This is a genomic window from Enterococcus camelliae (assembly GCF_042685105.1).
Lineage (GTDB): Bacteria > Bacillota > Bacilli > Lactobacillales > Enterococcaceae > Enterococcus_G > Enterococcus_G camelliae.
In genome coordinates, this window is sequence record NZ_JBHUMO010000012.1 from 1 (window position 1) to 50,273 (window position 50,273).

The window sequence follows — 50,273 nt, forward strand, 5'->3', positions numbered from 1 at the left end:
CTGCCAGACAAGGGTTAAATCGTTGGTAACACTGGATTATTGAGTAATTCGCTGTCTATAAAGGTTTTTTGATTTTTTTATGCATTTGATATTGCAATTAAGCGAAAAGAAAAAACTGGAGGTAATTCAATCCGTCAGAATCGAAACGCATCCAGTAACAATAAACAAAAGTGAGTTTTTGAACTCACTCTAAATAATTAGGAGGTATCCAGCGTGAAAAACAATTCAACTGTTTTTCGGTTAGTACTTACAGCATTTTTCTTAGCTATACTATTGTTATTTGCTTTTGTCCCATTTTTAGGCTTTATTCCTTTGGGTCCAATTAACGCAACCACGATGCATATCCCTGTTATCATTGCATCAATCATCCTTGGACCAAAGATTGGTGGGTTTTTAGGTGGCTGTTTTGGGCTAATTAGTATGATTAGAGCAACAATTATCGTCACCCCCATGTCGTTTGCCTTTTCGCCATTCATTGCACCAATTGGAGCAGAACACGGTAGTTTAGCAGCAGTTTTCATTGCCATCGTTCCTCGTATTCTGATTGGTATCGTTCCATACTTTGTTTTTCGCGGACTCACAACTTTGCTAAAGGGAAACTATCAACCCTTCTCTTTGTTTTTGGCTGGTGTAGCCGGTGGACTAACAAATACCTTTTTGGTGATGTACGCCATTTATTTTTTCTTTCAAAAAGAATATGCTTCTTTAATAGGAAAAGCTGGTAACGCAGTTTACCTTGCAATCAACAGTGTTATTCTCACACAAGGTATCCCTGAAGCGATTGTTGCTGGCATTGCCACTGCAACCGTGGCCTCGGTCCTCATGAAATTAACCAAGCGAACTACGTTAAACTAACCATGCAAAAAGGGCAGGTAATCGAATAACTGATTACCTGCCCTTTACTATAGAATGAAAACTATGGACGTTCTTCTCCGATAATTCGGACTTCCGTTTCCAATTGAACCGCAAATTGATCAAAAATCACCTCTTGAATATGAGCAATCAGCTCAATATAATCAGTTGCGGTCGCATGATCAATATTGACTATGAATCCCGCATGTTTCTCGGAAATTTGTGCACCGCCCCATTTTAACCCTTGTAAACCAGCATCTTGAATCAACTTGCCAGTAAAGTGGCCGACTGGTCGCTTAAACACACTTCCACAAGAAGGGTATTCCAAGGGTTGCTTGGATTCCCTTAAAAAAGTCAACTCCTTCATCCGTTCATTGATTGCCTTCTTTTCACCCGGCTGTAATTGAAAGGTAGCCGACAAGACAACGCCCTTAGTATCTTGGACAGTACTATGACGATAAGAAAAAGCCATCGCTTCCCTGTTCAACGTAATCACTGTGCCATCCTCTTGTAAAAATTCACAAGTAGAAAAGATATCTTTTATTTCTCCACCATAAGCACCCGCATTCATATATACGGCGCCACCAATACTTCCAGGAATACCACAGGCAAACTCCATCCCTGTTAGTGATGCATTTAGCGCCTGGTAAGTTGTGTCAATCAGACGTGCCCCTGCTTGGACAGTTAGGAAGTCTCCTTCTATCTCGCAAGCTGTTAAATCCGTCAACATCAGCACAACTCCCCGAATCCCACCATCTCGAACAATGAGGTTGCTGGCATTTCCAAGCACCATCCAAGGAATTTGTTGCTGCTCACAATAGAGTACAATTGCTTGCACCTCATTGGTTTCACTGGGAAAAATGAGTGCATCAGCCGGACCACCCGTTTTTGTATACGTATAATTTTTTAAAGGTTCATTTAATAATATTTTCATCTGTGGAAAATCTTTTTTTAGTTCTGAGATTAACATTCGTAGATGTCTCCTTCTGTTTTTCAATCTCATTTATTTTAGCACGAAACAGTAGGACTGACCACTATCCTCAAAAAACAGGTTTGCACCGACAACTTTACTTGGTTTTTTGCTTCTCTTTCAGTAAAATGAGGATAAGGAACAAAGAAGGAGGCGTTATTTTGAAATTTATCTCTTGGAACGTGAATGGCTTGAGGGCCGTTATGAAAAAAAATTTTATGGATATCTTTCAGCAATTAGATGCTGATTTTTTCTGTTTACAAGAAACAAAATTACAAGCTGAACAAATTCAAATGGAATTACCTGGCTATACGCAATATTGGAACTATGCAGAAAAGAAAGGTTATTCTGGTACAGCCATTTTTGCGAAAGAACCCGCAGAAAAAGTCTTCTATGGCATTGGTCAAGATGTCCATGATCAAGAAGGACGCGTAATTACACTTCAATATCCTCAATTTTATTTGGTCACTTGTTATACACCAAATTCACAAAACGAACTGAAACGTTTGGATTATCGCATGGAGTGGGAAGATGCTTTTGTCTCCTATCTTGATGAATTGAAGAAAGATCGTCCGGTCATTCTTTGTGGAGATTTGAATGTCGCTCATCAAGAAATTGACTTAAAAAATTGGAAAACAAACCAAAACAATGCTGGCTTCACAATGGAAGAACGAGAAAAGTTCACCGCCTTGTTAGATCATGGATATGTCGATACATTCCGGCACTTTTATCCAGATTTAACAGGAGCATATTCATGGTGGAGTTATCGTTTTAACGCACGAAAGAATAATGCCGGTTGGCGAATTGATTATTTTGTCGTTTCTAGTGACCTAGTTGATCATTTAACCTCTGCCTCGATCCATGCAGAAATCTTAGGCAGTGATCATTGTCCAATTGAATTACAATTATCATTTGAATAGGGGATAACATGAATTTTTTAGCAATGGATTTTGAAACAGCAAACCATCAACGCCATAGTGCCTGTTCCTTGGCTTTGGTTATGGTGCGTGATAGTACAATTGTTGGTGAATACTATTCGTTGATACAACCAGAAACACCTTTTTTTTGGCGCAATATTCAAATACATGGAATTCAACCAACAGATGTCCAATCAGCTCCCAAATTTCCAGAAATTTGGGAAGTCATCTCACAATACTTTAATCCGCATAGCTTAATTATTGCACACAATGCACCTTTCGATAATAGTGTGCTAGCTGGTTGTCTGGATTACTATCATCTTGAAAAACCGCATTATTTAACGCTAGACACTGTACAAACCAGTCGAAAATTCTACCAACAACTACCCAATCATCGACTGAATACGGTTTGTGGATACTTAGATATTCCACTTTTAAATCATCATGATGCCCTGGAAGACAGTCGAGCTTGTGCAGAGATTTTGTTAACACAAGAAAAGCACTTCGGCAGTCAGTCGTTAAAAAAATTCGTGCGGAACGTCTAAACTGAATGCTAAAAAAGCATCTGACTTGTCAGTGAAACAAGTCAGACGCTTTTTTTTTTTCAAAATTATGGTTATCATCTGTCACTCACTTTGTAAGCTTGCCAGATTTCGGCGACTTTGTTGGCCAATATCGTTGCTTTGGTCCCATGGGCTTTCAGCACAAATCGTCTCTTTGACAGATCAGTGTTCTCTGTTTGAATGACAATTTCTAAGTAATCTTCCGGCAGCCACTCACCCAATTGATTGCCCCATTCAACAACTGTCAGACCCTCTCCTTCAAAATAATCGTCCAGCCCCAAATCATCATAGCCACTTGTTAGTCGATAAACATCCATATGGTAAAATGGAAGACGTCCTTGCGTATACTCTCGAATAATCGTGTAGGTAGGGCTTTTTATCATTTGTGAAATACCTAATCCTTTTGCAATTCCTTTGCTAAAGGTTGTCTTTCCAGCGCCCAAGTCCCCTGTTAGTATAATCACATCTCCTGCGGTGACTATTTTGCCCAATTCCATGGCCAAAAAATTGGTTGTTTGTTCATCATTTGCTTCGTACATGCTTCTCCTCCACTTTTTTTCTCATAAGAAGTACCTTTTTTGTGTGAACTATGCCCCACTTTGCCAAATTTTACAGACACAAGCGAGCATTTTTGTACGCATGGATACCTTTGTCAATTTTGTTTTAGCTTGTAGTTTGAACAGAATATGAACACAGTCTTTATAATAATTCCACTCAATGAATGTACTATGTTAGCATTCTATTTTTTTCATAAATTATTTTAGCATAGTCAGATCTTTCACCGTCCATGCCTTGCCTAAGAGATGTCGTTACTTAAACAAGATGAGAATAAAGACAGACTATTGAATAATTATTCGTATCTAGTTCCACGATTCCATCAACTCATTTCGGATATAGACTGATTATAACATAGAGCAAAAAAAGGGAGTATGCTTTCATTGTTGGTTGTCAAGAGATTGCGGATATCCTGTACCAAACGACATTCAGCACCTACCTCTAGTGAAGGAGCGACCTTTATCCGAATTACTGAACAAAAAAAGACGGAAAACCAAAAATGATTTTCCGTCTTTTGCACTCAAAACCTACACTTTAAACATTCTTTTTCATAACAACCAGTAGACATTTTTGTTAATTATTTGTTTGATAAAGATTGTGCTGCAGTAATGATCGTTAATTTGTAGACATCTTCTTCATTACAACCACGAGATAAATCAGAAATTGGTTTATTTAAGCCTTGTAAGATTGGGCCAATTGCTTCAAAATTTCCGAAACGTTGCGCAATTTTGTAACCAATATTTCCTGATTGTAAATCTGGGAATATAAAGACATTGGCTTTTCCGGCAACATCTGATTCTGGTGCTTTTAATTGAGCAACTGATTGGATATAGGCTGCATCAAATTGCAATTCACCATCAATATCTAATTCAGGTGCTAATTGTTGAGCAAGTTTTGTTGCTTCAATAGTTGCGTCAACTTGAGGTGCCTTCGCAGAACCTTTCGAAGAAAAACTTAACATCGCAACTTTTGAATCAATATCAAACATTTCAGCCGTATGCGCAGAAGCTACAGCAATTTCCGCTAATTCTTGTGGTGTTGGCGCAACGTTAATTGCACAATCAGCGAATAAATATTTTTCTTGCTCATTTCCGCGAATCATTAGAAATGCACCACTTGTTCGGCTAATGCCTGGTTTTGTTTTAATAATTTGTAATGCTGGTCGTACGGTATCCCCAGTTGAATGAATTGCACCCGAAACCAATCCATCCGTAATGCCTAAATAGGTTAACATAGTACCGAAATAATTTTCGTCTTTTAGCATTTTTTCGGCTTGTTCCTTCGTTACTTTACCTTTACGACGTTCAACAAAGGCCGCGACAATTTCATCCCAACGTTCACAATTATTTGGATCATAAATTGTCAGATTTTCAATTGAGATTCCGCGCGTTTTTGCAGCCTTCTCAATTTCATCACGGTTCCCTATCAACACTGGCTCAACTAGTTCTTCCCCTTTTAATCTTGCAACCGCACTCAAAATTCTTGTGTCTGTTGCTTCAGGAAAAGCAATCTTAATTCCACGACGAACAATTTTAAACTTTAAACTATCAAACAATTCCATTACAGAACCCTCCATTTTATCAATTCATACATGTTCATCATACACTATCGCCTTGAAAAAAAACAGTTTTTTTATACTGTATTATAAAAAAACTATTTTTTGTTCGAAAATTCACAAAAATATAGCATTGAATTAATCATACACAGGAAATTGCTGTATCAATTATGAATTTGCCAATCAATTGGATCTTTACCCAAAGCCATTAATGCTTGATTGGCTTTTGAAAATGGCCGAGATCCAAAAAAGCCTCGATAAGCAGATAATGGACTAGGATGGACAGATTCAATGATAATATGGCGTGAGGCATCAATTCGTTCTTTGCTTTTTTGTGCCTGACTTCCCCAAAGGATAAAAATAACCGGCTCTTCTCGTTGATTCAACTTTTCAATAATTGCATTTGTTAATTTTTCCCACCCTTGCCCTTTGTGGGAATTCGCTTGACCAGCTTGGACAGTCAATACTGTATTGAGCAACAAAACGCCTTGATCAGCCCACTCTGATAGATCACCATTTTTCGGAATGGCACAACCAAGATCATCATGCAATTCTTGAAAAATATTTTTTAGCGATGGAGGAAGCGGAATTCCTTTTTTTACTGAGAAAGACAAACCATGTGCCTGACCCATTCCATGATATGGATCTTGACCAAGAATCACGACTTTCACTTTCTCATAAGGAGTCCGTTGCAAGGCCTCATAAATGTGAAACATAGAAGGATAAATGGTCTCCTTTTGATATTCTTGTTTTAAAAATTGATGCAATTGTTGGTAGTAAGGCTTTTGAAATTCCTCAGCTAATATTTTTTGCCAACTATTTTGGATAAAGTCACTCATGTGTTGTCCCTCATTTCTCCGAATCATTTTTTCTTTCAACTGATTCAATTGATGATTTGTGGTAAACTATGGCTATGAATAGTCACTATGCAAAAAGGAAGTGTGCTTGAAATGCCAGAGTATTTTATTCAAGAACGTCACCTAAGTTCCGTTACGCGAACACTCGTAAAAGATGAAAATGGCGTCTCTCTTTTTTTGCTCGTCGGTAAGTGGGGTGGCAAAGGTGACGTTCTTGCCTTGTACAAAATGAACGGTGACCTAGTTGCTCGAATCAAGCAATCCAGTGTCATATTTGGTCACAAGTTTGACCTTTACAACGGTTTTGAAAAAGTCGGTTCATTAAAAAAAATTTTTAATTGGCCTGGCGATTTTTATTATATCCAACAACTACGCTGGATGGTTTTTGGTGATATTTACAACCATCGCTACTCCATTCACCACTTTAACAAGGTCATTATGGAAATGGACAAAGCAACGCTGGTTACGGGAGATTATTATGTGCTATCGATTCCGGATTCTACCAATGCACCGATTTGTATTTGTATTTCAGCGATTATGGATTATTGGCTTTACAACCGTAAAAATCAGACAGACATTGACTTGGACGTGACACCCGATTTTTCTTAATCATTTAGATGGTTTTTTGCATGTGGTAATAACGATGATTACTTAGTACTTGTTCACCTACCGCTTCGTACCCAACTCGTTCGTAAAGCTTTTGCGCCTTATGATTTGTAAAATCACAGCAAAGTCCAATTTTCGACTTACCTGCTTGTCGCGCTAAATCAACAACCGACTCTAAAAGTGATGAACCAATCCCTTTTCCACGAAAAGCTTCATTTACACAAACCGAGTCAAGATACCATTCATTTGGAAAGACTTCCGAATCTTTAAACAAACGCGTATCACCTGTCAGTTGATGTGCTTTGGCAACCTCGTCCCACGCGAGATCAATGGTAGGTTCCTCCTCATCAGGATACCCGAAAGCAACCCCAGCTAATTTTCCATCGATTTCATTGACAATTCCTCGTGATTCATTATAGCGATACATAGGGTCTGCCATCGCTTCTGCAACCATTTGGACAAGCTTTTCTTCGGAAATACGTTGGAGTAATGGCAACTCCATGTCCTTAAAAATGACCAATAATAATTCAGCAACTGCTTCCCGATCTTCTGGTGCTGCTTTGCGTATAACCATAATTATGACCTCTTTTGTTTTAATTTTTTTGTTCAACTCACTAATAAAAGGAGCGATTCACTTGAATTTACTATACATTTCTATCTCAGGAAACACAAAATCATTTGCCAAAAGACTGCACGAACTCTCGATTTCGAAACAATCTCAATCCGCCCATCATCCGATTATACAAATAAAAGAAATTTCCGACAACACATTGCTCGATCATGAAAAAGAACCTTTTGTTGTCTGTGTTCCAACCTATCTTGAAGGTGGGAACGGCGTTGATAATGGTGACCAAGAGATATTGACTGAAGCGATGCGCGATTACATCGCCTATGACGATAATGCGACCTTCTGTAAAGGAATTATTGGCAGTGGAAATAAAAATTTTAATTTGCAATATTGTCTCACTGCTAAACAATATGCCGAACAATTTTCTGTTCCTTTTTTGGCAGACTTCGAACTTAGAGGAACTTCCACCGAACTGGAACAAATTTACACAATTTTGGAAGCTCTTCATGCCAATTAAGTTATCCACATGAATGGACGGACTTTTTCTCGTTTCACAAAAAATAACTTTCTCTTTTTCTAAAGAAAACTGAAAAAAAGCGTACTTTACTCGTTTTTTTTCAGTTTTCTCTTTTTCATGACTTTCAAATGTGAAACAATCGTTCATTTCTATTTATTTTCTATTGACTTTCAAAAAGACCAACAAACATTGGCGAATCAAGGATTCACTTCAATAAATAGTTCCAAGGAAAAAAAAGTTTCTTTATTCTTAGTAAATCTGTGCATAACTTATGGCACGACTTGGAAAAATGAGTGGAGACTATACTGCTCGCCTTGTAACAAATCATATTGAATCAAACGATAGTCATTATAAATTTTCTGTTCCTTCTTCGATAAACGAACCTCTCGTTGCCATTTTCCTTGATAATAACTTCTCTCTTTTTCAGATGCTGGCAAAAATTCAGCCATTTGATTCATCAATTCATAAAATCCCGATGTTTTCAACTTAGCCTTCTCAAGCAATATTGGCGAAAAATAATACGGACTAATAGTGAACGTCCCCTTTTCTGACCAGTTTTCCGCGGTACTATAGAGCAGATACTCGGTCAAATGCATTGAGACATCCGAATTTTTGTCTTTTACACCCTGTGAGTAGAAACTAGGTAAGTGATCTCCCCAAAAAACCACCACGGAAGGTCGCTCAACCGTTGCTAATTCTTTGATGAATGAGGCTAGTGCCTGACTACTATATGCAATATCTTGGACATAATCCGCTGCAGCTAAATGATTACCCGTACCACTAATAGTGTAAGTTTCATGATTGTATTTGTTTCCATACGGCATATGTGTCTGCATCGTAACGAAGTGGATAAACTGCGCTTGATCACTTGTTTTTAATTGCTTTACAATTTGCTTATACACCGCTTCATCCGAAATATACGGATTATTTTCAATTTTCGTTGGGTTTTCAATATCGTCTTGATCCAAGAATTTGTCAAATCCGAAAACTTTGTAAACGTCCGTACGCTTGTACATCGATGTATCATAGGGGTGGATTGCTGTTGTTTGATAGTCTTGATCCTTCAGAAACGAAACAATCGAAGGCATATTGCTCCGTTTGGGAACTAGCATCGTATAAGGTGTCGTCATCTGACTGTTTAAGAGAGCCATTGAAAAACTTGTCAATGCTTCAAACTCAATATTAGCCGTACCCCCACCATAATTTTGGGAAAGCATTTGCCCACTAAACGATTTGTTGGCAACCTGTTGGTATGAATACAGCGGCTGGCCATCGACATTTACACCAATCAAGCGAGAAGGATCTGAGAAACTTTCACTCATCACATAGATGATATTGGGCTGTTCATCGGTAGCATAGCGATTTTTTTCAGTAGCAAGTGCATTGTACTTAGCTACAATTTGTTGAATCGTTTCCTTCGAGTACCCAGCTGGTTCACTCATCGCCTCCACATTTAAATTATATAAAAAGCCGCCAATAAATCCAACATTATAATAATTCATCTCTTGAGAATAAGGAACCCAGGTTGCTGTTCGATTATAGGCTTTACGGATGACGTTCGATTGATTATTAAAATCACTGCAATATACCAAAAAACTTGCTGACAGGATGAAACCACCGATTCGTATGATTTGGCTCTTTTTTGAAAATTTGAAGCTGCAATAAATACTCCAACTCGCTACTACTAAAGTCAATAAAATAATCAGAATTGCCATAATAAAAAAAGGTGTGCCAACTATATCCCGTAGCATCTGCCATTGAAACAGCATCTTCAAATCATCTGGATACAAAGGTTCATTTCGTAGCTGCATTTTTTGATACGTTGTTAAACCTACCAAACCAATAATGACACTGAATAGCAAGCTGCTATACCGCAGTTTTCCCAAAATACTCCAAATCAATACTAAGAACATCCATAAGATGAGACAACCTAACATAAATTTACTCGTGTGCCACGAGAAAGCAAATCGAAACGCAGTAAGAAAATCTAAATTATTTTGACACCATTGCAAATACAAATTGCCTATCACGGGAAGAAGCAGGCTCCATAGAATCGTTAAGAAGAAGGGGCCCTTTTTTCGTTTGTTCATTTATAGAATCTCCATTCTAGCTAGGATATTTTTAGGCATAATAAAAAAAGAGGAAACATTTCTGTTTTCCTCTTGACGTTGTTAACAGAGTCTTCCCCAAAACTTCTGCATAATTATTATATGATATTCACAATCGAGTTGCAAACAAAACCCTTGTTACTTCATGCGAACAAAAAAACCACATGGCTAGGTGAGCAAAACAAGGCGTTCAATCTCATGATTTTCTAGCATGTGGTATTTTTTGTTCATGAATCAAATAGTTTACTTCCAAAAATCGTCGAAAATGGTAATTGGTAAATGACGTTTATGTTGTGTTTTTAACCACCAATTTTCAATCGTTTCTTTCGCTTGAACTGCAATTTCTTTTCCTTCTAGATAATCGTCAATGTCATCATAAGTAACCCCTAATGCAACTTCATCCGCAACTAGTGGACGACCATCTTCAAGATCAGCCGTTGGAATTTTTGTATAAATTTCGGCTGGTGCGCCAAGCGTTTGTAACAATTGCTTTCCTTGACGTTTATTGAGTCGGAAAATTGGTAGAATATCCGCTCCTCCATCACCAAATTTGGTAAAGAAGCCAGTAATATTCTCAGCAGCATGATCCGTTCCAATCACCGCACCTTTTTTTTCACTTGCTATTGCGTACTGTGTAATCATCCGTTGACGCGCCTTCATGTTTCCCTTATTAAAATCACCCACAGTGATACCAGTTTCTTCGATAGCTGCCGCTTGAGCGTCGACGGCCCCTTTTATATTCACACGAAGGGCGATGTCTGGTTCAATAAAGGTCAAAGCGCGCTGCGCATCCGCTTCATCTGCTTGTTCCCCATAAGGAAGTCTTACTGCAATAAATTGATAATTTGGATTTCCTGTTTCATTTCGTAATTCCTCCATAGCCAATTGGGTTAAACGCCCCGCTAAAGAAGAATCTTGTCCACCACTAATACCCAATACATAGGTATTAAGAAATGGAAATTTTTTCATATAGCTTTTTAAAAAGTCGATACTTTTTCGAATTTCTTCTTGAGGGTCAATCCTTGGTTTTACCCCTAGTTCTTGAATAATTTCTTGTTGCAGTGTCATACAATAGCCTCCTTATTCTGTCCCTAAATCTTTGACGTAATCTCGAACCTCTGCCATAATTTTCATCTTATGATTCCAACAATCCGTCGACAAATCAACTGGATACGGCTGAGGATTCAAATCACGTTTGTATTCGTCCCATAACGAATCCAGTCGCTCTTGCGAGAATTTTTTGATTTCATCCAATTTTGGTAAATGATACACTAGCTCACCCTTTTGATAAATATCTTGCAAAATTGGCCGTGCATGAAAGTCACGGACAGTTTTATTAATATATGTGTGGACAGGATGAAACATGAAAATCTCATCTTCTTCTCTTGGATCCTCATCCCATAGTGTGACATAATCACCTTCAGATTTGCCATTCGATTTTCGAGTAATTCGCCAAACTTGTTTCTTCCCGGGAGTTGATACCTTTTCAGCATTACTTGATAGCTTGATTGTATCTACCATCTCACCATTGTCATTTTCGATTGAAACCAATTTATAAACCGCCCCTAATGCTGGTTGATCATAAGCCGTAATTAATTTTGTCCCTACACCCCATACATCAATTTTTGCTTTTTGCATCTTTAAGCTTAAAATAGTATTTTCGTCTAAATCATTTGAGGCATAAATCTTTGCTTCTGGAAAACCGGCTTGATCCAGTTGTTCTCGAACTTTTTTGGAAATGTAAGCCATATCGCCACTATCAATTCGAACACCTAAAAAACGAATGCGATCGCCCATTTCACGAGCGACTTGAATGGCGCATGGAACACCCGATTTAAGTGTATCATAGGTATCAACTAAGAAAACACAGTCTTTATGCGTTTTTGCATACGCAATGAAGGCATCATAATCATTTCCATAAGATTGCACAAGCGAATGCGCATGTGTCCCACTCGCAGGAATGCCAAAAATTTTGCCCGCTCGAACATTACTTGTGGCGTCAGCTCCACCAATATAGGCAGCTCGCGTCCCCCAAATGGCTGCATCAAATTCCTGAGCCCTACGTGAACCAAACTCCAAGAGTGGATCTTTCCCTATGACTGATTTGATTCTAGCAGCTTTTGTTGCAATTAACGTTTGAAAATTAATAATATTTAGTAATGCTGTTTCAACCAATTGTGCATGTGCAATTGGACCTTCCACTTGAATGATGGGTTCGTTACTAAAAACCAAGTCCCCTTCTAGAGTTGAACGCACATCACAAGCGAATCGAAACTCTTTTAAATAGGTCAAAAACCCTTCTTGGTACCCACCAATTTCGCGCAAATACTGTATATCTGTATCCGTAAAGCGCAAATGATTTAAATAATCGACTAAACGTTCCAACCCTGCAAAAATAGCATACCCATGTTTAAATGGCATCTCTCTAAAATAGCATTCAAAAACGGCGTGCTTATCTGCTCTGCCAAGCTCCCAATACGTTTGCATCATATTAATTTGGTACAAATCGGTGTGTAAAGTGAAACTATCATCTGCATAAGTTTTTTGCATGACCCTAACTCCTCTACATATTCTTTCCCTATATTATAACAGAATAGCCGAATAGTAGCGCAAAGATTTTTTTCACAAAGAAAAAAAGAAGCAGAATTACTCTACGGATTTTCTATCATGCTTTCACCAGTGTCCTTTTTTCACTAAAAAGCTATAATAAAATCATGTGAATCATTCTTTCCTCCAATAGTCATTAACTGCTTTAAATAAAAGAAATGAATCGAAAGGGGTCGCAAAAAAATGAAAAAGTTGATTACTTTATCCGCGTTGTCGTTACTCTTTTTCGTTGGCTGTAGCAACAAAACAAATGAAAACCATGTCCTAAATACCACTACATCAAGTTCACAATCAGAAAATCGTTCTCTAAAAAATGAGCACACCACCCAATCAAGCTCCTCTGAAACAACTCAAACAAGTCTTAAGAGCTCAACTGAAGCAAACACTACCCAAACAAATGAGCAATTTCCAAAGATTACCAAACAATTTTTAAATGGAACAACTTGGTACGAGGGCAATACAGCGGGAATAGAAAACCAACCTCGCCAAGGTTTTAAAAATGATCAGTTTCAAGATTTAATTGGGAATTCAGTAGATTACGAAATTATCATAGAACCATCGAAAACATATACTGTATTAGACTATCGAAAAAATGTAACTGTTCAAGTAGATCTTGCAACGAAAATTAAAGTAAATAAACCTAGATTGGACGGTACTTATCAGGAGGTTACGTATTTTTTGTACTACAAATATAACGGAACATTAATGATTGTCACAACTAACGGTCCTGTCGGTGATCACCCGTTTACAAGTTATCCGCTAGAAAGAATCAATAACTAAAAAAAGCCTCTAAACCCTGTTATATCAGAGTTTAGAGGTATTTATTACATCATGCCGCCCATCATTGATGGATCCATAGCAGGTGCAGCAGGTTTTGCAGGTTCAGGTTTGTCAGCAACCACCGCTTCAGTTGTTAACAACAATGCAGCTACAGAAGCAGCATTTTGTAAGGCAGAACGAGTTACTTTCGTAGGATCAACAATTCCAGCCTCAACCATGTTTACCCATTCTCCAGTTGCAGCATTAAATCCAATACCAAGTTCAGAACGTTTTAATTTGTCAATAATTACTGAACCTTCATAACCAGCATTTTCAGCAATTTGACGAACTGGTTCTTCTAATGCACGGACAACAATACGAACGCCTGTTGCAACATCGCCCTCAGCTTCAATCGCAGCCACTTTTTGGATAACATTAACTAACGCAGTACCACCACCAGAAACCATTCCTTCTTCAACGGCCGCACGTGTCGCATTCAATGCATCTTCAATACGTAGTTTTAATTCTTTTAGTTCTGTTTCAGTAGCTGCCCCCACTTTGACAACAGCTACGCCACCGGCTAGTTTTGCCAAGCGTTCTTGTAATTTTTCACGGTCAAAGTCTGAAGTAGTATCTTCGATTTGTTTGCGAATCGTTTGAACGCGAGCAGTAATGGCATCTTTGTCGCCAGCACCCTCAACGATGGTTGTATTGTCTTTATCAACAACAACTTTACTTGCACGACCTAACATATCAATTGTCGCGTCTTTTAATTCAAGACCCAAATCTTCTGTAATAACAGTACCACCTGTTAAGATAGCAATATCTTCCAACATCGCTTTGCGGCGGTCACCAAATCCTGGTGCTTTCACGGCCACAACATTAAAGGTTCCACGAATTTTGTTTAAAACCAATGTTGGTAATGCTTCTCCATCGACATCATCCGCAATGATTAATAGGGGCTTGCTTTGTTGCAAAATTTGTTCTAATAATGGTAAAACATCTTGAATGTTGGAAATTTTTTTATCTGTAATTAAAACATATGGGTTGTCCAAGACAGCTTCCATTTTGTCATTGTCAGTAACCATATATTGAGAAAGGTAACCACGATCAAATTGCATACCTTCTACGACATCTAATTCCGTTTCAATTCCTTTTGATTCTTCAATTGTAATTACGCCATCATTGCCAACTTTTTCCATTGCATCGGCAATATAATGACCAACTTGTTCACTACCTGATGACACAGCAGCAACTTGGGCAATTGCTTCTTTAGAATCCACAATAGTTGAAATTGCATGTAATTGTTCAACGGCTGTTTTCGTTGCCAATTCAATCCCACGACGAATGCCTAGAGGGTTGGCTCCAGCTGTCACATTTTTCAATCCTTCACGCACAATTGCTTGTGTTAAAACTGTTGCAGTTGTCGTACCGTCACCTGCAATATCATTTGTTTTTGAAGCAACTTCTGAGACAAGTTTTGCTCCCATATTTTCAAAATGATCTTCTAACTCGATGTCTTTTGCAATCGTTACACCATCATTGGTAATTAATGGAGAACCGAATCCTTTTTCCAATACAACATTACGACCTTTAGGGCCTAATGTTACTTTTACTGTATCCGCTAATTTATCAACTCCACGCAACATTGCTGCACGTGCATCTTCTGCAAATTTAATTTCTTTTGCCATAATTCTCTTTCACCTCATTAATAGTAGTTGTTGTGTCTTTTATTCAACGATTGCTACAATATCCTTTGCAGCAAAGATCATGTATTCTTTTCCTTCGTATTTCACTTCAGAACCGGCATACTTTTCAAATAACACAGTGTCGCCAACCTTTAATTGAACAGGTGCAAGCTCACCATTATCCAATACGCGACCTTCACCTACTGCGATGACTACACCCGTTTGAGGTTTCTCTTTAGCAGCAGAAGCCAATACAAATCCTCCAGCAGTCTTTTCTTCTTCTTTTGATACTTCGATCAATACTCGATCACCTAATGGTTTTAACACGGTCTATCCCTCCATAAAATAATAGGTTTTGGTTTTATTAGCACTCTTGCTGTAAGAGTGCTAACTTACAAAACTAATATTACTCATTTTTCCTTTTTTATGCAAGTCTTTTCCCTTTTTTTCTTAAACTTTTTCTATAGACTAAAATCGAGGATTGTATCTTTCAGTTGAATCATTATACTAATCCTAAAGGGGGAATTTTTTTTGACCACAAGAAAATATGGATTATGGACAATCCTAATCTATGCTATTTGTTATTTTTCACCTGCTCTATTTCCAACTGTTTCTTCCGCTCTATGGGCTACCATCGTATTTTATCTTGGCAGTGCTTTTTTTGTTAGTTGGCTCTATCGAACGAGTCAGTCAAAACTTGATTTTGAGATGCAACCAAAAGCTTGGAAAACCAGTATATTATGGGGAATCTTAGGTATCTTCTTAGCTATTATCTTGCAAAATATTGCGATTCTTTTAGAAACGGCTTTGTTTGGAGAATCAGGGAATTCTCAAAATACTGCAAATATCCTGTCATTTATTCAAAGCAATCTCTTATTTGTTTTAGCAGTCTCTGTTGGAGGGCCGATTTTAGAAGAGTTCGTCTTTCGACGGGCATTAATTGGGATTTTGCAAGAAAAAATCCCTTTATGGTTTGCAACCATTGTTAGCAGTTTACTTTTTGCCGTGATGCATGATGATGGCCATATTCTGCTCTACACTTCTTTAGGCATTTTCTTCAGTCTCCTTTATATTAAAACTGGTCGAATATGGACTTCGATTATTAGTCACGTTGGCATGAACTCACTCGTCGTTTTCATTGGCTTGTTGTCAAAATGATGTGTCCTACAGTAAGTTAATGTGTACTTACTTGGGATTGTTTTCAAAAAAATGTGGGAGGTGCGTCTGCACCTCCCACTAATTCGGTTATATCGCAAATAATTGAGTCGCTTTATCAGGGTCCGTATCATAAACCTGAAACGCCTCTCCGACTCCCTTGTCGTACTCTCTTAGAACCGTTTCCATCGTAAGATGTGCTAATTCTTTCAAATTATTCTCACGACTAAGGTGTCCCAAATAAATTCTTTTTGTTGCATCACCTAAAATATCGGTCATCACTAAAGCGCCATCTTCATTTGACAAATGGCCTTTATCACCTAAGATTCGTTGTTTCAACGGCCAAGGATATCCCCCCATCCGCAACATTTGTAAATCATGGTTGCTTTCCATGAGATAGGCATCTGCATTGCGAATCACGCCACGTACTTGATCACTACAATACCCTGTGTCCGTAAGCATTACAAAAGATTTTCCATTTTTATTAAATTTATAAAATTGAGGTGCTGCTGCATCATGTGACACACCGAAACTTTCGATGTCCAAGTCACCAAAAGATAAGGTAGCACCCATTTCAAATAAATACTTTTGTTCTACTGGGACATTCCCAATCAATGGATCCATTGCTTCCCATGTTTTTTCATTTGCATAGACAGGCAAATGGTATTTTCGTGCCAACACGCCAACTCCATGTATATGGTCTCGATGTTCATGAGTAACAAAAATGGCATCTAACTCATCAGGTGTTTTTCCGACTTCATTTAGCAAAGAAGTAATTTTTTTGCCACTTAATCCCGCATCAACAAGAATCTTCTTTTTTTCACTTTCTAAATACAAAGAATTTCCTGTACTTCCGCTAGCTAGAATACTCACTTGAAACGCTTTTTGATTCTTCATTTCTCTGAAATCCCTTCTATCAACGCTCTTGTATGAGTATACTCCAACAATTAATAATTTTCTACTTTTCGAACAGATGCATTGGTGATGATTCGGTTACTAAAAGCGTTGACGATTTCAACTTGTTTGGACTTGTCAGCTTTTTCCATTGCAACAAACCAAGCTGGTACATAAACATTCTGTCCACGAACATTTAAAATCAAGGTGTAAGCCAACTGTATCCATTCAATCTTTGATTTTTTAGCAATTCGATTATTGATATATAGTGTATTTATGGCATCTTTTTCCGAATAAAGTTTCATTTTTTCTCGCAATGGAGTCAAATTTTCCACATAAGTTTGCGTGTAATCTTCATTGATGTATTGGTCATTTTCATTGTTAAAGGTGAAAATTAATTGACTGGAAGAATCATTTATGGGAATTCCTTCGTAGCTTTGAGTCGCCATCAGTTCAATTTGGTCATCGCCAAAAGTAGAAAAATGTAGTTGGTACGTATAATCGTTTCCTTTCATTACACGTTTTTTCCAGTAGGCTTGACTGGCTTTTACTAATTGGTCTTTCTCTTGAACGAAAAAACGCTCTGTCATGGTGTGTGTCAATTTGCCCCTGTCAAATTTGGTCATCCCATCATTCAATATTTTTTTATTTGCATTAACATCTTCATTGTAGAGAGCCTGCATCATTGTCGGCGTACCGGAAAGATAGTAGCCTGTCAGGTTTTCACTAGATAACCGACCATCAAACGTAATGTTATCATTATCCAATCGTTGTTCAATCGCTATTTTCTGACTTGATGGTGATATAATGCTTTGATCATTTTTTGAACCCATATAGATATTAATCAGAAAGACATTTACGCCTAAAAAAGCGATGAAAAAAATCCATTCAATTCGCTTAAATCCCATTTTAGTCGCCCTCGCTTTCTTGCAATTCAGTTACCAACGAGTCATGATCCTTCCATTGCTTATCATAATTAATATACCAAGTAGGTACCAAATCCACGACGCCAGTATCCTTGATATCGTTCCATTTATAACCGATAACAATCGCTGTGATTTTCGTCAAATCAGCCCCATGGTTCTTCAAATTTTCCAAAACTTGCCTACTGGCCGGAAGTTCAACTGTTTGATCAGAAGGTATTGGAATTTGAATTGTATTCATATTTGCATCAATCCGAACAGACCACGAATTTGATTGCCGATTTTTTGTAAATTGCGTAGCGACTAACCCTTCTTTATTTGAACTAAAAACAGGGTATCCTTCAACAAAAACACGGTAATCAATCGCATTCCCATTTCGATTCATAAAACGTAAATTACCATAATTTGTTCCCAAATACCGGATGTATTCATAGCTTTCCTTATACAAATTATCATTAATATCTGTCACATTCGTATCGCGAAATTCGACTAAACTGTCCTGTGTTTGTACAGTCATAATTTCTGACTGATCGACAATCATTAAATCAGAACTATCATCACTACTTTTCGCATCAGAAGGATTCGTAAAAAAGCTATCTCTAAAAATAGTATATGATTGAACAGAAGAAATATAACTATATAACTTTAATTTGATGGGCTCATTTGTTAGATACTGGCTGCTAATTAACGATGTATCTGAGACGACTGTATACCAATTGGCTTCACTATCTTTTAACAACGTCTTAATGGTATCAAAGTTTCCTTCAAAAGTTGCTTCAACCTCCGTTTTTTTGATTGAATTTAAAAAACGGAAGGTTCCTGAATCATAATCAATTTGAGCATGGTCAAATTTTAAGTCTTTTTCCTTTATTGCTTGATCCAAAGTTAACTGTAAATGAAAAAGATTGATACATTCAGATAGTGCCATTTCATTCATTAGTGTTAATTCGACACCATTTTTTAATTGGGTTTTCTCATTAAACGCCTCCAAAGTAGGATATTCAATAACGTTTGGATGCGTCATCTTGGTTGACTCAATGGTTTTAACCATTTTTTTTATTAACACTTCTGAGCTCGTTTCTTTTGCACTGCTTTGGGAGACACTCACCAGTTTCAAAGGTAGGAAAACATCGGCTAGACTTCGTGGACTTGCTTCTTTGTCACTGCCTGCTTGGTTACTTTGAGAAGTATTCAAATCGTTCGTCCCCGTTTTATTGCTTGGATTCAACCAGATTAAATAAGATAGATAAAAACTTAACACAATCATCGCAATCAATCCCAAACGAAGTATCATACGTTTCCAACTCATTCCCACCAGTCCTCCTCATATGGCTCATACGGTAAACTTATATAGAATGTTGAGCCATAGTTTTCCTTACTTTCCGCCCAGATTGCGCCACCATGTGCCTTAATCACTTCTCGAGAAATAGCCAATCCAAGACCAGTCCCCCCTTGCTTCCTGGCACGTGCTTTGTCCACTCGATAAAAACGAGTAAAGATTTTTGCTAAATCAACTTTTGGAATCCCCATTCCTTGGTCACGGATGCTCAATAGGATATGGTTGTGGGTTTCTGATAAAGCCACCGTTATGACGCCACCATCTGGTGAGTACTTGATAGCATTATTCATAATATTGTCAATCACCTGAATCATGCGGTCTGTATCCACCTCAACCCATAAATCTCGTTGAGTGAAATCACGACGAATGACATAACGCTTCTCTTCGCTAGTGACCATCATATCGAAACGGTTAAGAACAAAATGAACCAATTCATTAAAATTGACAAATTCCTTTTGCAGTTGCGCATTGCCGCTATCCATTCTTGAAAGGCTTAATAAGTCATTAATCATTCTGATCATTCGGTCTGTTTCATCCAATGTCACTTTTAAAAAGTTGGGAGCAATTTCCTCATCCCGCCAAGCCCCGTCACTCAAAGCTTCTAAATAGCTATGCATACTGGTAAGAGGGGTGCGTAATTCATGGGATACATTCGAAACAAAATCCCGACGTTCCTTTTCCGTTTTTTCTTGTTCAGTCACATCATGAATCACGGCAACAATCCCAGAAATAAAACCGGATTCTCTTCGAATCATAGAAAAATCAACTCTTAAAATTAACTGTCCGCTTTCAACTTCGCTAGACGAGCGATGCAACAACATTTCATTTGAATTTTCCAAAAGCGTACGCAATGTATACTCTTCTTCAATCTCCAATAGTTTTAAGATGGATTGCCCAATGGCTTCCTCTTCATTTTTTTTATCTAACAATGAAAGGGCCATATCATTAATGGTAATGACTTTCCCACGGCGATCGGTAGCAATTACCCCATCGGTCATATGTGATAGCACACTATTCAGACGATTGCGTTCGGATTCAATCGCTTCTTGTGTTTCCTCGATTTGTTCCGCCAGTTGATTAAACGTATCCGCCAACTGACCCAGTTCATCCTGAGCATGAATAGCCACTTTGCCGGAGTAGTCCCCTCTTGCTATTCTAAGAGCCTGTTGCCTCATTTCACCAATTGGTTGTGTAATGGAACGAGCAACAAAAAGAGCAATCACCATTGAAATAAAAGCAGCAATTAACGAAGCAGAGATGAAGATGACCGCAATGTCATTAATTTGATCGTATTCTTTCTCAAGATTGCTCTTGATATAGAGCGCACCTATCACCGCCTCACCCGTTGGAGATTGAATTGGCTGTACATTGATTTGTACGCGGTTGCCGGTCGTTGAATCTACCGTGACAAAGCTTTTCACCGTAAAATCATCCATATCACGATAATCATTTCTTTTTCCAATTGCACTTTGATCATTAACATTCGTAGTTGCCCGAACAATTCCCTTTTCATCAACTACACGCATTTCAATAATTTCTGAATTATTGTCATTATCTAAAAAACGCTGAATGGCTGCATTGGTCGCATTGGTATCATTGTCATCTTGTTTACTCAATTCTGAACTGACCATGTAAGCAACATTGGACGCTTTTGTATTCATATCCGTAATAAAATTATTAATTGTTGAACGTTCTAATCCCCGAATAAAATACGCCCCGATAATCTCGATTGATAAAAGCAAAATCAAGATAAACGTCAGGGCGATTTTAAAGTTCACTGATTGAACGAAGCGAACTTTCGTCTTCATATCGTTTCTTACTCCTGTTCTGGATTACGTAAATAATAGCCAACTCCACGACGAGTCGCCAAGTAATTGGGATGACTAGGATTGTCTTCAATTTTTTCTCGCAAACGTCTCACCGTAACATCGACCGTTCTTACATCACCAAAATAATCATATCCCCATACTGTCTGTAACAGATGTTCACGTGTCATCACTTGGCCAATATGCTTAGCTAAATAGTGCAGTAATTCAAACTCCCGATGTGTTAACTCAATGGCCTCATTGTGTTTTGTTACCATGTAGGCATCGGGATGAATGGTTAAATCACCAATCGTTAATTCCGAATTGGTTTGCTCTTCTGCTTCCTTAGCTGCTGCGGATCCGCGACGTAAGTTTGCTTTTACGCGAGCAACCAACTCTCTATTTGAAAAGGGCTTGGTTACGTAGTCATCTGCTCCTAATTCAAGTCCCAAAACTTTATCAATTTCAGAGTCTTTTGCTGTAACCATAATGATAGGCATATCAAACGTCTTTCGAACTTCACGGGCAACTTCTAAACCATCCATTTTCGGTAGCATCAAATCAAGTAAAATTAAATCTGGTTCGACTTCACGCACTTTTTCAAGGGCTTCTTCCCCATCGTAAGCGGTGAAGATTTCATAACCTTCTTTACTTAAATTAAATTTGACAATATCTGAAATTGGTTTTTCATCATCAACTACTAATATTTTTTTCACTCGGGTTCACCTCGTTTTTTCTTTCCGAATAACTTAACACTTCCATTATACATTATTTTGATTTGTGTTTCATCTTTCCATTTTTTGACGAATCAAATAAAGGAATTACTCTTCATTGATAGGTTATCCCTTCCATCGTCGACGTATCAGGGCAGCTTTCTAATCTGGACAAACCAAAAGAGCCTATCGGTTTGGGGAACCGATAGGCCGGAGTAAAAAATGAAAAAGTGTTAGGGTTGTCTTAAAATAAGACTTTGTTGGTATGGGTAAATACTACCAAGCAAATATGAATAATTTGTGAATTTTTTTTTCGATTTCAGTTAAATTGAGAATCACTAAAAAAAAACACATTAATTGTCCATTAAAAGAACTTCCCTGTGTTGCTTTTCTCTTTTACTGGTATACTAAAATTTAAATAAGCGAAGGTTGGTGAAGTAAATGACAAATTTAATGAACGCAGTTGGGTTTTATCATGCCTTGCCTTTAAGCAATCCTGATAGCTTCCTTGATCTTTCTGTGCCGGTACCAGAAGTAACAGGACATGATTTATTGGTGGAAGTAAGAGCTATTTCAGTCAATCCTGTTGATACAAAACAACGCTTGGTAGAACCCAAAATTGAGAATCAACCACGAATTTTAGGGTTTGATGCTTCTGGTATTGTCAAAAAAGTTGGTCCTAATTGTACGCTATTTGCACCAGGTGATTCGGTTTTTTATGCAGGAGATGTGACGCGCCCAGGTAGCAACAGTCACTACCAACTTGTTGATGAACGAATTGTTGGCAAAAAACCTACGCAAGCCACTTTTGCTGAAGCCGCCGCGATGCCTTTAACCTCTCTCACGGCCTATGAAGCACTTTTCGAGCGATTAGCTATTTCCAAAAACAAGTTAGAAAACAAAGGGAAAAGCATCTTGATTATTGCAGCTAGCGGGGGTGTAGGCTCCATTGCTACCCAACTTGCCAAACATGTTGGTCTAACTGTGATTGGCACAGCCTCACGCCCTGAGACGGTAAAATGGACCAAAGACCACGGAACAGACATCGTATTAAATCATCACCAACCATTACAACCGCAACTAAAAAAGTACGGGTACGACCAGGTTTCTTTTATTCTCTGTTTAAATAATACGGACGCGTATTGGGAGACTATGGCAAGCATGATTGCACCTCAAGGGAAAATCTGTTCCATAGTTGAAAACGAGTCGCCACTCGAGTTAGGCAAATTAAAAAGCAAAAGTGCTACCTTTGTTTGGGAATTTATGTTTACCAAAGCCATGTATCAAACACCTGATCTACTTTCTCAACATGACATACTAACGACAATCAGCCAGTTATTGGATCAAGGAGTCATCCAAACAACGCTTTCTGAGACTATCCATCCCATCTCTGCAGCAACAATGCGACAAGCTCATAGAAAAATTGAGAGCGGTCAAATGATTGGTAAATTGGTATTGGAAAATTACTAAAAAAAGGTGTGCAACGGTTGAATAAAACCATTGCACACCTTTTTATATTTTTTTGCGATTCATCAAGCCAATGCTTGCGAATAATCCACCAAAAATAGCCAGCACTGTAAATCCAATTGACCATCCAAAAGAACGAAAACTCATTTTTCCTTGGACAAATGCCATATTTTTTGAGACCAAACTAATGGGATTGTAGCGTGTTAGTTGATCAAAAAAAGCCAGAAAAAATAACAGTCCGACAACACCCATAACAACCAGTAGTCCTCCATATGAGCTTCGAATAAGGATAGAAGAAAAAAGAAGAAGCGTAAGTAAAAAGATGCCAAAAAGCCATAATGCAAGCACTCCTTTTAATACATGGGGGGAAGCATTATCAGGAAAATAAAACCGAGTGTACCCATACGTCACTGCAAAACAGCAGACCAAACTAAGTGTCCACTGAATGAACATGTTCAACCACTTCGCCAACACAATTACCTCCCGTTGCAATCCTTTTGTTACAAAAGGAATCAACGTTCCCTTCATTAGTTCCCCACTGACACATTGATGATAAAGTAGACAAAAAACAAGAAGCCCTAATTGATTCACATTTTTATAAAACTGAACCCAAGAATCAACCGATGTCGGTTTTGGTACGGAAATAGTCATCTTACTATCAGTTACCAGTTGAAGTAATTCTGGCGTAAACTTCGCCGTCAATGGACTCAATACACCGAAAAAAAAGAAAAGACTAACTAAAATCAATCCCTTTGTCGTTCGCCAACTTTCAACCCACTCTTTTCTAGTAAACACCAACAATTGTCTCATTTCGTCACCTCCAAAAAGATTTCATCTAATGTAGGCTCGATTGCTTCGAAACGCAGAGGAGCTATTTTTTGTTCAACAAATAAAGAGGATAGTTGATAGGCAACTTTCTGATAGGATCCTTGATAAAATAAGGTCATTGTTCGAGAATTTTCTGTTTGAATCATAGTAATCTCAGTCAAGTTTTTGATTGTTTCATACCAACTCTGCATGATCTTTTCAGATTCCCATTCCAATCGGATTTTGGGTGTCGTATAGGTTGCTTTCAACTGATCCAAAGTCCCATACGCCATAATTTTTTGCTGATGCAAAATACCTACGTGATCACAAATGCGCTCCACATCTGATAAAATATGCGTCGAAAAAAGGATGGTCATGTCCTTTTTTAAGGATTGCAATAATGCTAAAAAATCATGCCTTCCCGTTGGATCCAACGCAGAGGTTGGCTCATCACAAATTAAGATTTCTGGATTATTTAATAGCGCCTGTGCAATACCAAGCCGCTGCTTCATACCTCTGGAGAAGCCACCAATTTTATTTTTGGCATCCGCTAAACCCACTTTTGCTAACATTTCTTTCACTTTCTGCTCACGTTCTGCCTTTGGTATGCCAGTAATTTGAGCACATAGTTGCAAGTATTCCGGTGCTTTCATATAGGAATAAAATGCAGGTACGTCAGGCAAATAGCCAGTAAAACGATTGGTTTTTGTTTCCCCATAATGGACCTGTTCCTGATTGATAAAAATGGTGCCACAGTCTGCACGTTCGAGCCCAACTAATAGTTTCATCAATGTCGTTTTCCCCGCACCATTTTCCCCAACCAAACCAAAAATTGTCCCTTTTGGAATAACTAAATCAATGGCTTCGAGAACCGGCTTTTTTTGAAATGATTTTGTGAGTCCGTTGATCTCAATCGCATTCATTCGGCATCATCCCTTCCAAAAATAAAGTAGCAAATTGGACCGACAATTTGAAAAAAAATAACAATCAATAACCAAAAAACACGGTTTCCCACACGATAGCGCTTATGCTTCAAAATGTGCCAAACAGCTGTCACCATCAACCCTATCTCCACTAAAATAATCGGCAGTAATAGTGGCCAGTATTCAAAAAAAAGCTGCATTTTATTCATCCGCTTCTCCCCTTTTCTTTAATCGTTTTAGACGTCCCAAATAGCGCTGAAATTCTTCACTTGATTGATAGTTTATAAATGCAGGATGTTGTTCAAAGAGCTGTACTAGTGAAGTTTGAATAAGCGGCCATTCTCTAGGTGTTTGATTACCTAAAATTAATTCATCAATCCACTGATCTACATTTATAAAGTAAGCATCCGCATGAAGAATCGTCGGAGATTGAGAAGTCTCCATTAGTGTTACAAGTTGATGAAATTGACGGCAAACAGCTTCTCCTAAACCGAGTTGCGCAAAGCCAACTGTACTAGCGGACAAAAAAGAAACGACCAACAACGGATGAACTTTTTTAAAATTATACGTATCAATAATCTCCTCCGTTTGTCTGACTGTAATTTTAAATTTTTCTGGCTGATTGAGTAATAGTTGAAGATAGTTCGTCGTCAAATTGATTAGAAGACAAATATACTGATACAACGCAGTCTGATAAATAGCATCCGCCACTTTTTCTTCGCCTTTTAATTGAAATGCGCTTGCAATCAAGGTTTCGGCCGGTAGAATGGTTGGAACTTTTTCTCCCAGCAGAATGAGCACTTCCTCAGGGCGCTGCAATAGAAGCAAAAGATAGCCTTCAAGCTTCAAAGATTGGTCGATTACTTCACGCTCAGTGGATTTCTGTCGAACATGGACAAAAAGTTGCTTGATTTCCTCAAGATACCGTTGTCTTTGATTGGAATCATTGCTTTGGGGCAATTGATCCAAATGATTCAACAACAAAATGCCCATCTGGAGAACCAATGGATAACAATTATAGTATCGCCTCGTAAACTGCCGAATTTCTTCTAGCGCACTGGGATCAGATACTTGTTCTAAAGCAACCGAAAATGATTGATAAAAATGGCGAATTTCTTCTTTTGATAATTGAGCATTATCATTTACTAATTCGTCAATTGTCACATTAAAATAAGCAGCAATCATTGGCAATAACGTGATATCTGGGTAACTTTTCCCAGTCTCCCACTTTGAAATTGCCGCTTTGGAAACACCTAAAAAATCTGCAAGCTCCTGTTGTGTTTTCTTTTGTTTTCCGCGTTCTTGGCTAATCTTTTGTCCAATGCCAATCTCCATTTCAGTTCACCTCTTATGCTAATAGTATCAGGAGTTCCATTGAAAAAAAAGCGAGCGTTTGTAAACAATTCAACTCCTTTATCAACTAAATGGAAACATCAGGCTGTTCTTGCCAACAGTTCTTACCAGTGGTAAAGTAAATGAAAAGAAAAGTAAATTTAGGAGGTTCTAAATGAGAACGATTACATTTATTTATAGTATAGATGCAAAGGGCATTCCCCCTATTGGAACCGTTAAAACGAATCTTGGTCCCTTTTTCACCCCCATCGGTGAAAAAAAATTTCAAGAACAACTGACAAATTTTTTTAGTCCTGATTGGCACATTTCTTATATTAGCTTTCCAATCACACAAACAACTATGCCAGATGGAGACGTTGTTATTTACAACGAGAGTACGTCACCTTATCTTGATCAAAAAATAAAAGAGCAGGCCCTCTTTGTCCCGAGCCGCTATTTTATAACGAAAGATTTCCTTGCCATTCGACAATTCATTGAAGATTTTGCAAAAGAGCAAGATAGGCAAGGCTAAATAAGAAAGGCTACAACAAGTTTTAGATTCGCGTACTTCACGAACCTAAAACTTGTGTAGCCTTTCTTTTACCATCTTTTGCTAGTTGAAACAGAACTCGTACCACAAAATAAGAACTTTATTTTTAACGTTATTCAATTATTACTGTACTAACCAAAGGAGTGATTGTTTTTTCACCTAACCAATTCTTGTTGAGTCTTCGGCGTTTATTTGTTTCCGTAAAGCTTTGTACTCAACATTTCCATCGTATCAAATAAACGTGTTCCATAATCCATAAAATCATCGTAGGCAACGGTGTAAACACGATCGTTTTTTATTGCTTTAACCTCTTGTAATAGCGCCTCGCCTTTGATACTATCTACTGCCGTTTCGTCCATCGCTTTGTTTCGATCGGCAGTGACATAGAGAATGATATCTGGGTTTGTTTGAATAATCGTCTCTAAAGAAGGTGAAGCACTTTTCCCTTCAATGGCTGGTTTCACATTCAATTCACGTAACATACTGCTTTGAATGCTTTCTGAAATATTGAAGATCGAAAAAGTCGATTTTGTTGAATCAAATGCCACGATTGGCAATAAGGTCAATTCTTCTGTACCTTTCTTTTCTGATACTTGTTTCTCTACTGTAGCTAGGCGTTTTTCTAATTGCTTCGCATAGGTTTCTGCAGTAACTTGTTTATTGAAAATCTCACCTAAATGGCGAACATCTTCAATAATTGTTGTTAGCTGCGGCTTATCTTTCATATTACTCGCTTCTTGCAGATAAGTTTGAATTCCCAAATCATTGTAACTAGCTATCGAACCAATCGCATCATCGGTAAATGCCATCGCACGACCAATCACAACATCTGGGTTTTTTTCCGCAATTTTTTCTTTTGAAACAGTCATTTTGTCTCCAACAACCGGCAACGAATCCACTTCTTTTGCATAGGTACCTGTCACTTGATTATCTGGTTGCATTATGCCTACAATTTTTTCTTTTAACCCTAAAGCTAGCAATAGCTCCGTCGAAGACAAATTATTCGTTACTACTCGTTCAGGTTCTTTTTCAAAAGTCTGTTCATGGTTTTTTCCATCATTGTCCAAAACAGACAGACTGAGCGGATATTTGGTTTGCTTTTCATCTTGTGAATTCATTGTCGTACTGGCTTTCGTTGACGAATCAGTTGCTTGCTCATTTGATGAACAAGCAGCTAAAATAAATACGGCTCCAACGATTCCAAAACTTGTCAGATATTTTTTCATTTGTTTCCCCCAATATGATTTAGTAATAACTAATTTGCAAGTGGTTGGTTTTTGAATCTAGTGAAACTTCACAATCCACTTCATAAATATCTTTAATCACTTCTTTCGTGATAATGTCGTTTGGTTTTCCTTCATAACGAATAAAACCATCTTTCAAAAAATAAAGGTAGTCACAAAATTGGGCAGCCAAAGAAAGGTCATGCAAAGCAGCTAGAGCATTCAAATTTAATTGCCTGATTAATTTCAATAATTCTAATTGATACTTGATATCGAGATGATTACTAGGTTCATCAAGGATCATTAACGATGGATTCTGAACAATTGCCCGTGCCATTGTTACACGTTGTTGTTCTCCTCCTGAAAGATTGGCAACCGCTCGTTTTCTTAGTCCAACTAGGCCAGTCTTTTCCAATGCATCTTCAACAAGCTGCCAGTCTTCGGGATGTAGTTTTTCAAGAGCTTTTAAATGCGGGCTACGTCCCATTAAAACAACCTCTTCGACCGTAAAATCAAAACTGTTTTGTTGAAATTGTGAAACAACTGCCATTTTTTGCGCTATTTTTTTGGATGGAATTTCTGTTAGATTTTGATTATCTAGAAAAATCGTCCCATTTTGAGGACGTAGGATTCGATAAATGGCCTTCAAAAGAGTGGATTTCCCACTACCATTAGGACCCAACAACGCCGTAAATGAATGATTCATTACGTTTAAACTCACGTCTTGAATAATCGATTGCCTCGCGATTGATACAGCCAAATGTTCGACTCTTAAATCCACACCTGTGTTCTCCTATTCTTTAAATTGGTAATTTTTCCGGACTAGTATCCAAGCAAAGAAAGGTGCACCAATCATCGAAGTAAAAATTCCGATAGGCAACTCTACATTTGCAATGAGCGTTCGAGCCAACATATCCATATTTACTAAAAAAATGGCACCTACCAGCATAGAGACAGGGAGTAATTTATGATGATTGGGTCCAACCATCGCTCTTGAAATATGCGGGATGATCAAGCCAACAAAGCCAATAATGCCACAAGTAGATACTAAAATACCTGTTAATAAAGCAACTACAATTAGATAAGTATTACGATATGCACTCACTCTAAGGCCTAAAGTAATAGCCGTTTCTTCCCCTTGTAACAATAAATTCAGTGTACGCGACTGCGTGATGAAATAGAAACCGCCTAGTATAACAGCAATTGCTGGTAAAGTCAGATTTTCCCACCTTGTGGATGCGAGTGAGCTCATCGTCCAGAAAGTCACTCGACTCACAGTCGAATCATCGCCAGCAAAAACCATGATAAAATTAGCAGTTGACGTGCAAAGTGCATTCATGATAGTTCCAGATAAGATTAGCTTCGTCGTTGTCATTTTGCTACGATAGGATGCAAGTCCAATGACACCGATACTTGCCACCAATGCACCCAAAAAGGCTGTCACAGCTAACCCGTTGGCTGATGCAATCCCACCAATAAAAGAACCCCCTAAAATGATAAATACAGTCGCTCCTAAATAGCCGCCAGCGGATATGCCTAATAAAAAAGGCTCGGCTAAAGGATTTTGAACCACAGCTTGCATCACTACGCCACAAAGTGCTAGCCCCGCCCCTAAAAGAACCCCCAGAAGAACGCGTGGCATCCGTATTTGCCAAATAACACCTGAAAATATTTTATTCGACGGTTCTTGGTGACTCAGTTTTTCCAAAAAAAACGTGTAAGTATCTGCTAATGGAATATGTAAGGTTCCTAAACTAATTCCCAACAAAATGGACACACATAATAAAAACACCAATAAAATAAAACCTAAAGAAGTTTTGAAAACTTGCATTTTGTCACCTCAAAACAAAAAAATTCACTTATTTTAAAATCAACCCTTTCTATTCAAAGATTATTGTACTACAATTAATTGATAATGATTATCATTTTCAATTATAAAGTTGTTCTCTTCTTTTTACAAGAAATTTTTGGGAAAGCTTTTTTAGGAGGTTACAATGTGCAAATCGAAACAATGCATTTAAAGGGATATGAAACGAAAATTATTTTACCTAGCGGCTATCATGAACAATACCGCTATCCTGTTATCTACCTACACGATGGGGGCAATGGCGCCATTCAAGTTTTGAATCAAATTGAGCACTTGATTCAATCAAAACAAATCGCCCCCATCATTCTTGTCGGAGTCACTCCAATTAACCGCAATGATGATTACACGCCTTGGCCCGCCGATGCGATGCTTCCAAATCAACCCCAGCTTGGTGGAAAAGCTGCATTATATTTGGATACCCTTGTCCAGACAATTAAACCTGCAATTGATACTCATTTTTCAACAAATCCACTACCTGAAGCAACAACGATTGCCGGATGTTCGTTTGGTGGACTGGTTTCATTTTTTGCCTCTTATTACGCTTCTGAGATATTCGGCAACTATATATTTCTGTCCGCCTCATTTTGGTATGAACATGCACTAGATTATTTAAATGGTCAAACTTTTACGATATTGGAAAAACGTTACCAAAAACCAACTGTTGTCCGTGCTAACCAAAGATTATTCTTATATGTTGGAGAAATTGAAGGAATCTATCGACAAACAAATCAAAAATATATGCTTGATTACAATAAAAAAGCCTTCGAACTTTTGAAGAACGAAGGCTTTGATAAAAAAGCAATGAAACTGATGACTGATCCTGAAGGCACTCATGATGCTTATTATTTTGCTAAATATTTCTTAGAAGCATTAAAATGGTTGTTTCCTAGCTCTGAAAAGCAAGAATAGCCTGTCCAATACATTGAACTCAATCTTGCCCGCCACTCGGAAACACACACAATTGGGGAAACAGTTCATCTTTCCGATTCTTTGAAAGCATTGACTGGAATAACATCAATCACATTCGTTGCAATCGTGTCAATAAACCGTGCATCATGTTCGACAACTATCATTGTTGGCTGAATCATTTGAATGACCTGTTCAATTTGCTGATGATTAAATACATCTAAATAATTTAATGGTTCATCCCAAATAAACAATTCAGCCGGCGTTGCAAGTGATTTTGCTAACTCTACTCGTTTTCTTTGCCCCATACTCATTTGTTCAATCCGAGTATGAAAAACGGTTCGCTCTACACCTAACTTAAAAAGATTGTTGAGTAAGTCTGCATAAACCAAGCCATTCTCTTCGGCAAATTCAGCCAAAGTTCCGCGATTATCTTCATAATTTTGGCGAACAGTGCTAATTGTAATCCCTTTAGGAATAGTCAAGTTTCCTTGCAGATTCCCTGAGAAAGTTCCTAAGATTGCCGCTAGAAGCGTTGTTTTCCCTGAACCATTTCCCCCTCGCAAAGCGAAACGTTGGCCTTGCTCGATTTCAAATGAAAGTGGCCGGAACAATGGATAATCGTAACCTAACTGAACCTTCTCGGCAGAAACGAGCATTCGGTGATGCGTTTTCCGAGCTTGCATTGTCAATGGGTCAACGTATTCAATGTCTTTCAGCAATTGTTCCTTCTCGTTTGCTTGCTCTTCCATCCGTTTGACGATGGCTTTGGAACGTTTCATGGTCCGGGCAGCACGTGCCCCGATTGCTCCCGTATCAAAGATTCCACCACTCCCTAATTTTTTAGGAGAACCCAATTTATCGCGTTCTTTTGAGCGTGACCATTCCGCCTTTTCAGCAGCAGTGTGTTTTAGGCGGCCAATTTCTTTTTTTATTTTGGTATTTTGATTTTGTTCAAATTGATCGCGCATGGCTTTTTGTTTCTCATAAACAGAAAAGTTTCCATTGTAAAGAATCAATTGGCTTTTTTCAATCGCCAGTACATGATCAACCACTTCATCTACAAAGGCTCGATCGTGGCTAACCAGGATAAACCCCATTTTCTTTGATTGTAAATAGGACACAACTTGTTGGCGAGCAATTTGATCCAAATGATTAGTTGGCTCATCAATTAACGGATAATTTTGCTCATCAACAAATAGAACAGCTAACAATACTTTTGTTTGTTCGCCACCTGATAACGTATCAAAAGGCCGCCACAAACTACTCTCATCAACAGCCAATAGCCGGAGCTCACGTTCAATTTTCCATTGATCCACGCTACAAAGAGCTTGTAAAACATCATAGGTACTTTGTTGTTTATCAATCACTGTTTGAGGGAAATAATGAAATGTTTGCTCATGTTGAATCACACCTTTAAAAGGTAACTCGTTTTGTAGCAGCTTCAAAAGAGTCGTTTTCCCACGACCATTACGCCCAATCAGGCCCAATTTCCACTCCGTTTGTAATTTTAACGAAGTATCATTGAAAATAGTTTTTTCTTGGCTATCATAGCCAAACGTAACATGTTTTAATTGAATAGTTGACATAAAATTCCTCATTTCAATTTTTGCAAGCTTACGGTTATCTTCAAGATTCATCTGAGGACGCAAAAAAAGACCCTCTATTGAATAACATGTCCAATCTTGAAGATCTGCACACCTGTCCCTTGTCAGAACTTAGGCCTTAATGCAGCTTCAACAAATTGGATTAGTTAATCAATAGAGGATCCCTCACTTTCTAGTATTAGTTAAACACAGAAGTAAAAAATAGACAAGAATTTCACACAAAAAAATAGGTGGACTCGCTTAATTAGCTAGCCTCTATTTTTCTTTACCCCTATACTAATTAGTAGGACAAGGAACAGCCTTTACTATTCTTAGAAACAGGAGATGATTTAGTCATGAAAAAAAGAACGTTGTTTAATCATTTTTTAGCGCTTGCCTTAGTTAACTTTAGCTGTGTGCTCCTTCTGTTGTTTTTTGACACAACACTCATCCTAAAAATTTGTAGCTTTGGATTTTTTCTAAACTTCGTGCTAAATATGGTAGCAGCGATGAGATACTCCAAGGGTGAACAATAATAAGACTCTTTCAATTTCGATTTTGTTATTTTACAAATGATTTTATCAAGATGCGACATATCTTTGCGACATTTTGCAAAAAAATACCACATCAAACACTCTTTTCGAAACTACCTAAGTAGCCAAGAATGCTTATGTGGCGTGGGTTTGGCACCCAATGGGACGTGAGGGGTTCGAACCCGCGACCCGCTGATTAAGAGTCAGCTGCTCTACCAACTGAGCTAACGTCCCGTACCAAAAGTACTTTTACATAGTATCACCCGATTACAAAAAATGCAAGGTACTTTTGGAAGAAAAATAACAATTTTTGTTTTTTATTTTGCTTTATTTGTTTCTTGGGCGTTCTTTGCTGGACAACTACAATTACATTGTTCACAATGTTGAGACTTGCCTGTAACTTGGCGATACACAATGTAAGCCGCTGTCACAAAGATAATTACCGCTAAAATAATAGTCGCCATTTTTTTACCCTTCTTTCATGCTAGGTACAACGTTGGTCAATTCGATAATCGTTTGTTTTGGTTTGCGAACGATTTGATAAATGAGATAAGCAAGAACAATTAAACTCAAGAAGGTTTGAAATCCTAAGCTTCCTCCTTCAAACAGAACATGACCCAATTGATATGTCACAAAGCTCACTAAATATGCTAGTCCACACTGATAGCCAATTGCTGTTAACGTCCACTTTACTGTGCCCATTTCTCGGCGAATGGCACCAATGGCCGCAAAACAAGGGGCACAAAGTAGATTAAAAACTAGAAATGAATAAGCTGCGACAGGCGTAAAGTCTGCATGTAACAATGACCAGACTTCTTTCCCATTATCTGAAACAGATCCTAAATGTCCATAAAGAATCCCAAACGTTCCAATAACATTTTCTTTGGCAACCAAACCAGTAATCGTTGCGACAGCCCCTTGCCATACACCCCACCCAAGCGGTTTGAATATAGGAGAAATCACACCTCCAAGAGTCGCGAGCATACTTTGATCTCCCGGTACTTCTTGTAAGGAAAAATTAAACTTAAAGGTAAACCAAATAACAATTGTTGAGACAAAAATAATGGTCCCTGCTTTTTTAACAAAGGCTTTTGATCGTAAAAACGTTTGATTCAAAACACTTCTTACTTGTGGTAAATGGTAAGCTGGTAACTCCATAATAAAGGGAGCAGGGTCTCCTGCAAAAAGTCGCGTTTTCTTTAAAGCAATCCCCGAAAGAACAATGGAAGCAATCCCAATAAAATAAGCTGACGGTGCTACCCAACTTGCTTTTGGAAAAAAGGCTCCCGCAACCAAGGCAATAATTGGCAACTTCGCTGAACAGGGCATAAAAGTCGTAATCATCACCGTTAAACGCCGGTCTTTTTCGTTTTCAATCGTTCGACTCGCCATTACCCCTGGCACTCCACATCCCGTGGCAATCAACATTGGAATAAATGATTTTCCTGAAAGACCAAACTTGCGGAAAATACGATCCATCACAAAGGCAATGCGCGACATATACCCACAATCTTCTAAAATCGCTAAACATAAAAACAAAACAATTAATTGCGGTAGGAAACCAAGCACTGCCCCGACACCAGCAATAATCCCATTAATGATTAAATCTTGCATCCACGTAGCAACTTGCCAATGGATCAACGTTTTTTGTACAAAATCTGGTACGAGTGAACCAAAGAGAACATCATTAACCCAGTCCGTTCCAAATCCACCAATTCCTTGAATAGCTAGATAATACATCCCCCACATAACTAATGCAAAAATAGGCAATGCTAGTATGCGATGAGTCACAATATGGTCAATATGGTCGCTTACCTTCAGAAAGTGGTTTTTTTCATCGACCATGCACAGTGCAATGAGTTTTGTTATGAATTCATAGCGTTCGTTGACAAGAATTGCATCGCTACTATCTTGAAAAATCTTTTCAGCAATCGCAATGATTTCTTCGATTTCTTTTTGTTGTAGACGACTTAAATTTAGTTCATCAATGGCTCTTGGATCTCTTTCGAAAAGCTTGATTGCATACCATCTTGTTTGACTTGGACAAACTGTATTTCCTAATACATCGCTTATTTCATCTAAAGCAGCCTCTAATCTTGCATCGTACGAAGGATAATGAACCGTCTGATGATCTTCCTCCACGACATGAAGGGTGGTTTTCATCAATTCATCGATTCCTTGTTTCTTTATCGCACTGATTCCGACAACTTCCACACCCAATCCATAGGAAAGTTTTTCAAGATTGATTGTCCGGCCATTTTTTTTCATTAAATCCATCATATTCACCGCTACAACAACGGGAATCCCTGTTTCCATTAATTGCGTGGTTAAATATAAGTTGCGCTCAAGGTTTGTTCCATCGACTATATTGATAATAGCTGTAGGATGATCTTGCAATAAGTAATCGCGAGCAACAATTTCTTCTGGCGTATAGGGTGCCAACGAATAAATACCTGGGAGATCTTGAATCATCACCTGTTTGTTTTTGCGGTAGCTACCTGATTTGCGTTCGACTGTTACCCCCGGCCAATTACCAACCGATTGTGTCGCTCCAGTTAGTAGATTAAACACACTGGTTTTGCCACTATTCGGATTTCCCGTTAAGGCAAGTTGCAATTTGTTCATGCTTCGTCAATCCTTTCCATCAGAATATAGGCTGCTTCTTCTTTTCGTAACGTTAAGTCATATCCACGTAATTTCACTTCAATCGGATCCCCTAGAGGAGCCAGCTTTTTCACGGTGATGGCCACATTCTTTGTCACGCCCATGTCCATTAAACGTCGGCGAACAGCACCTTGTCCGTATAAACTAATGACTTTCCCAGTTTCACCGACAGTCAACTGATCAAGCGAGAGCCATTCATTGTGAGCAGTCTCTTCAACCACCTCAATTTGGTTAAGTACAGCAACTTCCAAAGCAACTCTGGTATTTTGGACAGAAACAATTCCACTTTTTTCATCCCTTTGGACAACCATGACACGATTTCCTTTGCTTATCCCCAATCGTTGCAAGTGTAAGCGGATAGATTCACTTATTGTTACGTTATTCACTTGATATTTTACACCAATTTCACAATTTTTTAATGTCGTCATTTGGCTTACAAACTCCTATTTTCTTCTTTATAAATAGAGAAAAAAATCTTCTCTTATTAATATTGAGAATCATTATCATTAATGTATACCTATTTGAATAGTCTGTCAATTTTTGTTTTTACTTTTTTCTTCACAAGAAAAAAATGTTTGACTAATTTTTACTAATTTCAAATGGCTACCAGTGTTGAATTAGCAAGCTTTCTTCTATTCTTTTCATTAAAAAACACAACAAATAGTGTTATATCGAATTCACAAACACAATATATAGTATATTTGTATTGACATTTCTCCATTCCTACCTTAGTATTTTCTCATACGATACTTTTGGGTACTGGAGGAAAAAACAATGAATGTAAAATTATTTTCTAAAAACAACTGCATGCAATGCAAGATGGCAAAACGCTTTTTAACTGAAAATCATGTGACTTTTGAAGAGATTAATATAGATGATCAACCAGAATTTATTGACTACTTGAAAGAACAAGGATTTCAAAGTGTTCCTGTCGTTCTCTCAGACGCCTCTTCAGCAATTATTGGCTTCCGACCAGATCAACTACGTCAATTAGCAAGCTAATTCACAGAACAAATCACGAGTTTATCCATTCGAGTTGGATTTGTCGGTCAACTGACGCGCAAATCCTTCTTTTTGTTTAAAGAAAAAGAAAAGGTTGTGTTTTCATGAGTTTAAAATCATTAGGCGATGTTAGTTACTTTAAGTTAAATAATGAAATCAATCGCCCCGTAGATGGACAAATCCCTCTACATAAAGATAAAGAAGCCTTGGCAGCATTCTTAAAAGAGAACGTCGAACCAAATACAAAAACGTTTGCATCTGTTCATGACAAGTTGGCTTATTTAATAGAAGAAGATTATCTAGAAGAGGCATTTATTGCCCGCTATCAACCAGAGTTTATTGAGCGCTTGTATGCTTTTTTGACTGAACAATCATTTGAATTCCACTCATTTATGGCCGCTTATAAATTTTATTCTCAATACGCCTTGAAAACCAACAATGGTGAAGAGTATTTAGAAACCTACGAAGACCGGGTAGCATTTAATGCACTTTACTTTGCAAACGGTGATGAAGAATTAGCATTAGCTCTCGCGGATGAAATGATTCATCAACGCTATCAACCTGCTACACCAAGTTTTCTAAATGCTGGTCGTAAACGACGTGGAGAATTAGTCTCTTGCTTTTTAATCCAGTTGACAGATGATATGAATGCTATCGGAAGAGGAATCAACTCTGCTTTACAATTGTCTCGTATTGGTGGTGGTGTTGGCATTACCTTATCAAATTTACGCGAAGCTGGCTCCCCAATTAAAGGCTATGAAGGAGCTGCAAGCGGCGTGATGCCTGTCATGAAATTATTTGAAGATAGTTTTAGCTATTCAAACCAACTGGGGCAACGTCAAGGAGCTGGTGTTGTCTACTTAAACGTTTTTCATCCAGATATTATGGCCTTTCTTTCTGCCAAAAAAGAAAATGCTGATGAAAAAATTCGGGTCAAAACACTGTCGTTAGGTGTCTTAGTGCCAGATAAATTTTATGAATTAACCCGTAAAAATGAAGAAATGTATTTGTTTAGCCCTTATAGCATTGAACGCGAGTATGGCATTCCTTTTTCTTACTTAGATATCACTGAAAAATATGATGAATTAGTGGCTAACCCACGGATTCGCAAGACCAAAATCAAAGCCCGCGATTTAGAAAATGAATTGTCAAAATTGCAACAAGAGTCCGGTTATCCTTATATCATTAACATTGATACAGCGAACCGTGCCAACCCAGTTCACGGGAAAATTATAATGAGTAACCTTTGTTCAGAAATTTTACAAGTCCAAGAACCTTCTGTCATAAATGGCAAACAAGAATACGAGGTGCTTGGTACCGATATTAGTTGCAATCTTGGATCAACCAATATTGTCAACTTAATGAGTAGTCCTGATTTTGGTCGTTCTGTTCGGACGATGACCCGGGCGTTAACGTTTGTCACCGATGCATCTGACATTGATGTTGTGCCATCTATTCAAAACGGAAACCATCTAAACCATACGATTGGCCTAGGTGCTATGGGATTGCATAGCTACTTTGCTAAAAATCATATGGAATACGGCTCACCAGAATCAATTGAATTTACCGACATTTACTTTACACTTTTAAATTATTGGACATTAGTGGAAAGCAATGCAATTGCGAAAGAACGAAAAATGGTCTTTCATAACTTTGAAAAATCTCGTTACGCTGATGGAAGCTATTTTGATAAATACATCTCAGGTGCCCATATGCCTGCTTCAGATAAAGTAAAAGGTCTTTTTGAAGGTATTTTTATTCCAACAGGGAACGACTGGCAAATGTTAGCAGAAGCGATCAAAGAAGATGGTTTGTACCATCAAAACCGTTTAGCAGTGGCACCGAATGGCTCAATTTCTTATATCAATGATACTAGTGCAAGCTTGCACCCCATTACTCGCTTGATTGAAGAACGCCAAGAAAAGAAAATCGGCAAAATTTACTATCCGGCAGCTTACTTATCAAATGAAACAATTGGTTACTACAAGTCAGCCTACGATATGGATATGCGCAAAGTCATTGATGTTTATGCCACCGCACAACAACATATTGATCAAGGGATGAGTTTGACCTTATTCCTACGTTCTGATATTCCAGAAGGTTTATACGAATGGAAAACAACCACAAAACAGACCACACGTGATTTGAACATTTTGCGCCATTATGCTTTCCATAAAGGTGTGAAGTCCATTTACTACGTTCGAACGTTTACCGATGATGCAGAGGAAATTGGTAGCAACCAATGTGAAAGTTGCGTTATCTAAAGAGCCATCAATGAACGAAAGAACGATCAAGGAGTGAATAACATGGCAGATACCTATTATGAGGCAATCAATTGGAATGAAATCGAAGACATTATCGACAAATCAACATGGGAAAAACTAACGGAACAATTCTGGTTAGATACTCGTATCCCTCTCTCAAATGATTTAGATGATTGGCGTAAATTAAGCGAAGAAGAAAAACTATTAGTTGGTCACGTATTTGGGGGACTAACTTTATTAGATACGCTTCAATCGGAAAATGGGATTGATCAGCTACGAAAAGATGCGCGGACTCCACATGAAGAAGCTGTTTTAAACAATATTCAATTTATGGAGTCTGTTCATGCCAAAAGTTATTCGTCGATTTTCAGTACCCTTAATACCAAAAAAGAAATTGAAGAAATCTTTGAATGGACCAATACCAATCCTTACTTACAAACCAAAGCCGAAAAAATCAATGAAATCTATAAAAATGGAACCCCTCTTCAAAAGAAAATTGCTAGCGTCTTTTTAGAAACGTTCCTTTTCTACTCAGGTTTTTATACCCCACTTTACTATCTTGGAAACAATAAATTAGCCAACGTTGCTGAGATTATCAAGTTAATTATTCGTGACGAATCCGTCCATGGAACTTATATCGGTTATAAATTCCAATTGGGCTTCAACGCATTGCCAGAGGAAGAACAAGCTTCTTTAAAGGATTGGATGTACAACTTATTATTTGAGCTGTATGAAAATGAAGAAAACTACACCGATGAACTGTATGGTGAAATTGGTTGGGCTGAAGAAGTCAAAGTCTTCCTACGATACAATGCCAATAAAGCCTTAATGAATATGGGGCAAGATCCTCTATTTCCTGACGGTGCCAACGATGTCAATCCAATCGTGATGAATGGTATCTCAACTGGGACAAGCAACCATGACTTCTTTTCACAAGTCGGCAACGGCTATCTACTAGGCTCAGTCGAAGCAATGAAAGATGAAGACTATCTTATCGGCTTTGATTAATCCCCCATCTCTTTAGTGGTGCATCAGCAATTGCTTTTCTATTGCTGATGCATCACTATTTTTTTTAATCTCGTAGCAACTAGCCAATTCACCCATTCTTTGCTACACTAAATTGGAATAGAACATTTGGGGTGCCCAGAGGCTGAGAACATACCCATTGAACCTGATGCAGTTGATCCTGCCGAAGGGAAATGTTAGGAAGAACCTATCCTTTTTGCTGTCTCGCATCCCTCTTTGCTTCTATCACTAGAAGAAAAAAGGGATGCTTTTTTCTTTGTAAAAGGAGGACATACTGTGAATAACGACGAACAAGAACGCCTGTTGCTCGCAACACTGGAGCAGACGCAAGAACAGCTACTGACTATCCTAGAAAGATTGGTGGGATTTCACACAGAATCCCCACCCGCTCGGAATACAAACGAGCTGCAACTGTATCTGAAAGAGACTCTTGAAAAGCTGGATTTTACGGTGGAAACTGCGCCGTTTTATAGGCAGGATACATTGCTTTGGGCTACAAAAGAAGGCACGGATCCTGAGCATTACCAAAGCTTAATCTGGAATGGCCATGTCGATGTCGCTGCACTGGAGTCACTCGCTAACTGGCAGACCAATCCGTTTGAGTTGGTAAAGAAAGGCTCTCGGCTATTTGGACGTGGAGTCAGTGACATGAAAGGATCGGTTGCGTGTGTTATTTGGTTAGTACAAACCTTTCATCAATTGAAGATTCATTTGCCAGGCACTCTCCTTTTGCAATCCGTTGTAGGGGAAGAAGCAGGCGAAGCTGGGACCAAAAAATTACTCGAATCTGGTCAAACAGCAGACTTTGCAATTGTTGGTGACACGAGTGATTTACAGTTTCAAGGTCAAGGTGGCGTCATTACTGGCTGGATTCAATTGAAAAGCCCCGAAACCTTTCACGATGGCAATCGGATGAAGATGGTACACACTGGTGGAGGACTTTTTGGTGCCAATATGATTGAAAAAATGACCATCCTGATTCAAGCGTTACAGACTCTGGAACGACATTGGGGCATTATGAAGTCCTATCCTGGATTTGAGCACGGGACAAATACGATTAATCCCGCCTATATTGAAGGTGGGATTCATCCCGCATTTGTGCCGAACAATTGCCGGCTATGGATTACTGTCCACTTCTATCCAAATGAATCGATTGAACAAGTGACAAGTGAAATTGAAGCACACATTCTTGCCACAGCCAAAGCAGACCCGTGGATGAAAGAAAATCTCCCTACATTTGAATGGGGTGGTGAATCCATGCTTGTAGATAAAGGAGAAGTCTTTCCGCCACTAGCACTTGATCCTACCCATCCAGCAATGCTTGAATTGGCCAAAAGTCATGAAGCGCAAACAGCATCAAAACCCACTACTACCATGTCTACATCTGTTTCCGATGGTGGATGGTTTGGTGCCTATGACATTCCAGCTGTGGTATATGGACCTGGTGAATTATTGCAAGCACACAGCGACAACGAATCCATTGAACTGGACCAATTACTTACCTACAGCAAAATACTAGGAATCTTCCTATTACGTTGGCTTTCCACCAAGAAGACCGTGTGAACAATCCTTAACCAAAAGAAAAAAACTTTCAGACCCGAGAATCTCACTCAGGTTTGAAAGTTTTTTATAAAATTATCTGACTATAGAGCAAAAAGATCGTCGCCACTCTTATTGTCTAGACCTGGGTGGATGTCAAAGCGAACCACACCCACTGCTACGTCTTTCGATAAGACCCGTTTAATCATTGCCGTTCCCTCAACACCAAAACCACCACATAACTCAATTGCCTTAATTCCTTCTTTTTCAAGTTCCGTTGCCGCTTTGACCGCATCAACATAATCCTTGACACCAACTGTCGTCAAATTGACTTGAGGTGTATGAATCGTTGACCGATCCTTTTGATAGTCTGCTTCAGGTGCTAGAAAAATAAATGCTGCTTCTAATGCCATAATCATTCCTCCTTCATTTAAGAAAGCGTATTCATATTCCACTTTTAGTTTAGCACAAATCGAAAAAAAAAGAAGGATTTCCCCCTCTTTTGTGAGAAAAAAAGTATGAAACGCTACTCTCCCCATTGATTTGGTGACCATAATTCACCATCTAATTGTCCTCTAGCCTGTTCGATTCTTTTTCCTTGTTCCATTAGTAAGTCTCTTGCAGCAAATAACAGCGCTTTTTGCTTATAATCTTTGCTTTCTTGCGCCAATTGCACCAATTGTTTTGCTAGCCACTCAGCTTTTGTTTCCAATTGACTCACATCCCTTCTAAATAGAGCTTCAACTCATCTAATTCTGACCGCGTATGAACAAGTTGCGTGATGGTTTCTTCTAAAATGGGCGCTGCTTCTTTAGGAAGGGTCGCCAAATTAGTCGCCGTCAAGGCACGAATCAGCCATTCTTCGCGTTCTTTTAAAGAGTCACTATCTTCTAAACAAAGATATTGTTGGTACTGAATCAGTAATTTCCATTTGGTTGGTTCGTCCATATATTGAAACTGATAGATACCAAATGGCTTTAAGAAATGCATACCAACTTTTTTAGCCATTGCTTGAAATGGTATGGTAATCGCACTCAACGAAAACCCTTCTCTGCCACCAGCTTGGTACGCTTTCTCACTATTGCCAATCACTAGAACCAATCCGAAAGATTTTCCTCGTAACGCCGTCCCATGTACGCCAAAAGCAAAAGATTCGGTGAGCACTTCGTCTTGCCATTGCTTTAACATCGCTGGGGAAGAATACCAATATAACGGAAACTGAAAAATGATTCGATCATGCTCTTGCATCAGTTTTTGCTCAGCTACGCAATCAATTCGACCATCTGGATAACATTCTTCGAGATGATGAAACGTGATTTTCTCGTGGGTTGGCAGAGATTCCTTTAAAAATTGTTGGCTACTCGAACCTTGAATATCTGGGTGAGATACAATAACTAGGGTCCGCACCTCCTCAGCTCCTTTCTTTTCATTTACAATCACCCATTATACCCGAATAAGCAAAAGAATGCACTTTTGAGCCAGTCTTAGACGCTTCAACTTCCCAAAAAAGAAAGAGCTTTCCCTTCGAAAAGCCCTCTCTCTCGACTACATCGTTTTATTTTTTAGGGAAACGTGCCAAAGCAACTCCTTCGCCTAGCTCTTCTTCAATTCGCAAAAATTGATTGTATTTTTCGACCCGTTCACTACGCGCCATCGATCCCGTTTTAATTTGACCGGCATTCATTGCAACGGCAAAATCAGCGATGAAGGTATCCCCGGTCTCCCCTGAACGATGAGAAATCATCGTATTGTATCCATTTGCACGAGCTATCTTAATGGTTTCAATTGATTCCGTCACTGTACCAATTTGGTTCAGTTTAATTAAGATGGCATTGCCAATTTTCTTTTCAATTCCTTCTCTAAAGATGCTAGGATTTGTTACAAAAATATCGTCCCCGACTAATTGTATACTCGAACCCATCACTTCGGTTTGTTTTTTGAATCCATCCCAGTCATGTTCTGAAAAACCATCTTCGATTGAAATAATTGCTGGATATTTTTTTACCAATTCTTGGTAGTAAGCTAACATTTCATCAGAAGAAAGTTCTTTGCCTTCAAAGTGATACCGTTTTGTTTCATCAGAATAAAATTCGCTTGAGGCCGGATCCAAGGCAATGGCAATTTCTGTAGCTGGTTCATAGCCTGCTGCTTGAATGGCTTGATAAAGCATGTCAATTGCCGCTTCGGTACTCGGTAATTTAGGAGCAAATCCACCTTCATCGCCAACTGCTGTTTCATACCCTTGTTCAGCTAATAATTTTTTCAATGTGTGGTACGTATTCGCTATTTTTTCAACACCATCTCTAAATGAAGTCCGTTTTACTGGAGTAATCAAAAATTCTTGCACATCAATGCCTGAATCAGCATGAACCCCACCGTTGATAACATTAAAAAATGGTTGTGGTAACTGTAAATCCACCCCACCAAGATAACGATAAAGTGGAATGTCTTCACTCGCAGCCGCCGCACGTGCAACCGCCATTGAAACACCTAGAATAGCATTGGCACCTAACCTGCCTTTATTTGGTGTACCATCAAGTGCAATCATAATGCGGTCAATTTCTGCTTGATTCAAGGGATTTTTTCCTTTTAATGCTTCATGAATCTCCTTATTGACGTTATTGACCGCTTTCGTGACTCCTTTTCCTTGCAAACGTGAGCCACCATCACGTAATTCAACTGCTTCCCGATCACCTGTTGACGCACCAGAAGGAACTTCTGCTCTTCCAACCGTACCATCTGATAAGCGAACATCTGCCTCGACTGTAGGATTTCCTCTCGAATCAAAAATCTCTCTTGCTTTGACTTCTTCAATTGTGACCATACTTTCTTCCTCCTTTTGGAAACATGAAAAACACCTACCAAGCACTTATTTGCATCACAAATAAATACTTGGTAGGCGTCATCAGCATTTCGCGGTTATAGGGAACACCATCCCTTATTTACGCTTTCAGTCTAGCACAAAAGAATTGAAAAAGAAAAGAAGAACACTTTTCTACGAATTAAAAATTTCCTTCAAAGGGCTTAGCTAATTGCCCAATCACCGTTTGTTCTGGACAAATATAGTGATGATAAACAAAGAGCCCTTGATCTGTCAACGAACAAGAATTATACCCATTTCGATTTGTGAAAATGGATCTATCTGGGTATTCATCTACTCCAAATGACATTGCTTCAGCCATATATTGCATTTTGCCAGCATATGGCATAGTCGTGCCTTGATGAATATGCCCAACAAAAATTCCTATCACATCACTTTGACGTATCACATCTTCAAAACCAATTGGGACTTCTGTTGCTATGCCTGGTTCTTCCCAAGCAAGTGGATGATGTTGTAATAAAATGGTTCCTTTTGGAGCAGATTTCTTTAACCATTCAGTCAGTATATTCATTTGAGCAATAGAAATTTTTCCTTCGTGATGTTCTTCTTGAGCAGAATCCAAACTAATAATTCGTAAACCATCTTTCATTTGGTAAGACAGATAATCACCTTCTTCAGACCTACATACATCCATTCCTTCAAAGAATGAGTGTTGTCGGTCATGGTTTCCTCGACAAAAATAATATGGAATCTCCGGAACAATTTCTTGCCAAAGTTGTTTAAACAACTCATAATCCTCTATTGATCCCTCGTGGACTAAGTCTCCAGTTATGATAGCAAATTCATACTCCTCCTCTTTTATTTGTTTCAAAAGATTGGCCAAATGAATCGTAGGATTATTATATTCATTAAACAACTCGTTCGTTAAGGAATTGGTAGTGTAATTCATTCGGATATGTGTATCAGATAGATGCAAAAATTTCATTCGTACTCTCTCCTTCTTCTAATGTGAATGGATAACCAAGATTCATCTGGTTGCTCTTTGAAAAGAAATGACAATTCTTCTGGTCTACCAAAAGATGGGCAGTATCGCCAATTTTCCAATGACTCTCTTCACTTAATGCAATGATTGTTGACTCTCCTAAATCAATAGTCAGAGCATAATTCTGACCGAGTAACTCTCGATAAATAACTTTACCTTGCAGGTCTCCTCCATGATTTACAAGTGTAAAGTGTTCCGGTCGAATGCCGAAAAGCAGATGGAATTCTCCTTTTTCAAGCAAGAACTTCCGCCATTCTTCTTTTAGAGTAAAAAATTGATTACCCACTACCAATTCGTTCGATCGAAGCTGTGCTTCTAAAATATTCATCCCTGGGGCACCAATAAATGTAGCTGAAAAAACATTCGTTGGTCGTAAATATACATTACGGGGTGTGTCGACCATCTGAATCATTCCTTCATTCAACAAAACGATACGATGAGCCATTGTCATCGCTTCAATTTGGTCATGTGTGACATATACAAATGTTTGTTGATACATTTCATGTATTTTTACTAGTTCCATCCGGGCATCTAAACGCAATCGGACATCCAAATTAGATAATGGCTCATCCAAAAGGAAATACTCTGAACGTTTGACTATTGCTCTTGCAAGTGCAACACGTTGGCGCTGCCCTCCTGATAATTCTTTGGGTAGACGTGTTTGGTAAGGTTTCAAATCTAACATATCTAATGCCTCGTTAAGCCTTGTTTCAATTTCCCTTTTATCCAAGCGATTTGAACGTAAAGCAAATGTAATATTTTCATTTACTGACATGTGGGGATATAAAGCATAGTTTTGAAAAACCATTGCCATATCTCGTTCACCACAAGATACTTGATTTGCAAGTTTCCCATCTAAAAATAATTCACCATCTGTGATTTTTTCAAGTCCAGCTATCATTCGCAGTAAAGTGGATTTACCAGAACCAGAGGGACCCAGCAAAACAATTCGTTCACCTGCTTTAATCGTTAGATCTATCCCTGCTAAAATAATTGAATCATCATATTTTTTAACTATATTTGATAATTGAATAACTTTTCCCATAAATCTCTCCTATTTTATCCCTGCAGAAACAAAGGTTCCAATAATGTATTTTTGAAAAATAATATAAAGTATCAGCGGCACCATCATTGTAATCAAACTGATAGCCATCGCCACTGTAAAATTTGTACCACCCTCTGAACTAATGTACGTTTGCATTGCTAACGGTAAAGTATAGCGGTCAATTGATTTTAAAATTAAAACAGGCCAAACAAATTCATTCCACGAAGTAATAAAAAACCATATTCCAGTTGACGTAATTGCATGACGTGTTAGTGGAAAAATAATTGATTGCATAATATCGCGCTGCGAAACTCCATCCAATTCAGCTACTTCGAGTAAAGATTTGGGAATTCCCCTCATTGTTTGAGTCAATAAAAAAATTCCCATTGCATCTGCAAATTGGGGTAAAATAACACCCCAAGAAGTATCAATCAACTGCAACTTGCTCATCAACAAATAGTTTGGAATCATTGATACTGTGAATGGGATGAACATTGTTGCAATAATTAATAAAAACCAGATCCGTTTAAATTTGATTTGATAATAGGTAAAAGCATATGCTGCAAAAAATGATAGAACCAATTTCACAACAGTAATCACCGTAGCAATGAAAAAAGTGTTCCAAGTAATTTGTAACAGTGGCAAATTTTCAAAGAGATAACTAAAATTATGAAACGTAAAAGGCGTGGGAATCAAACTCAAAATTGTATGATACGCTTCTTTCAACGGTTTGAACGAATTTGCTAAAATAAATAGCAAAGGATAAAAAACACCTAACAAAATTAGGATAAAGAGAAAATGTACCCATAGAGTTTTTTTAATTTTCATAATAAACTCCCTTTTCAATGAATTTAAAAGTACATACTAAAATAACTAGGAAAATCAGTAAAGTAATCACAGAAATCGCTGAAGCCTCTCCTACTTTATACATTTCAAAAGCCTTTTGATAGGTGTAATAAATAAGATTCGAACTGCCATTATTAGGTCCACCTTTTGTAATGATTTTGATCGGTGTAAAGACATATTGAAGCCCTTGAACAATAGTCATAATGAACAAATAAATACCTGTCGAACTACTTAATGGTAAAATCAACTGTAAAAACATCCGCCAAATCGGAATCCGATCCAGCTTAGCTGCTTCAATCATTTCACGGTCAATTCCAGCAATTGCTGCGTAAATGACTATAAAATTGTAACCGAAAACTTTCCAAGATGTAATTAGTGCAATGATACTAATGACCCAACCATTTAAATTAGTCCACATCGGCATAGTAATTCCGACTGACTTTAAAACAATCGCAACCGGACCAGACACAGGATTCAGAATCCAAGTAAAAACCATTGAAGCAACCACTAAAGAAATCACAGCTGGTATAAAGAAAATAGGCTTATAAAACTCTTTTCCTTTTTGAATCACAATATCCATTAAAAAAGACACGATATAGGGAAAAAGGCAACTAAAAAGAACAAATAAAATAGTATAAAGCAACGTGTTAAGTAAAACCTTCTGGAATACTGGCTCACTTAAAATTTTCTGATAATTCGCCAAGCCCACAAACTGTTTGTTTGGTGAAACCATATTCCATTTGAAAAAGCTTAAGTAGATTGTGTAAATCAGCGGATAAATAACAAAAATACTCAATACTAATGCTGCAGGCAACAAGTAAAAATATCCGCGCCAAGATGCATGTTTTCTCATCCAAAAACTCCCTTATAACAAATAAATAATGCACGCAAAAACCGCAATTTTTGCGTGCTATTCTCCCATTATTTCAACAAGTCATTGATTTCACTTTGCGTATCTTTCATTGTCTTAGTGACATCACTGCCTGACAAGATTTTATCACGCATATCTAACAGTTTTTGTTCTGCTTCTAAACCTGCATCACCGGGGAAAGAACTCCAACTAACCATCCCATCCATTTGTTCAATAGCAGGCTGCATCATCGTATTTTCTTCTAGAAATTTTTTCAAACCTTTTTCAGATGTCGCTACATCTTTACGGGGCGGAACATAACCAGTCCCTTTTGTCCATTCAGCCATTGATTCAACACTGTAAAGATACTTTAAAAAATCCCAAGTTGCAGTCTTCTTATCCTTATCTTTCGATGTTACTGCTAACATTGCTCCACCTGCAGGCAATTTCACTTCTTTTCCCTTCCAAGAAGGTGATTTTACAGCATTCACTTCGAATTTCGCATTTGATTGTACATTATTGCGTTGAGCAATGGTTGTATAGAGCATCCCTACTTTTCCGTCGATAAAGCTTTGCACTCCTTGGTCCCAACTAATATGCAAGGCGGATTGATCTTTCACTATCATATCTTGATAAAGTTGGTATGCTTGAATACCCTCAGAGGAAGCAAATGTTGCTTTTCCTTTAGTAATGACAGCTGCTCCATTACTTTCAAGCAGGGCTTGTTGTGCCCAACTATCTGCAGGTTCTTGCATGTAAAAACCATATTTTCCTGTTTTGTCTTTAATGGTTTTTGCATAAGTTTCTAGTTCTTCCCATGTCTGAGGCCCCTTTTCATTAAGACCAGCTTCTTTTAATACATCTTCATTCAGATAAAGTACAGGATTACTCAATGAATAAGGGATTCCAATATACTTGCCATCTAATTTTGCCAAATCCATTATATTGCTTAAAAAATACTTATCAAAATAGTCCGATTGCTTAGGTTCAACTTCCTTAACCAACTCGGTGGGATCAGTGTATTGAAAATTTTCTGCAAAATAATCCTTAAATGCCCAACCAACTTGTACGACATCTGGAACCGTATTTGATGCTACAGCAGCCTGTAAATTTTGCATTAATCCCTTGTACATGTCAGGATTAAATTTCGCTACAACTTTTACTTTACTTTGTGACTTGTTATAGTCATCAACCAATTGAGTAACCGTTTTTCCTCCCTGAGTATCAGCATTAACATGCCAGTATTCAATGGTTACTGGCTTTGAATCATCCGCAGCCTTCGCTTCTGAGGAATTATTGGTATTTCCACAACCTGCAGTTCCCAGTACACCCAATGTTGCAAAAAAAGAAAGCCAAACTTTTTTCTTCATTTTTATCCTCCGTAACAATTATATTGGGATCCTTCGTTTCCCGCTATTTAGTTTAGGCTACCAATGTTAGTTATCTATATTGATTGGGAAAATCTTTTGTAAAAATTTGATTATTCTCGATTTTTTTCTATACATTTTGTAAAATTTACGTAAAAAAAAATAGCCTATATGGCTATTTTCTCTACAACGCTACTGAAATGCATCGAATAGTAGGATTACCTACCCTCATCTATCATGGACAAATCCAATCGCAAAACACGGTCTACTTTTTCAACATCAAACTCATTGCGAAAACGTTGCGTAGCAGATTCAAATAAAACATACAAGGACGAACCAGAAGCGTAGATTTGCTCCATATATGGAGGCGCCTCAATTTCTTTTATAACATCCTTTTGTGAACTACTCACCACTTAGCTAAACCTGACGGTTCTTAACGCTTGAAGTGGGAGCTTCTTGGGAATAGAGCATACTTGATAGCTTATTTCTTTACTAACAGCGGTGTCTCTTATTTACCAAGCTATCCCCGTAGTACCTACGGTTCTTGATTGTTTATAAGCTAACGCTTGTATTCGTAGACCTTCGGTCAGGATATTGATACTTGCGTTGATATCTCGGTCGTGATGGGTATGACAAATAGGACAAGTCCATTCTCGAATTTT

Annotated in this window: 50 protein-coding genes, 1 tRNA gene and 2 riboswitches; of the genes, 14 read left to right on the forward strand and 37 right to left on the reverse strand. The window is 38.1% G+C overall.

The genetic code is table 11. The features are described from left to right. Positions 1–213: 213 nt before the first annotated feature. Complete coding sequence (locus ACFSR0_RS02100) at positions 214–855, forward strand: ECF transporter S component (RefSeq protein ID WP_379979425.1); 642 nt, start codon at positions 214–216, stop codon at positions 853–855. A gap of 61 nt (positions 856–916) precedes the next feature. Here ACFSR0_RS02100 and murB read toward each other — a convergent pair whose 3' ends face one another. Beyond that, complete coding sequence (gene murB, locus ACFSR0_RS02105; protein ID WP_379979427.1) at positions 917–1,822, reverse strand: UDP-N-acetylmuramate dehydrogenase; 906 nt, start codon at positions 1,820–1,822, stop codon at positions 917–919. A gap of 161 nt (positions 1,823–1,983) precedes the next feature. Here murB and ACFSR0_RS02110 point away from each other — a divergent pair, with 161 nt between their 5' ends. After that, complete coding sequence (locus ACFSR0_RS02110) at positions 1,984–2,742, forward strand: exodeoxyribonuclease III (RefSeq protein ID WP_379979429.1); 759 nt, start codon at positions 1,984–1,986, stop codon at positions 2,740–2,742. Positions 2,743–2,750: 8 nt separating this feature from the next. After that, positions 2,751–3,284 carry a 3'-5' exonuclease gene (locus tag ACFSR0_RS02115; protein WP_379979431.1) on the forward strand — a complete coding sequence of 178 codons (534 nt, stop codon included), beginning with the start codon at positions 2,751–2,753 and terminating at the stop codon, positions 3,282–3,284. Between the two features lie 74 nt (positions 3,285–3,358). On the opposite strand, the gene tsaE is transcribed toward ACFSR0_RS02115, so the two are convergent. From tsaE to ACFSR0_RS02130, 3 genes are all read right to left on the reverse strand, one after another. Beyond that, complete coding sequence (tsaE, locus tag ACFSR0_RS02120) at positions 3,359–3,841, reverse strand: tRNA (adenosine(37)-N6)-threonylcarbamoyltransferase complex ATPase subunit type 1 TsaE (RefSeq protein ID WP_379979433.1); 483 nt, start codon at positions 3,839–3,841, stop codon at positions 3,359–3,361. 593 nt (positions 3,842–4,434) lie between these two features. Further along, entirely contained in the window at positions 4,435–5,418 is a 984-nt protein-coding gene (gene pta / locus ACFSR0_RS02125) for a phosphate acetyltransferase (RefSeq protein ID WP_379979435.1), read from the reverse strand. A gap of 158 nt (positions 5,419–5,576) precedes the next feature. Next, complete coding sequence (locus tag ACFSR0_RS02130; protein WP_379979437.1) at positions 5,577–6,251, reverse strand: uracil-DNA glycosylase; 675 nt, start codon at positions 6,249–6,251, stop codon at positions 5,577–5,579. Between the two features lie 111 nt (positions 6,252–6,362). Between ACFSR0_RS02130 and ACFSR0_RS02135 the strand changes: the two genes are divergently transcribed. After that, positions 6,363–6,878, forward strand: a complete 516-nt coding sequence (locus ACFSR0_RS02135; RefSeq protein WP_379979439.1) for an LURP-one-related/scramblase family protein — start codon at positions 6,363–6,365, stop codon at positions 6,876–6,878. Between the two features lie 4 nt (positions 6,879–6,882). On the opposite strand, the gene ACFSR0_RS02140 is transcribed toward ACFSR0_RS02135, so the two are convergent. Next, complete coding sequence (locus ACFSR0_RS02140) at positions 6,883–7,449, reverse strand: GNAT family N-acetyltransferase (protein WP_379979441.1); 567 nt, start codon at positions 7,447–7,449, stop codon at positions 6,883–6,885. Between the two features lie 61 nt (positions 7,450–7,510). Here ACFSR0_RS02140 and nrdI point away from each other — a divergent pair, with 61 nt between their 5' ends. Further along, on the forward strand, positions 7,511–7,960 hold the full coding sequence (gene nrdI / locus ACFSR0_RS02145) for a class Ib ribonucleoside-diphosphate reductase assembly flavoprotein NrdI (RefSeq protein ID WP_379979443.1): 450 nt from the start codon (positions 7,511–7,513) through the stop codon (positions 7,958–7,960). A 269-nt stretch (positions 7,961–8,229) separates the two neighbouring features. Here the strand turns inward: nrdI and ACFSR0_RS02150 are convergent, their stop codons facing one another. From ACFSR0_RS02150 to ACFSR0_RS02160, 3 genes are all read right to left on the reverse strand, one after another. Next, a complete protein-coding gene (locus ACFSR0_RS02150) occupies positions 8,230–10,050 on the reverse strand; it encodes an LTA synthase family protein (RefSeq protein ID WP_379979445.1) in 1,821 nt (606 codons plus the stop codon). Between the two features lie 261 nt (positions 10,051–10,311). Beyond that, positions 10,312–11,136, reverse strand: coding sequence for an ammonia-dependent NAD(+) synthetase (gene nadE / locus ACFSR0_RS02155; RefSeq protein ID WP_379979447.1), 825 nt, complete (start codon positions 11,134–11,136; stop codon positions 10,312–10,314). A gap of 12 nt (positions 11,137–11,148) precedes the next feature. Then, positions 11,149–12,618 (reverse strand): nicotinate phosphoribosyltransferase, encoded by a 1,470-nt coding sequence (locus tag ACFSR0_RS02160; protein ID WP_379979449.1) that lies wholly within the window; start codon positions 12,616–12,618, stop codon positions 11,149–11,151. A gap of 240 nt (positions 12,619–12,858) precedes the next feature. Between ACFSR0_RS02160 and ACFSR0_RS02165 the strand changes: the two genes are divergently transcribed. Next, the gene (locus tag ACFSR0_RS02165) at positions 12,859–13,455 is read left to right on the forward strand and encodes a hypothetical protein (protein ID WP_379979451.1); all 597 of its coding nucleotides are present in this window, start codon (positions 12,859–12,861) and stop codon (positions 13,453–13,455) included. 44 nt (positions 13,456–13,499) lie between these two features. Here ACFSR0_RS02165 and groL read toward each other — a convergent pair whose 3' ends face one another. Further along, positions 13,500–15,125 (reverse strand): chaperonin GroEL, encoded by a 1,626-nt coding sequence (gene groL, locus ACFSR0_RS02170; RefSeq protein ID WP_379979453.1) that lies wholly within the window; start codon positions 15,123–15,125, stop codon positions 13,500–13,502. 39 nt (positions 15,126–15,164) lie between these two features. Next, positions 15,165–15,449, reverse strand: coding sequence for a co-chaperone GroES (groES, locus tag ACFSR0_RS02175; protein ID WP_379979455.1), 285 nt, complete (start codon positions 15,447–15,449; stop codon positions 15,165–15,167). A 204-nt stretch (positions 15,450–15,653) separates the two neighbouring features. Here groES and ACFSR0_RS02180 point away from each other — a divergent pair, with 204 nt between their 5' ends. Next, complete coding sequence (locus ACFSR0_RS02180; protein WP_379979457.1) at positions 15,654–16,280, forward strand: CPBP family intramembrane glutamic endopeptidase; 627 nt, start codon at positions 15,654–15,656, stop codon at positions 16,278–16,280. 87 nt (positions 16,281–16,367) lie between these two features. Here ACFSR0_RS02180 and ACFSR0_RS02185 read toward each other — a convergent pair whose 3' ends face one another. From ACFSR0_RS02185 to yycF, 5 genes are read right to left on the reverse strand one after another with little or no spacing between them, the layout of a single operon-like run. Then, complete coding sequence (locus tag ACFSR0_RS02185; RefSeq protein WP_379979459.1) at positions 16,368–17,174, reverse strand: MBL fold metallo-hydrolase; 807 nt, start codon at positions 17,172–17,174, stop codon at positions 16,368–16,370. A gap of 50 nt (positions 17,175–17,224) precedes the next feature. Further along, a complete protein-coding gene (locus ACFSR0_RS02190; RefSeq protein ID WP_379979461.1) occupies positions 17,225–18,079 on the reverse strand; it encodes a two-component system regulatory protein YycI in 855 nt (284 codons plus the stop codon). 1 nt (position 18,080) lies between these two features. Beyond that, complete coding sequence (locus ACFSR0_RS02195; protein ID WP_379979463.1) at positions 18,081–19,403, reverse strand: YycH family regulatory protein; 1,323 nt, start codon at positions 19,401–19,403, stop codon at positions 18,081–18,083. Next, the gene (gene walK, locus ACFSR0_RS02200) at positions 19,400–21,241 is read right to left on the reverse strand and encodes a cell wall metabolism sensor histidine kinase WalK (protein WP_379979465.1); all 1,842 of its coding nucleotides are present in this window, start codon (positions 21,239–21,241) and stop codon (positions 19,400–19,402) included. The genes ACFSR0_RS02195 and walK overlap by 4 nt, the downstream gene beginning before the upstream one ends. Positions 21,242–21,249: 8 nt before the next feature. Then, positions 21,250–21,954, reverse strand: coding sequence for a response regulator YycF (gene yycF / locus ACFSR0_RS02205; protein ID WP_379979467.1), 705 nt, complete (start codon positions 21,952–21,954; stop codon positions 21,250–21,252). A 438-nt stretch (positions 21,955–22,392) separates the two neighbouring features. Here yycF and ACFSR0_RS02210 point away from each other — a divergent pair, with 438 nt between their 5' ends. Then, complete coding sequence (locus ACFSR0_RS02210; RefSeq protein ID WP_379979469.1) at positions 22,393–23,421, forward strand: zinc-binding alcohol dehydrogenase family protein; 1,029 nt, start codon at positions 22,393–22,395, stop codon at positions 23,419–23,421. Positions 23,422–23,463: 42 nt separating this feature from the next. On the opposite strand, the gene ACFSR0_RS02215 is transcribed toward ACFSR0_RS02210, so the two are convergent. Genes ACFSR0_RS02215 through ACFSR0_RS02230 form a run of 4 tightly spaced genes read right to left on the reverse strand, consistent with a single transcriptional unit; the run spans position 23,464 to position 26,483 of the window. Then, a complete protein-coding gene (locus ACFSR0_RS02215) occupies positions 23,464–24,228 on the reverse strand; it encodes an ABC transporter permease (RefSeq protein ID WP_379979471.1) in 765 nt (254 codons plus the stop codon). Further along, on the reverse strand, positions 24,225–25,148 hold the full coding sequence (locus ACFSR0_RS02220; RefSeq protein WP_379979473.1) for an ABC transporter ATP-binding protein: 924 nt from the start codon (positions 25,146–25,148) through the stop codon (positions 24,225–24,227). The genes ACFSR0_RS02215 and ACFSR0_RS02220 overlap by 4 nt, the downstream gene beginning before the upstream one ends. After that, complete coding sequence (locus ACFSR0_RS02225; protein WP_379979475.1) at positions 25,145–25,357, reverse strand: PLD nuclease N-terminal domain-containing protein; 213 nt, start codon at positions 25,355–25,357, stop codon at positions 25,145–25,147. Before ACFSR0_RS02225 ends, ACFSR0_RS02220 begins: the two co-directional genes overlap by 4 nt. Further along, the gene (locus tag ACFSR0_RS02230) at positions 25,350–26,483 is read right to left on the reverse strand and encodes a helix-turn-helix domain-containing protein (protein ID WP_379979477.1); all 1,134 of its coding nucleotides are present in this window, start codon (positions 26,481–26,483) and stop codon (positions 25,350–25,352) included. The genes ACFSR0_RS02225 and ACFSR0_RS02230 overlap by 8 nt, the downstream gene beginning before the upstream one ends. 172 nt (positions 26,484–26,655) lie before the next feature. On the opposite strand from ACFSR0_RS02230, the gene ACFSR0_RS02235 reads away from it, so the two are divergent. Beyond that, positions 26,656–27,012 carry a hypothetical protein gene (locus ACFSR0_RS02235; protein WP_379979479.1) on the forward strand — a complete coding sequence of 119 codons (357 nt, stop codon included), beginning with the start codon at positions 26,656–26,658 and terminating at the stop codon, positions 27,010–27,012. Between the two features lie 206 nt (positions 27,013–27,218). Here the strand turns inward: ACFSR0_RS02235 and ACFSR0_RS02240 are convergent, their stop codons facing one another. Genes ACFSR0_RS02240 through ACFSR0_RS02250 form a run of 3 tightly spaced genes read right to left on the reverse strand, consistent with a single transcriptional unit; the run spans position 27,219 to position 30,084 of the window. Further along, positions 27,219–28,256, reverse strand: a complete 1,038-nt coding sequence (locus tag ACFSR0_RS02240; protein ID WP_379979481.1) for an ABC transporter substrate-binding protein — start codon at positions 28,254–28,256, stop codon at positions 27,219–27,221. Between the two features lie 19 nt (positions 28,257–28,275). Then, positions 28,276–29,034, reverse strand: a complete 759-nt coding sequence (locus ACFSR0_RS02245) for an ABC transporter ATP-binding protein (protein ID WP_379979483.1) — start codon at positions 29,032–29,034, stop codon at positions 28,276–28,278. Positions 29,035–29,046: 12 nt separating this feature from the next. Then, on the reverse strand, positions 29,047–30,084 hold the full coding sequence (locus ACFSR0_RS02250) for a FecCD family ABC transporter permease (protein ID WP_379979485.1): 1,038 nt from the start codon (positions 30,082–30,084) through the stop codon (positions 29,047–29,049). Between the two features lie 165 nt (positions 30,085–30,249). Between ACFSR0_RS02250 and ACFSR0_RS02255 the strand changes: the two genes are divergently transcribed. Next, on the forward strand, positions 30,250–31,029 hold the full coding sequence (locus ACFSR0_RS02255) for an alpha/beta hydrolase (protein ID WP_379979487.1): 780 nt from the start codon (positions 30,250–30,252) through the stop codon (positions 31,027–31,029). Between the two features lie 65 nt (positions 31,030–31,094). Here ACFSR0_RS02255 and abc-f read toward each other — a convergent pair whose 3' ends face one another. The 5 genes from abc-f to ACFSR0_RS02280 form a co-directional block, all read right to left on the reverse strand. Further along, on the reverse strand, positions 31,095–32,615 hold the full coding sequence (gene abc-f / locus ACFSR0_RS02260) for a ribosomal protection-like ABC-F family protein (RefSeq protein WP_379979489.1): 1,521 nt from the start codon (positions 32,613–32,615) through the stop codon (positions 31,095–31,097). A gap of 691 nt (positions 32,616–33,306) precedes the next feature. Beyond that, positions 33,307–33,379: transfer RNA gene (locus ACFSR0_RS02265), tRNA-Lys, on the reverse strand. Positions 33,380–33,462: 83 nt separating this feature from the next. Continuing rightward, positions 33,463–33,609 (reverse strand): FeoB-associated Cys-rich membrane protein, encoded by a 147-nt coding sequence (locus ACFSR0_RS02270; protein ID WP_379979491.1) that lies wholly within the window; start codon positions 33,607–33,609, stop codon positions 33,463–33,465. 4 nt (positions 33,610–33,613) lie between these two features. Next, a complete protein-coding gene (gene feoB / locus ACFSR0_RS02275; protein ID WP_379979493.1) occupies positions 33,614–35,770 on the reverse strand; it encodes a ferrous iron transport protein B in 2,157 nt (718 codons plus the stop codon). Further along, the gene (locus tag ACFSR0_RS02280; protein WP_379979495.1) at positions 35,767–36,237 is read right to left on the reverse strand and encodes a FeoA family protein; all 471 of its coding nucleotides are present in this window, start codon (positions 36,235–36,237) and stop codon (positions 35,767–35,769) included. Before ACFSR0_RS02280 ends, feoB begins: the two co-directional genes overlap by 4 nt. Positions 36,238–36,583: 346 nt before the next feature. On the opposite strand from ACFSR0_RS02280, the gene nrdH reads away from it, so the two are divergent. The 4 genes from nrdH (at position 36,584) to ACFSR0_RS02300 (ending at position 41,664) form a co-directional block, all read left to right on the forward strand. Next, the gene (nrdH, locus tag ACFSR0_RS02285) at positions 36,584–36,811 is read left to right on the forward strand and encodes a glutaredoxin-like protein NrdH (protein ID WP_379979497.1); all 228 of its coding nucleotides are present in this window, start codon (positions 36,584–36,586) and stop codon (positions 36,809–36,811) included. A 104-nt stretch (positions 36,812–36,915) separates the two neighbouring features. Further along, the gene (gene nrdE, locus ACFSR0_RS02290) at positions 36,916–39,075 is read left to right on the forward strand and encodes a class 1b ribonucleoside-diphosphate reductase subunit alpha (RefSeq protein ID WP_379979499.1); all 2,160 of its coding nucleotides are present in this window, start codon (positions 36,916–36,918) and stop codon (positions 39,073–39,075) included. Between the two features lie 42 nt (positions 39,076–39,117). Beyond that, positions 39,118–40,083, forward strand: coding sequence for a class 1b ribonucleoside-diphosphate reductase subunit beta (gene nrdF, locus ACFSR0_RS02295; protein ID WP_379979501.1), 966 nt, complete (start codon positions 39,118–39,120; stop codon positions 40,081–40,083). Positions 40,084–40,200: 117 nt separating this feature from the next. Then, a riboswitch (TPP riboswitch) is annotated at positions 40,201–40,290 on the forward strand. Positions 40,291–40,377: 87 nt separating this feature from the next. Then, positions 40,378–41,664 (forward strand): acetylornithine deacetylase, encoded by a 1,287-nt coding sequence (locus tag ACFSR0_RS02300; RefSeq protein ID WP_379979503.1) that lies wholly within the window; start codon positions 40,378–40,380, stop codon positions 41,662–41,664. An 80-nt stretch (positions 41,665–41,744) separates the two neighbouring features. Here ACFSR0_RS02300 and ACFSR0_RS02305 read toward each other — a convergent pair whose 3' ends face one another. The 10 genes from ACFSR0_RS02305 to ACFSR0_RS02350 all read right to left on the reverse strand — a co-directional run. Further along, a complete protein-coding gene (locus tag ACFSR0_RS02305) occupies positions 41,745–42,053 on the reverse strand; it encodes a DUF6506 family protein (RefSeq protein ID WP_379979505.1) in 309 nt (102 codons plus the stop codon). A gap of 113 nt (positions 42,054–42,166) precedes the next feature. Continuing rightward, a complete protein-coding gene (locus ACFSR0_RS02310; protein WP_379979507.1) occupies positions 42,167–42,361 on the reverse strand; it encodes a hypothetical protein in 195 nt (64 codons plus the stop codon). Continuing rightward, the gene (locus tag ACFSR0_RS02315; protein ID WP_379979509.1) at positions 42,358–43,047 is read right to left on the reverse strand and encodes an NAD(P)H-dependent oxidoreductase; all 690 of its coding nucleotides are present in this window, start codon (positions 43,045–43,047) and stop codon (positions 42,358–42,360) included. The genes ACFSR0_RS02310 and ACFSR0_RS02315 overlap by 4 nt, the downstream gene beginning before the upstream one ends. 148 nt (positions 43,048–43,195) lie before the next feature. Beyond that, positions 43,196–44,464, reverse strand: a complete 1,269-nt coding sequence (gene eno / locus ACFSR0_RS02320) for a phosphopyruvate hydratase (RefSeq protein WP_379979511.1) — start codon at positions 44,462–44,464, stop codon at positions 43,196–43,198. Between the two features lie 65 nt (positions 44,465–44,529). Continuing rightward, positions 44,530–44,588, reverse strand: a riboswitch (Fluoride riboswitch). Positions 44,589–44,642: 54 nt separating this feature from the next. After that, a complete protein-coding gene (locus tag ACFSR0_RS02325) occupies positions 44,643–45,446 on the reverse strand; it encodes a metallophosphoesterase family protein (RefSeq protein ID WP_379979513.1) in 804 nt (267 codons plus the stop codon). Next, positions 45,424–46,548: an ABC transporter ATP-binding protein gene (locus tag ACFSR0_RS02330; protein ID WP_379979515.1), complete on the reverse strand. Its 1,125-nt coding sequence runs from the start codon at positions 46,546–46,548 to the stop codon at positions 45,424–45,426. Before ACFSR0_RS02330 ends, ACFSR0_RS02325 begins: the two co-directional genes overlap by 23 nt. A 9-nt stretch (positions 46,549–46,557) precedes the next feature. After that, on the reverse strand, positions 46,558–47,376 hold the full coding sequence (locus tag ACFSR0_RS02335) for a carbohydrate ABC transporter permease (protein ID WP_379979517.1): 819 nt from the start codon (positions 47,374–47,376) through the stop codon (positions 46,558–46,560). Next, on the reverse strand, positions 47,366–48,247 hold the full coding sequence (locus ACFSR0_RS02340) for a carbohydrate ABC transporter permease (RefSeq protein WP_379979519.1): 882 nt from the start codon (positions 48,245–48,247) through the stop codon (positions 47,366–47,368). The genes ACFSR0_RS02335 and ACFSR0_RS02340 overlap by 11 nt, the downstream gene beginning before the upstream one ends. Before the next feature lie 68 nt (positions 48,248–48,315). After that, positions 48,316–49,614, reverse strand: a complete 1,299-nt coding sequence (locus ACFSR0_RS02345; protein ID WP_379979521.1) for an ABC transporter substrate-binding protein — start codon at positions 49,612–49,614, stop codon at positions 48,316–48,318. Positions 49,615–50,123: 509 nt separating this feature from the next. Next, a partial coding sequence (locus ACFSR0_RS02350; protein WP_379979523.1) for a zinc ribbon domain-containing protein occupies positions 50,124–50,273 on the reverse strand: 150 nt, incomplete at its 5' end.

What these genes read in the sequence shown, in the direction of transcription:
- ACFSR0_RS02325 (WP_379979513.1), bottom strand. Translation starts at nt 45,446, where the DNA reads ATGAAATTTTTGCATCTATCTGATACACATATCCGAATGAATTACACT.
- eno (WP_379979511.1), bottom strand. Translation starts at nt 44,464, where the DNA reads ATGGTCACAATTGAAGAAGTCAAAGCAAGAGAGATTTTTGATTCGAGA.
- ACFSR0_RS02270 (WP_379979491.1), bottom strand. Translation starts at nt 33,609, where the DNA reads ATGGCGACTATTATTTTAGCGGTAATTATCTTTGTGACAGCGGCTTAC.
- ACFSR0_RS02235 (WP_379979479.1), top strand. Translation starts at nt 26,656, where the DNA reads ATGAGAACGATTACATTTATTTATAGTATAGATGCAAAGGGCATTCCC.
- murB (WP_379979427.1), bottom strand. Translation starts at nt 1,822, where the DNA reads ATGTTAATCTCAGAACTAAAAAAAGATTTTCCACAGATGAAAATATTA.
- abc-f (WP_379979489.1), bottom strand. Translation starts at nt 32,615, where the DNA reads ATGTCAACTATTCAATTAAAACATGTTACGTTTGGCTATGATAGCCAA.
- groL (WP_379979453.1), bottom strand. Translation starts at nt 15,125, where the DNA reads ATGGCAAAAGAAATTAAATTTGCAGAAGATGCACGTGCAGCAATGTTG.
- ACFSR0_RS02135 (WP_379979439.1), top strand. Translation starts at nt 6,363, where the DNA reads ATGCCAGAGTATTTTATTCAAGAACGTCACCTAAGTTCCGTTACGCGA.
- ACFSR0_RS02305 (WP_379979505.1), bottom strand. Translation starts at nt 42,053, where the DNA reads ATGGCATTAGAAGCAGCATTTATTTTTCTAGCACCTGAAGCAGACTAT.
- ACFSR0_RS02330 (WP_379979515.1), bottom strand. Translation starts at nt 46,548, where the DNA reads ATGGGAAAAGTTATTCAATTATCAAATATAGTTAAAAAATATGATGAT.
- ACFSR0_RS02230 (WP_379979477.1), bottom strand. Translation starts at nt 26,483, where the DNA reads ATGGAGATTGGCATTGGACAAAAGATTAGCCAAGAACGCGGAAAACAA.
- ACFSR0_RS02335 (WP_379979517.1), bottom strand. Translation starts at nt 47,376, where the DNA reads ATGAAAATTAAAAAAACTCTATGGGTACATTTTCTCTTTATCCTAATT.
- walK (WP_379979465.1), bottom strand. Translation starts at nt 21,241, where the DNA reads ATGAAGACGAAAGTTCGCTTCGTTCAATCAGTGAACTTTAAAATCGCC.
- ACFSR0_RS02280 (WP_379979495.1), bottom strand. Translation starts at nt 36,237, where the DNA reads ATGACGACATTAAAAAATTGTGAAATTGGTGTAAAATATCAAGTGAAT.
- ACFSR0_RS02160 (WP_379979449.1), bottom strand. Translation starts at nt 12,618, where the DNA reads ATGCAAAAAACTTATGCAGATGATAGTTTCACTTTACACACCGATTTG.
- nadE (WP_379979447.1), bottom strand. Translation starts at nt 11,136, where the DNA reads ATGACACTGCAACAAGAAATTATTCAAGAACTAGGGGTAAAACCAAGG.
- ACFSR0_RS02340 (WP_379979519.1), bottom strand. Translation starts at nt 48,247, where the DNA reads ATGAGAAAACATGCATCTTGGCGCGGATATTTTTACTTGTTGCCTGCA.
- nrdH (WP_379979497.1), top strand. Translation starts at nt 36,584, where the DNA reads ATGAATGTAAAATTATTTTCTAAAAACAACTGCATGCAATGCAAGATG.
- ACFSR0_RS02240 (WP_379979481.1), bottom strand. Translation starts at nt 28,256, where the DNA reads ATGAAAAAATATCTGACAAGTTTTGGAATCGTTGGAGCCGTATTTATT.
- ACFSR0_RS02165 (WP_379979451.1), top strand. Translation starts at nt 12,859, where the DNA reads ATGAAAAAGTTGATTACTTTATCCGCGTTGTCGTTACTCTTTTTCGTT.
- ACFSR0_RS02250 (WP_379979485.1), bottom strand. Translation starts at nt 30,084, where the DNA reads ATGCAAGTTTTCAAAACTTCTTTAGGTTTTATTTTATTGGTGTTTTTA.
- ACFSR0_RS02190 (WP_379979461.1), bottom strand. Translation starts at nt 18,079, where the DNA reads ATGGGATTTAAGCGAATTGAATGGATTTTTTTCATCGCTTTTTTAGGC.
- nrdE (WP_379979499.1), top strand. Translation starts at nt 36,916, where the DNA reads ATGAGTTTAAAATCATTAGGCGATGTTAGTTACTTTAAGTTAAATAAT.
- ACFSR0_RS02215 (WP_379979471.1), bottom strand. Translation starts at nt 24,228, where the DNA reads ATGAGACAATTGTTGGTGTTTACTAGAAAAGAGTGGGTTGAAAGTTGG.
- ACFSR0_RS02195 (WP_379979463.1), bottom strand. Translation starts at nt 19,403, where the DNA reads ATGAGTTGGAAACGTATGATACTTCGTTTGGGATTGATTGCGATGATT.
- tsaE (WP_379979433.1), bottom strand. Translation starts at nt 3,841, where the DNA reads ATGTACGAAGCAAATGATGAACAAACAACCAATTTTTTGGCCATGGAA.
- ACFSR0_RS02185 (WP_379979459.1), bottom strand. Translation starts at nt 17,174, where the DNA reads ATGAAGAATCAAAAAGCGTTTCAAGTGAGTATTCTAGCTAGCGGAAGT.
- ACFSR0_RS02220 (WP_379979473.1), bottom strand. Translation starts at nt 25,148, where the DNA reads ATGAATGCGATTGAGATCAACGGACTCACAAAATCATTTCAAAAAAAG.
- pta (WP_379979435.1), bottom strand. Translation starts at nt 5,418, where the DNA reads ATGGAATTGTTTGATAGTTTAAAGTTTAAAATTGTTCGTCGTGGAATT.
- ACFSR0_RS02345 (WP_379979521.1), bottom strand. Translation starts at nt 49,614, where the DNA reads ATGAAGAAAAAAGTTTGGCTTTCTTTTTTTGCAACATTGGGTGTACTG.
- nrdF (WP_379979501.1), top strand. Translation starts at nt 39,118, where the DNA reads ATGGCAGATACCTATTATGAGGCAATCAATTGGAATGAAATCGAAGAC.
- ACFSR0_RS02150 (WP_379979445.1), bottom strand. Translation starts at nt 10,050, where the DNA reads ATGAACAAACGAAAAAAGGGCCCCTTCTTCTTAACGATTCTATGGAGC.
- ACFSR0_RS02115 (WP_379979431.1), top strand. Translation starts at nt 2,751, where the DNA reads ATGAATTTTTTAGCAATGGATTTTGAAACAGCAAACCATCAACGCCAT.
- ACFSR0_RS02210 (WP_379979469.1), top strand. Translation starts at nt 22,393, where the DNA reads ATGACAAATTTAATGAACGCAGTTGGGTTTTATCATGCCTTGCCTTTA.
- feoB (WP_379979493.1), bottom strand. Translation starts at nt 35,770, where the DNA reads ATGAACAAATTGCAACTTGCCTTAACGGGAAATCCGAATAGTGGCAAA.
- ACFSR0_RS02130 (WP_379979437.1), bottom strand. Translation starts at nt 6,251, where the DNA reads ATGAGTGACTTTATCCAAAATAGTTGGCAAAAAATATTAGCTGAGGAA.
- ACFSR0_RS02225 (WP_379979475.1), bottom strand. Translation starts at nt 25,357, where the DNA reads ATGAATAAAATGCAGCTTTTTTTTGAATACTGGCCACTATTACTGCCG.
- ACFSR0_RS02140 (WP_379979441.1), bottom strand. Translation starts at nt 7,449, where the DNA reads ATGGTTATACGCAAAGCAGCACCAGAAGATCGGGAAGCAGTTGCTGAA.